At 50.6% G+C, this 57,671-nt stretch carries 49 protein-coding genes, 1 tRNA gene and 1 riboswitch (2 of these 51 cut by a window edge); of the genes, 24 read left to right on the forward strand and 26 right to left on the reverse strand.

Annotated features, from left to right (window positions below; all coding sequences use genetic code 11):
• Positions 1-545, reverse strand: partial view of an acyl-CoA dehydrogenase gene (locus ABD836_RS05715; RefSeq protein ID WP_344933256.1) — the start only. It extends 1,258 nt beyond the left edge of the window; the window shows 545 of its 1,803 coding nt (coding positions 1-545); it begins with the start codon at positions 543-545; its stop codon lies beyond the left edge, outside the window.
• A gap of 232 nt (positions 546-777) precedes the next feature.
• Here ABD836_RS05715 and ABD836_RS05720 point away from each other — a divergent pair, with 232 nt between their 5' ends.
• Both ABD836_RS05720 and ABD836_RS05725 read left to right on the forward strand, forming a co-directional pair.
• Complete coding sequence (locus ABD836_RS05720; protein ID WP_344933259.1) at positions 778-1,347, forward strand: glutathione peroxidase; 570 nt, start codon at positions 778-780, stop codon at positions 1,345-1,347.
• Positions 1,344-2,429 carry a DUF3080 family protein gene (locus ABD836_RS05725; protein WP_344933261.1) on the forward strand — a complete coding sequence of 362 codons (1,086 nt, stop codon included), beginning with the start codon at positions 1,344-1,346 and terminating at the stop codon, positions 2,427-2,429. The genes ABD836_RS05720 and ABD836_RS05725 overlap by 4 nt, the downstream gene beginning before the upstream one ends.
• A gap of 24 nt (positions 2,430-2,453) precedes the next feature.
• On the opposite strand, the gene ABD836_RS05730 is transcribed toward ABD836_RS05725, so the two are convergent.
• Positions 2,454-3,923, reverse strand: a complete 1,470-nt coding sequence (locus ABD836_RS05730) for a RimK family protein (protein ID WP_344933264.1) — start codon at positions 3,921-3,923, stop codon at positions 2,454-2,456.
• A gap of 243 nt (positions 3,924-4,166) precedes the next feature.
• Between ABD836_RS05730 and ABD836_RS05735 the strand changes: the two genes are divergently transcribed.
• Positions 4,167-5,294 (forward strand): GNAT family N-acetyltransferase/peptidase C39 family protein, encoded by a 1,128-nt coding sequence (locus ABD836_RS05735; RefSeq protein ID WP_344933266.1) that lies wholly within the window; start codon positions 4,167-4,169, stop codon positions 5,292-5,294.
• On the forward strand, positions 5,287-6,621 hold the full coding sequence (locus ABD836_RS05740) for a flavohemoglobin expression-modulating QEGLA motif protein (protein WP_344933268.1): 1,335 nt from the start codon (positions 5,287-5,289) through the stop codon (positions 6,619-6,621). The genes ABD836_RS05735 and ABD836_RS05740 overlap by 8 nt, the downstream gene beginning before the upstream one ends.
• Before the next feature lie 204 nt (positions 6,622-6,825).
• Here ABD836_RS05740 and ABD836_RS05745 read toward each other — a convergent pair whose 3' ends face one another.
• The 10 genes from ABD836_RS05745 to ABD836_RS05790 all read right to left on the reverse strand — a co-directional run bounded on the left by ABD836_RS05745 (position 6,826) and on the right by ABD836_RS05790 (position 18,787).
• Complete coding sequence (locus ABD836_RS05745; protein ID WP_344933270.1) at positions 6,826-7,671, reverse strand: OmpA family protein; 846 nt, start codon at positions 7,669-7,671, stop codon at positions 6,826-6,828.
• Between the two features lie 302 nt (positions 7,672-7,973).
• Complete coding sequence (ppnP, locus tag ABD836_RS05750) at positions 7,974-8,255, reverse strand: pyrimidine/purine nucleoside phosphorylase (RefSeq protein WP_344933273.1); 282 nt, start codon at positions 8,253-8,255, stop codon at positions 7,974-7,976.
• Between the two features lie 47 nt (positions 8,256-8,302).
• Positions 8,303-11,437 (reverse strand): efflux RND transporter permease subunit, encoded by a 3,135-nt coding sequence (locus tag ABD836_RS05755; protein WP_344933276.1) that lies wholly within the window; start codon positions 11,435-11,437, stop codon positions 8,303-8,305.
• 61 nt (positions 11,438-11,498) lie between these two features.
• Positions 11,499-12,650, reverse strand: coding sequence for an efflux RND transporter periplasmic adaptor subunit (locus tag ABD836_RS05760; RefSeq protein ID WP_344933278.1), 1,152 nt, complete (start codon positions 12,648-12,650; stop codon positions 11,499-11,501).
• Positions 12,651-13,079: 429 nt separating this feature from the next.
• A tRNA-Ser gene (locus ABD836_RS05765) sits at positions 13,080-13,172 on the reverse strand.
• A gap of 132 nt (positions 13,173-13,304) precedes the next feature.
• On the reverse strand, positions 13,305-13,487 hold the full coding sequence (gene csrA, locus ABD836_RS05770; protein ID WP_344933280.1) for a carbon storage regulator CsrA: 183 nt from the start codon (positions 13,485-13,487) through the stop codon (positions 13,305-13,307).
• An 80-nt stretch (positions 13,488-13,567) separates the two neighbouring features.
• The gene (locus ABD836_RS05775) at positions 13,568-14,797 is read right to left on the reverse strand and encodes an aspartate kinase (RefSeq protein WP_344933282.1); all 1,230 of its coding nucleotides are present in this window, start codon (positions 14,795-14,797) and stop codon (positions 13,568-13,570) included.
• Positions 14,798-14,930: 133 nt separating this feature from the next.
• On the reverse strand, positions 14,931-17,552 hold the full coding sequence (gene alaS / locus ABD836_RS05780; RefSeq protein ID WP_344933284.1) for an alanine--tRNA ligase: 2,622 nt from the start codon (positions 17,550-17,552) through the stop codon (positions 14,931-14,933).
• A gap of 166 nt (positions 17,553-17,718) precedes the next feature.
• Positions 17,719-17,904, reverse strand: coding sequence for a Trm112 family protein (locus ABD836_RS05785; protein ID WP_008247075.1), 186 nt, complete (start codon positions 17,902-17,904; stop codon positions 17,719-17,721).
• Positions 17,905-17,962: 58 nt separating this feature from the next.
• Positions 17,963-18,787: a M23 family metallopeptidase gene (locus tag ABD836_RS05790; protein WP_344933288.1), complete on the reverse strand. Its 825-nt coding sequence runs from the start codon at positions 18,785-18,787 to the stop codon at positions 17,963-17,965.
• A gap of 71 nt (positions 18,788-18,858) precedes the next feature.
• Between ABD836_RS05790 and greB the strand changes: the two genes are divergently transcribed.
• Entirely contained in the window at positions 18,859-19,368 is a 510-nt protein-coding gene (gene greB, locus ABD836_RS05795) for a transcription elongation factor GreB (RefSeq protein WP_344933290.1), read from the forward strand.
• 79 nt (positions 19,369-19,447) lie between these two features.
• Positions 19,448-20,785 carry an alpha/beta hydrolase fold domain-containing protein gene (locus ABD836_RS05800; protein WP_344933293.1) on the forward strand — a complete coding sequence of 446 codons (1,338 nt, stop codon included), beginning with the start codon at positions 19,448-19,450 and terminating at the stop codon, positions 20,783-20,785.
• 48 nt (positions 20,786-20,833) lie between these two features.
• On the opposite strand, the gene ABD836_RS05805 is transcribed toward ABD836_RS05800, so the two are convergent.
• The 4 genes from ABD836_RS05805 to ABD836_RS05820 all read right to left on the reverse strand — a co-directional run bounded on the left by ABD836_RS05805 (position 20,834) and on the right by ABD836_RS05820 (position 23,856).
• On the reverse strand, positions 20,834-21,412 hold the full coding sequence (locus ABD836_RS05805) for a DUF1134 domain-containing protein (protein WP_344933297.1): 579 nt from the start codon (positions 21,410-21,412) through the stop codon (positions 20,834-20,836).
• A gap of 82 nt (positions 21,413-21,494) precedes the next feature.
• Entirely contained in the window at positions 21,495-22,091 is a 597-nt protein-coding gene (locus tag ABD836_RS05810; protein WP_344933299.1) for an NUDIX domain-containing protein, read from the reverse strand.
• Entirely contained in the window at positions 22,088-22,669 is a 582-nt protein-coding gene (locus ABD836_RS05815; protein ID WP_344933301.1) for a uracil-DNA glycosylase family protein, read from the reverse strand. Before ABD836_RS05815 ends, ABD836_RS05810 begins: the two co-directional genes overlap by 4 nt.
• A gap of 74 nt (positions 22,670-22,743) precedes the next feature.
• Entirely contained in the window at positions 22,744-23,856 is a 1,113-nt protein-coding gene (locus ABD836_RS05820) for a peptidoglycan-binding domain-containing protein (RefSeq protein WP_344933303.1), read from the reverse strand.
• A gap of 344 nt (positions 23,857-24,200) precedes the next feature.
• On the opposite strand from ABD836_RS05820, the gene gcvP reads away from it, so the two are divergent.
• The 3 genes from gcvP to ABD836_RS05835 all read left to right on the forward strand — a co-directional run bounded on the left by gcvP (position 24,201) and on the right by ABD836_RS05835 (position 31,402).
• On the forward strand, positions 24,201-27,074 hold the full coding sequence (gene gcvP, locus ABD836_RS05825; protein ID WP_344933305.1) for an aminomethyl-transferring glycine dehydrogenase: 2,874 nt from the start codon (positions 24,201-24,203) through the stop codon (positions 27,072-27,074).
• 245 nt (positions 27,075-27,319) lie between these two features.
• Positions 27,320-30,025: a hypothetical protein gene (locus tag ABD836_RS05830; RefSeq protein WP_344933308.1), complete on the forward strand. Its 2,706-nt coding sequence runs from the start codon at positions 27,320-27,322 to the stop codon at positions 30,023-30,025.
• Between the two features lie 63 nt (positions 30,026-30,088).
• Positions 30,089-31,402 carry an OmpA family protein gene (locus tag ABD836_RS05835; protein WP_344933311.1) on the forward strand — a complete coding sequence of 438 codons (1,314 nt, stop codon included), beginning with the start codon at positions 30,089-30,091 and terminating at the stop codon, positions 31,400-31,402.
• 107 nt (positions 31,403-31,509) lie between these two features.
• Here the strand turns inward: ABD836_RS05835 and dinB are convergent, their stop codons facing one another.
• Complete coding sequence (dinB, locus tag ABD836_RS05840) at positions 31,510-32,592, reverse strand: DNA polymerase IV (RefSeq protein ID WP_344933313.1); 1,083 nt, start codon at positions 32,590-32,592, stop codon at positions 31,510-31,512.
• A 138-nt stretch (positions 32,593-32,730) separates the two neighbouring features.
• Between dinB and ABD836_RS05845 the strand changes: the two genes are divergently transcribed.
• Positions 32,731-33,132 (forward strand): hypothetical protein, encoded by a 402-nt coding sequence (locus tag ABD836_RS05845; protein WP_344933315.1) that lies wholly within the window; start codon positions 32,731-32,733, stop codon positions 33,130-33,132.
• Between the two features lie 9 nt (positions 33,133-33,141).
• On the opposite strand, the gene ABD836_RS05850 is transcribed toward ABD836_RS05845, so the two are convergent.
• Positions 33,142-33,432 (reverse strand): DUF1244 domain-containing protein, encoded by a 291-nt coding sequence (locus ABD836_RS05850; RefSeq protein WP_344933317.1) that lies wholly within the window; start codon positions 33,430-33,432, stop codon positions 33,142-33,144.
• Positions 33,433-33,543: 111 nt separating this feature from the next.
• Here ABD836_RS05850 and ABD836_RS05855 point away from each other — a divergent pair, with 111 nt between their 5' ends.
• Entirely contained in the window at positions 33,544-34,131 is a 588-nt protein-coding gene (locus ABD836_RS05855; protein WP_344933319.1) for a hypothetical protein, read from the forward strand.
• Positions 34,132-34,188: 57 nt separating this feature from the next.
• Here ABD836_RS05855 and ABD836_RS05860 read toward each other — a convergent pair whose 3' ends face one another.
• Complete coding sequence (locus ABD836_RS05860; protein WP_344933322.1) at positions 34,189-34,977, reverse strand: SDR family NAD(P)-dependent oxidoreductase; 789 nt, start codon at positions 34,975-34,977, stop codon at positions 34,189-34,191.
• A 161-nt stretch (positions 34,978-35,138) separates the two neighbouring features.
• Between ABD836_RS05860 and ABD836_RS05865 the strand changes: the two genes are divergently transcribed.
• The 9 genes from ABD836_RS05865 to ABD836_RS05905 all read left to right on the forward strand — a co-directional run bounded on the left by ABD836_RS05865 (position 35,139) and on the right by ABD836_RS05905 (position 45,000).
• The gene (locus tag ABD836_RS05865; protein WP_344933324.1) at positions 35,139-35,792 is read left to right on the forward strand and encodes a TetR/AcrR family transcriptional regulator; all 654 of its coding nucleotides are present in this window, start codon (positions 35,139-35,141) and stop codon (positions 35,790-35,792) included.
• Positions 35,793-35,808: 16 nt separating this feature from the next.
• Positions 35,809-37,170, forward strand: coding sequence for a cytochrome P450 (locus ABD836_RS05870; protein WP_344933326.1), 1,362 nt, complete (start codon positions 35,809-35,811; stop codon positions 37,168-37,170).
• A 291-nt stretch (positions 37,171-37,461) separates the two neighbouring features.
• Complete coding sequence (locus tag ABD836_RS05875) at positions 37,462-38,460, forward strand: HlyD family secretion protein (protein ID WP_344933328.1); 999 nt, start codon at positions 37,462-37,464, stop codon at positions 38,458-38,460.
• Entirely contained in the window at positions 38,435-39,985 is a 1,551-nt protein-coding gene (locus ABD836_RS05880) for a DHA2 family efflux MFS transporter permease subunit (protein WP_344933330.1), read from the forward strand. The genes ABD836_RS05875 and ABD836_RS05880 overlap by 26 nt, the downstream gene beginning before the upstream one ends.
• A 28-nt stretch (positions 39,986-40,013) precedes the next feature.
• Complete coding sequence (locus tag ABD836_RS05885) at positions 40,014-40,757, forward strand: class I SAM-dependent DNA methyltransferase (RefSeq protein WP_344933332.1); 744 nt, start codon at positions 40,014-40,016, stop codon at positions 40,755-40,757.
• Between the two features lie 104 nt (positions 40,758-40,861).
• A riboswitch (TPP riboswitch) is annotated at positions 40,862-40,969 on the forward strand.
• Between the two features lie 51 nt (positions 40,970-41,020).
• Positions 41,021-43,183: a TonB-dependent receptor gene (locus ABD836_RS05890; RefSeq protein WP_344933335.1), complete on the forward strand. Its 2,163-nt coding sequence runs from the start codon at positions 41,021-41,023 to the stop codon at positions 43,181-43,183.
• A gap of 60 nt (positions 43,184-43,243) precedes the next feature.
• Positions 43,244-43,507, forward strand: a complete 264-nt coding sequence (locus tag ABD836_RS05895) for a YkoF family thiamine/hydroxymethylpyrimidine-binding protein (protein ID WP_344933337.1) — start codon at positions 43,244-43,246, stop codon at positions 43,505-43,507.
• Complete coding sequence (pnuC, locus tag ABD836_RS05900; protein ID WP_344933340.1) at positions 43,500-44,132, forward strand: nicotinamide riboside transporter PnuC; 633 nt, start codon at positions 43,500-43,502, stop codon at positions 44,130-44,132. Before ABD836_RS05895 ends, pnuC begins: the two co-directional genes overlap by 8 nt.
• Positions 44,113-45,000, forward strand: coding sequence for a phosphotransferase (locus ABD836_RS05905; RefSeq protein ID WP_344933343.1), 888 nt, complete (start codon positions 44,113-44,115; stop codon positions 44,998-45,000). Before pnuC ends, ABD836_RS05905 begins: the two co-directional genes overlap by 20 nt.
• Positions 45,001-45,006: 6 nt before the next feature.
• Here the strand turns inward: ABD836_RS05905 and gloA2 are convergent, their stop codons facing one another.
• From gloA2 to ggpS, 3 genes are all read right to left on the reverse strand, one after another.
• Entirely contained in the window at positions 45,007-45,399 is a 393-nt protein-coding gene (gloA2, locus tag ABD836_RS05910) for an SMU1112c/YaeR family gloxylase I-like metalloprotein (RefSeq protein ID WP_344933345.1), read from the reverse strand.
• 39 nt (positions 45,400-45,438) lie between these two features.
• Positions 45,439-46,881 (reverse strand): sucrose phosphorylase, encoded by a 1,443-nt coding sequence (gene gtfA / locus ABD836_RS05915; protein WP_344933347.1) that lies wholly within the window; start codon positions 46,879-46,881, stop codon positions 45,439-45,441.
• Between the two features lie 96 nt (positions 46,882-46,977).
• Positions 46,978-49,254: a glucosylglycerol-phosphate synthase gene (gene ggpS / locus ABD836_RS05920; protein ID WP_344933349.1), complete on the reverse strand. Its 2,277-nt coding sequence runs from the start codon at positions 49,252-49,254 to the stop codon at positions 46,978-46,980.
• Between the two features lie 385 nt (positions 49,255-49,639).
• Between ggpS and doeB2 the strand changes: the two genes are divergently transcribed.
• From doeB2 to ABD836_RS05940, 4 genes are read left to right on the forward strand one after another with little or no spacing between them, the layout of a single operon-like run.
• Complete coding sequence (gene doeB2 / locus ABD836_RS05925) at positions 49,640-50,836, forward strand: N(2)-acetyl-L-2,4-diaminobutanoate deacetylase DoeB2 (RefSeq protein ID WP_344933351.1); 1,197 nt, start codon at positions 49,640-49,642, stop codon at positions 50,834-50,836.
• A 54-nt stretch (positions 50,837-50,890) separates the two neighbouring features.
• Entirely contained in the window at positions 50,891-52,129 is a 1,239-nt protein-coding gene (locus ABD836_RS05930) for an aspartate aminotransferase family protein (protein ID WP_344933354.1), read from the forward strand.
• Positions 52,126-53,397 carry an ectoine hydrolase gene (gene doeA / locus ABD836_RS05935; protein WP_344933356.1) on the forward strand — a complete coding sequence of 424 codons (1,272 nt, stop codon included), beginning with the start codon at positions 52,126-52,128 and terminating at the stop codon, positions 53,395-53,397. The genes ABD836_RS05930 and doeA overlap by 4 nt, the downstream gene beginning before the upstream one ends.
• Positions 53,398-53,457: 60 nt before the next feature.
• Complete coding sequence (locus ABD836_RS05940) at positions 53,458-54,819, forward strand: NAD-dependent succinate-semialdehyde dehydrogenase (protein WP_344933359.1); 1,362 nt, start codon at positions 53,458-53,460, stop codon at positions 54,817-54,819.
• Between the two features lie 480 nt (positions 54,820-55,299).
• Here ABD836_RS05940 and ABD836_RS05945 read toward each other — a convergent pair whose 3' ends face one another.
• The 4 genes from ABD836_RS05945 to ABD836_RS05960 all read right to left on the reverse strand — a co-directional run.
• Positions 55,300-56,340: an NAD(P)H-dependent flavin oxidoreductase gene (locus tag ABD836_RS05945; RefSeq protein WP_344933361.1), complete on the reverse strand. Its 1,041-nt coding sequence runs from the start codon at positions 56,338-56,340 to the stop codon at positions 55,300-55,302.
• Positions 56,341-56,429: 89 nt separating this feature from the next.
• A complete protein-coding gene (locus tag ABD836_RS05950; RefSeq protein ID WP_344933364.1) occupies positions 56,430-56,837 on the reverse strand; it encodes a hypothetical protein in 408 nt (135 codons plus the stop codon).
• Positions 56,834-57,208: a hypothetical protein gene (locus ABD836_RS05955; protein ID WP_344933367.1), complete on the reverse strand. Its 375-nt coding sequence runs from the start codon at positions 57,206-57,208 to the stop codon at positions 56,834-56,836. Before ABD836_RS05955 ends, ABD836_RS05950 begins: the two co-directional genes overlap by 4 nt.
• Positions 57,209-57,225: 17 nt before the next feature.
• Positions 57,226-57,671, reverse strand: partial view of a DUF1294 domain-containing protein gene (locus ABD836_RS05960; RefSeq protein ID WP_344933369.1) — the 3' portion only. The gene runs 10 nt beyond the window's last position; 446 of the gene's 456 nt are visible here — the last part of the coding sequence; its start codon lies beyond the right edge, outside the window; it ends in the stop codon at positions 57,226-57,228.

The raw sequence follows: 57,671 nt of genomic DNA on the forward strand, positions 1-57,671 counted from the left end.
GGAATTGCCGTCGTGGTTAAGTCCGCAAGCCCCGAACCCGCGCTGGGCTCTGTCATTGCCATGGTGCCCGCAAAACGGCCACTGCGAATCGGCTTTACCCACGTTTCAATTTGTTCAGCACTACCGTGGTTTTCAATCAAATTGGCGTTCGCCGAGCTTAGGGCGAGATAACCCATCGTGGTACTGCCCGCTGCGCTCAAGTAGGAGCTGGCAACGCCGGCAACAATCAACGGCAACTGCATACCGCCGAGTTCGTAATCCGAGGTTGAAGACACAAAGCCCGCCTGCGTTGCGGCGTCTACCGCAACTTTAATTTCGGGAATCATGTGCACATTTTTACCGTCAAAGGTCGGCTGCTGTTCATCTACTTTTTTGCGAATCGGCAAAAAGTACTTCTCAGCGATAGACTGCGCGGTATCTATTGCCGCGTTAAAGGTTTCCACCGAGTGGTCTGCGTAACGAGGACGTTGAGTCAAGGACTCTGAGTCAAATAGCTCATAGAGCATGAACTGAAGATCGCGCGCGCAAAGAAGTGGAGCAGCCATATCGCCTTACCTTATTAGTAAACAAGACCGCATTGTGGCGACTAGCACCCGTCCATACCATGACATCTGATGTCTAGGTATGAGCACAAGTCCGTAACACGTATTACTTCGGGCCTGAGAGCCACCATGAACGATCTAAACACTTGTCTTATTGGTATATAGTATTAGCCATTGATCTGGCTTGGTTACTCCCCGCCCGATTGACCTCAGCCATTCACGTTCAGGTAAGTATATGCACCCTAGCACACAATTTTTAAAGCCAATACTACGCTTTATCTGCGTATTTGCTATCAGCCACAGCGCTGCCGCGTGGCAATGCCCTGAGAATTTAAAGCAATCCCGCGCCACACTGGAGGCAGGACAGCTCAATCTTTGCACCACGCTACTTGGCGCGAAGGCTGTGCTGGTCGTAAATACCGCCAGCATGTGCGGCTACACCCCGCAATTTGAAGGTTTAGAAAGTTTGTACCAAGAATTTAAAGATCAAGGCCTACTCGTACTCGGTGTGCCAACCGCCGACTTTGGCAATCAGGAATACAGCGATGCGGCCAAAACAGCAAGGGTCTGCCACGCAAATTATGGCGTGAGCTTTCCCGTGTTCCACAAATCCTGCATAGCTTGCGCGAAGCCCGACCCGCTCCTCAGTCTCGTCGCAGAAGCCAGCGCCACGCCGCCCAAGTGGAATTTCTACAAATATGTTTTTGATCCGGCAAGCGGCAGCACGAAGGCGTTTGACTCAAAAACCACCCCGGATGCAGCCGCACTACGCACAGCAATCACAGCGCTTTTGTCGCCGCAGTGAAAACGTCGAACAAACTCCTCTGCCTGGTATTGAGCGCGCTGCTCACCGGCGCTTGCAGCGGCAAAAATCAACTTGCAGCACTTTGGCATGACTACCAGAGTCGCCTCGAGCACGTACTGCAACGTCAGGCTACGCCGCAAGACACTATCGCCTTCCCTCATCTACCCAAGCCCCGCGAACTCAGCCTAGAATTTGCCCGCAGCGAAATAGACTTACTGGATTTTTTGCGAATGCGGCGTTGCGCTCTGCGCGACACCGTAGCCCAACGCAATAGTATTCTTGGTCGCCACGGCGATGCCGCCGCGCGCCTTATATTCGAGTTACGATTTATCAGCCAGGCCCCAGCCTGCGAGAAAATACTGATCGAAGATGGCCAAACTGCATTGGCTGGGCAATTAAAAATAGCCGCGCAAGCTAAACAAAAACAACTACCGGCAAGAATTTTTGCCGCGAGCGTCATCGGCCCGGAGTTTCGCGCATTCTGGCAGATGCCGATAGACCTCAGCGCTTACCCACTCTACGGCAAAGACCCGAGCCTAAATGCACTCGCACGCTGGCAGCGCTGGCAGACTCAATGGCTTGAGCAACCACACAGCATGGCTGGATGGTCATCGTTAAAGTGGCAGCAATTCAGCGCCGAACTGCTCAATACACTTGGGGAAATTCGTTTAGGTGCTGGCGGTAGTATGCTGGCCGCGCAGCGCGAAAACATCGTAGGCCTGACCGCGGCCAGCAGTATTATTAATCAACGCATCCATGGCCGGCCACTGTGCCTCAAACCACAGGCCACGCCAGCGGCAACCCATTTTCGCGGAGCCCTGAGTACCGTTTTTATCGCGCAACTGCAAAAGCAATCCAGCGCCATCAATCAGCATCAGTTCGATGTTATGAAGAATATACAGCCTATCGAAAAAGACTTACTCGCGGCTATGAGCACCAACATGCTAGCCATTCCTAAGGCCTATACTGCATGGCAAAAACAGCGTGATGAACTATTGCGCCGCGCTACCAAGGCGCAGCGTCACCATGTAAGCTTGGCTGGTGCACTGCTAAGTCAATGCGGACTACAAGCAGGCGGCTAGGCGTTAGCTAATATCCGAATTTACCTAGCGGCGGCGTTTTTCCATTCGCCGCAAAAACACGTCCATCACCGAGTCGTACAAACCATCGCCAAGGAAAAGATCCTCAACGCCAGAGTCAATACTCGGGTTGTCATTGACCTCAATGACCACAACGCGATTATCCGACTGCTTTACATCCACGCCGTAAAAACCATCGCCAATGAGTTTGCAGGCTTTAACCGCTACATCAATCACCTTTTTGGGCGCTTCGTAGGTGGGCATGGTATCGAAGCCACCTGACTGGCTTTTGCTACTGCTGTGTTTATAAATTTGCCAATGATTGCGCACCATATAATAACGACAGGCAAACAACGGCTTGCCATCAAGCACACCAATACGCCAATCGTAATCGGTGTACATAAACTCTTGCGCCAACAGCAATGCCGACTTATCAAGTAGGCGCTTGCTTTCGCTAACGAGACTGTCCCAATTTTCAACCTTAACTACCCCCCGCGAGAACGCGCCGTCAGGTACTTTAAGCACTATTGGGTAGCCGAGAGTATCTGCAATGCGATGCAGCTCCTCCGTATTGTCCCGGCGCAAAATTTCAGTGCGCGGGGTCGGCACTTTATGACTCTTAAGCAGGTCAGCTAAATAAATTTTATTGGTGCATCGCAGTATCGACGTGGGGTCGTCCATCACCACCAAACCCTCCGCTGCAGCTTTTTTAGCAAAGCGATAAGTGTGGTGATCCACCGAGGTGGTCTCACGAATAAACAGGCCATCGTATTCTGGCAGGCGCAAATAATCCTTCTTGGTAATTAGCTCAGCAGAGATGCCTAAATTGGCCGCTGCTTTGGTAAATTTACGCAATGCACCCTTGTCACTGGGCGGCAGTTTTTCTTCTGGGTCGACCAAAATTGCCAAGTCATAGCGGAAAGTTTTTCTGGCCTTTGGTTTGCGCCACATCTTGCTGCTAAAGCGCTCAAAGGTCGAGGCAAACGCCTCCTGCTCCCCTCCTGCCTTTAAGGATTTCAAGGCGACCAATTGCAATTTTTTGATCAGCCAGCGGCTCTTGCCAAACTCCAGGCTTATCTCAATCAATGGCGAGGGAAAGCGCTCAAACACCGCCTTCGCAATGCTCGCGTATTCCGGCGCCAGACATTCGCCAAACCAGCTTCGAAAACTCACGCTGTCGCCAGATTTGGCAGCCGGCAACTTCGCCAGCAGGGGCTCCACACCTTCGAGTAAAATATCAGAAAGCGATTTACGCGCCAGCTCACTTAGGGTATTGACCGAGGGTAAAACATTGTGGCTACGCGCCTCAGCCAGTAGCGAACAATAATAACCGGTACCAAGATAGCGATAACTCCGCGCTAAGTTTATAACCCTTACTCGCTCGCCACTACTTTGACCAATGCGCTCAAGGTAGTCATCAAAGGTGATGACGTCTTGGCTTGGATAATAGGGTGACCAATCCTTTAGGTCATCAACAACGACAAAAAAACGTGACATTAGCCATCTCAAATTAGGGTAAGCAATGAGCCGCATTCTGCGACCAATTTCTAGCATAAACAATCGTTGTAACTAGTGAATATTGCGCTATAGTCAGCGCGCCTAACCACAGACGTAAGTGCCGGCCTAGGGGCTAGAAAATGCCCCGTTGAACAGCCGACATTAGCGACGATTTTTATTGGCTTTTCCGGCGCCAGCGGCCCACAATTACCGTGGCAAGCTCGCCATGAACAGGTTTGTAAGATGCACCCGATTCGCCCCGCCACCGAGAGTGACCTTAACGCCTTAGTGGCACTGGAAAACCGTTGCTTCACTGGCGACAAACTATCGCGCCGCAGTTTTAAAAGTTTGATCAAACCCGGCGCGCATTTGGCCTCAGTCATTTTAATAAACGGGACAATCGCCGGTTACAGTATAGTGCTGTTTCGCACCGGCACCAGCTTGGCGCGGCTCTACTCTATCGCCCTTGATCCCGACTATCGTGGCCAAGGCCTCGCTCAAGCGCTGCTCCGTGACGCCGAAAGCCAAGCGGTTGCCCGGCACTGCCTCTTTATTCGTTTAGAAGTGCGCAACGACAACCCTGCCGCCATTGCCCTCTATCAAAAACTGAACTACCACGCCTTCGACGATATCGCCGACTATTACGAAGATGGCTGCACTGCGCTGCGTTTTGAGAAGCGCTTGCACCCAGAAACCAGCCAAACCATGAGTCGCGCGCCAGCCTATTACCGGCAAACCACTGAGTTCAGCTGTGGCCCCGCGGCGCTAATGATGGCCATGGCCAATATTCGCCCCGACTACACCATGTCCCGTCAGGAAGAACTACAATTGTGGCGCGAGGCTACCACCATTTTCATGACCGCCGGGCACGGCGGCTGCTCACCCCAGGGTTTAGCCCTGGCCGCATTGCGTCGAGACTTCGGCGTGAGCCTTTATATTAACAGTGACGGCATTCCTTTCTTAGATAGCGTGCGCAGCAATGAAAAGCGCGAGGTTATTGAGCTTGTCCATCACGACTTTGTAGAACAGCTCGCCAAATACCCTGCTACCATTGAAATTAACCCCTTGGGCCGCGGTCAGTTTCGCGAGATTCTCGAACAGCACGACAATGTCCTCGCGCTGATTAGCACCTGGGCACTCAATCGCAATCGGGCACCCCATTGGGTGTACGTAAGTAAGACCGATGAACACTTTGTTTATATTAGCGACCCAGACACCAATGACAGCCGCTGGCAGAGTGAAACAGACTTTATGCACGTGCCTATTAGCATCGATGCTTTCACCGCCATGGCGAGTTTTGGCCGCAGTCGTCTGCGCTGCCTAATTGCGATCCATTCCGCGAGCAAGGAGCAATCTCCATCCCATGCCTAGTCAAAACCTGAGCACAGTCGACCGCCAGTACTGCGAGTCGCTCAAGCGACTTTCGGAGTCGCTAATCACTATTCAAAAACCCATACTCATTCTGGACGCTATTAAATGGCCACAAAGCATTGAAACCCAGTTCTTTGCTGACAAGGCCAGTAAATTACCTGCGGTCGATCGCGATTACTATGCACGTAACACCTTAAATTTCGACCCTGAAAGCAAAATAGCCGAGCTCAAGGCACTGCGCAGCCAAGTGCATAAACAACTTGGTAAGTCTGACCCCCTCGGAAAAATCTTAGGGGAGACAATTGAGCAGTATTTAATCGTGATTGATTTAGTCCAAAATCGCGGGACACCGCGATTCCTTGAGGCTAGCCGCGAACTTTACGGCTCTGCGCGGGACCACCTACGCGGCGACAATATGACCTTAATCGAAATGGGCCAGCGGCTCTGCCATATCTTCTCGCTGCCTGCCGCTAAACACCTTGCCGCCGCCTACCCCAAAGATCTCAGCGCAGAGGATGCCGTGCGGCAGCTCGAGCAACGCCTCGCGCCCTATTTTGCCGACAGTATTTTTTCAGTAAAAGAAACCGACGGCATTGTGTCTGACGCCGCCGCCGGAGGCGACTGCATCAAGGTTAATACCCACTCATCATTCTCAACCCTAGATTTACAGGTACTTGAGGTGCACGAGGGTTGGGTACACGTCGGCACCACACTCAATGGTCGCAACCAGCCCTGGGCAACCTGGCTCAGTGTTGGCTCCCCGCGTATTACTGCGCTGCAAGAAGGCTTGGCGGTCTTAATAGAAACCCTGACCTTTAGCTCATTCCCCGCGCGCGCCCGCCGTATTAGCGACCGCGTTGTCGCCATTGATATGGCCGAAAATGGCGCTGATTTTCTTGAAGTCTACCGCCATTTTTTGAATCAGGGCTTGAGCCAGCACGACAGTTATAAGATTGCGCAACGCGTATTTCGCGGTGGTATGGTAGAAGGCGGCAGTTGTTTCACCAAGGATTTGTCTTATGTGAAGGGCTTTGTGGAAACGGTAAATTTTATCCGTAGCGCCATTCTGTCGGATAAGCCCGAAATGCTACCAATGCTATTCGTGGGGAAAGTCGCCCTCGATGATGTGCCCGTGCTTCATCACTACCAGCAGGCGGGATTTATCGAAGCACCACGCTACTTACCGCCAATGTTTAGGGATCTAAATGGCTTGTACGTGTGGTTTGGCTTTTCCAGTGGTATGTCATTATTAGACTTGGCACGCATCCAAGAACACTTTAAGTCCTTGTTTGAGCAAACCATTGATGTCCACGCGCATTTAAAATAAAACACTAAAATACACACCACTTAGCCAATAATTCGTATTTTATAACCGCGGAGCTCAATATTTTTGCAAAAAAAAGCACAAATTCTGCGCAAACACGCGCAGAATTTGTGCATATACCGTCCGCGACCAAATTTAAAATGGCCTTATATTAGTGCGCTGCTGTGCTGTTCCTATGTTTCAGCACGCGCCGCAACAATAAGCGGATTAGTGGCCGTACGGCTCACTAGTTTGGTTGGCCTTATACGAAGACATAGTTTGCCCACCGTAAACAGGTGACTCGGTAGTGACGTACTCATCAACCGACGGCTTAACCACAACGGTACCGTTAACATCTTTATGAACGGAACAACGGTAATTATAGGTCCCAGGTTGATCAAACTTCAGGCTATAGGTATTACCTAACCATGGGCTAGTCCAAATGCGCGAACCCATCGCACCTTCAAAGCTAACGTCATGAGAAATCTCATCGTAGTTTACCCAGGTGACTTCAGTGCCAACCGGCACGACCAATTGATCTGGCTTAGCATGGAAAGTCGAGATGTAAACCTTAGTTGGTTTCGCTGGCGCCAATACCAAGGTGCCCACCAATTCAAGTTCAACCCGACGATTCAGGGCGCGGCCATCACCAGTGGCGTTATCTGCCATAGGCTGAGTAAATCCGTAGCCTTTAGCCACTAATTGTGCAGGATTCACCCCAGTAGACGTCAAATAAAAGCGAACTGAATTGGCACGATTTTGCGACAAGTTTACATTGTAATCAGCAGAGCCAATTGAATCTGTATGCCCCTCAACTGCGACTTTTATCGTCGGGTTTTTCTTAAGCTCTTTTGCAACTTGGTCTAGAAAGCTCATTGATGACGCTGTCAATTGCGCAGAATCAGTATCGAAATTCACCTGCCGTAAAATAAGTGAATCACCCGCCTTACATCCATCTAAATTTAGTGGCATGCCAGGTGCCGGCGACTGACAAGTACTGCCCTCAGCGACGACTAGCGGCGACATGACCAGCATTGCCCATGTTAAAACTATCCCAACTCGTGTGTTTTTCATGTAACCCCCGTTACGTGATTGCTACAGACCTCACAGTTATATAACAGTGAGGTCTGTCTACTCGGTTAAATAACCCATGTGGGTCGTTGATGAACAGGCATTCCGTGCCAGCACCGCCGGACGGTTTGCGCATAGTACGTAGCAATATATGCGCCTACTTTCACAAGTTGCTGATTTTGTATCGTGGCATATACGTATATTGGAAATATAAATAAAAGGACCAGGGAAATTGATCAAATTTCAGGCAAAAAAAAGAGTGCTGAAAAACACTCTTTTTTTGAACAGAGAAGCTAGTCGTTTACTTAGCCATAAATACACAAATAAGCGGTATTAACCGACACTTGTAGATCAAAGTGGTTATTGCCCGGTACGTCGAAACCCTGACCGGCCGCAAAGGTTTGCCATTTCGTCTGCCCTGGCAATAACACAGTTAAAGCACCGCTGATTACTTCCATACGCTCAGCGGCTTCGGTACCAAAGCGATATTCACCGGGCGCCATAACGCCAACCGATGCAGGTTTACTGTCGGTCGCAAAACCCAGCGACTGAACGTTACTGTCGAAATAGCTATTGTGCTTAATCATCGTGATCCCCTGAGGTGTAAAAAACCGCGCAATCATACGCGGCTATGTTACTGGGCGCCAGCGTGAGCCTCTTTTGCCATCATCCGCCCCGAGGCATTAAGCACTTGCTGGTCTCGGCCAAGGTACATATACATTGCAGGCACCACAAACAAGGTAAACAACGTGCCAATCACCATTCCAGAGCTAATCACCATCCCCAACGAAACGCGCGACGCCGCGCCAGGACCGGTCGCCATCAACAGCGGCATCATTGCCACCACCAATGCGGCGGTTGTCATTAAAATCGGCCGTAAGCGAATTGAGCTGGCCTCCTCAATGGCCTCTCGCTTAGCCATACCCTCTTCCTGCATCCGGTTCGCGAAATCCACAATTAAAATACCATGTTTTGATATCACACCAATCAAGGTCACCAAGCCAACTTGGGTGTAAATATTCAAACTCATGCCCGAGAGATTGGTTAACTGCATGCCATTCGTTAAGGCGAAGATATTCAATGTTAGCAATGCCCCGCAAATCGACATCGGCACCGTTACCAAAATAATCAAGGGATCCCGGAAAGATTCAAACTGCGCCGCCAGTACCAAGTAAATAATGACAAGGGCAAAACCAAAGGTCGCCGCTAACGCTGAGCCCTCCTGCTTAAATTGACGGGATGACCCGGCATAATCAATTTGGAAACCCGCTGGCATCTCATCTCGAGCAATCTCTTCAAGTAGCGCAAGCGCCTCGCCCTGAGAGATATCCGGCCGGGGCACCGCCACAATAGTATTAGACAAAAGCTGCTGCGCATGAGGGATAAATCGCGGCACTACACGCTCCTCTAAGCTCACTATTGTCGATAAAGGAATTAAATCGCCACTTGCCGTGCGGGTGTAAAACCCAGCCAGCTGTGCGGGGTTCAAACGCGACTCTCGCTCTACCTGCGCAATCACCTTGTAAGCACGCCCCTGGTAGGCAAACTTGTTCACCTCGCCACCAGCCATGAGCGACGCTAGGTCTGCGCTCAAGGCGCTCATATCAATTCCCAGCAAGGCCGCCTTTTCGCGATTTACCTTCAGCACGGTCTCTGGCCGGTCAATATTCAACTCAGGCGCCACAAAAAAGAAGCGATTACTTTGCATGGCACGGCCCACAACGGCATTACCAACATCCGCCATGGTTTGCGGATCGCTATTGGACTTGAGCACAAATTCGATAGGGTAACCCTGCCCTGGGGTCGGCAAGGCTGGAGGCTGAAAGATCGCGGTACGCACCCCAGCAGACTGACTGAGCACGGTATTAACTTCATTAGCAATCTGGGTCATGGATTTGTCGCGTTCGCCCCAGGGTTTGGCGATCATGCCGAAAAACGCGGTATTGGTACCACCACCGTCATTGGTGCTAAAAGCAAATATATGGTCGACTAAGCCATCGGCCAAGGCCAACTTTTGGTTCGCCATAAAATAGCGTTCTAGATACTCTTTCGAGGCGTAGCCATCGGCCTCATTCAGCGCACCAGCAAAGCCAAAATCCTCAGCTGGAGCGAGTTCCGACTGGCTTGACCCATACAGGAAGTAACAAGACACCAATACAATGAGACCAAAAACACCAATAACATGACGCTGATCCAAGGCCCCGTGCAGGCGTTTGCGATACGCCTCCTGCAAATAAGCAAATTTCGCATCTAAGAATTTTGCCAAGCGATTTTCATTGCCGGCTTGGTTATGTGACGAGGTCAGAATCTTGGCGCACATCATTGGCGTTAAGGTTAGTGCGATCAAACCAGAAATTAATACCGCGCCTGCCAAGGTGAAGGCAAACTCCGTGAATAACTTCCCGGTTATCCCCGTCAAAAAGCCGATCGGCGCGTATACCGCAACCAGCGTAATAGTCATTGAGATAACTGGGCCAACCAATTCCCGAGCACCGATAATCGAAGCCTTGTGTGGCTCAATGCCCTCTTCAATATGCCGGTGTATATTTTCTAAAACAATAATCGCATCATCAACCACCATACCGATCGCCAGGACCATCGCCAGCAAGGTCAGCAGATTTATGGTAAAGCCCATTGAATACATCAAAAATAGCGCGCCAACCAACGACAGCGGCACGGTCACCGCAGGTATTAGCGAGCTGCGTACTGAGCCCAAAAAGAGGAAAATCACCACGACCACAATAACAACGGCTTCCACCAACGTCGTTTGCACGTCATCAATGGCGCTGCGAACATACGCTGTGGCATCGTAGCCCAGCTCACCATGTAAACCTTCTGGCAGCGCTTCAAAAATCGCCGGCAAATGTTCGCGCACCTCGGCCATCACATCGAGTAAATTTGCATTGGAGCGCACTGTTAAGGCAATGAAAATACTGGGTTTGGTATCCCAGTAAGCACTAAAATCGTAGTTCTCCGCACCCAGCGTGACCGTAGCAACATCCTCTAATCGCACCAGCGTCTGGCCGTCGGATCGCAGTACCATTTTGCGAAATTCATCGACTGTATGCAGATCTGTTCCCGCCGACAATCCGACTTTAACGTAATTACCATTAGTCTGACCGACGGCCGACAATACATTTTGTTTACGAATTTCTGCGACTACTTCACTCGCACTAAAATCATAAGCCACTAATTTTTCTGGGTTTAGCCAAACACGCATTGCGTAGTTCTTGGCCCCCAGCACATTGACCTTTTCAATACCGGCTATGGCAGCAAGCTCAGGCTCGATTACCCTGACGATATAATCTGTTATTTGGCTATCGCTGAGTACGTCAGAATAGAAAGACAGATACATGGCGGCAGTGCCGTTGCCATCTGCCAGCTGAATAACAGGATCTTCAGAGCCCTCAGGCAGCTGATTGCGAAGCTTTGATACTTTGGCCGAAATCTCCGTCAGCGCCTCATTCGGATCTGTATCCAAGCGAAGATTCGCAGTGATCGTTGCACTACCCTGAACGGATTTAGAGGTTAAAAAATCAATCCCGCCAGCAGAGGCAATTTCACGCTCTAACGGCGTGGTCACAAAACCTTCCACCAACGATGGCTCTGCACCTGGATAGGCAACAATTACGGAGATCTGCGCATTTTGCAGCTCAGGATATTCCCGTACCGTCAAATCTAAGCCCGCGCGCATACCCAGCAGTAAAATAATTAAACTGACCACTACCGCCAGCACCGGGCGTTTTATAAATATATCTGTGAAGTTCATCGCTACTCTCAGCTATTCGCCAGTCATCCCTTACACCAGCTGCGCTGGCTCCCCTGAACCATTAACCCGCAGGTGGTTCTGGGCGCAACTCCGGCTCTGGTGCATTACTATTGTCGATTATGACTGGCTGCTTATTACGCAATTTGAGCAAGCCAGTACTGGCCACTTCGGTGCCCGGTTCTAAACCTGACACCACAGCAATAAAATCGCCTCGCGCCTCGCCGAGCTGAACAAAGCGTTGAATCACTTCTAGACTATCCTCCGCCGCGTCTTCTTTTGCTTCAGACACGTCGGCATGTTCTTTTTTCTGGACCACAAAGACCGAATCACCGTAAGACGTGTAATGTACCGACGAGCGCGGAATAACAGTGACCACGTTATCGCCTGGGAGGGTAATCGTTACCGTGGCAAATAAACCGGGTTTAAGCGTCATGTCGGCGTTCGCAAGACGAGCGCGCAAATCAAAGTTACGGGTCATCGGGTTTACTTGTGGCTCTATCGCTAAGATCTCGCCCTGAAACGCCTGATCAGGATAGGCATCAACCAATACCGATACCGCCAAGCCCGCGTTTAAATCAGAAAGATAATGCTCGGGCATCGAAAAATCGACGTTGATGGGATCGAGTTTTTGCAGCGTGACAATAGCAGCACCCATCCCCAAATATTGACCAACATTAACACGGCGAATACCCAGTTTGCCGTCAAACGGCGCGGTGACCACTTTCTGCGCTAGCCGACCTTTTTGCGCTTCGATTGCCGCCAAGGCCACATTCGTTTCTGCAACTGCCGTATCCAGCTCAGCCTTGGAAATAGACTTACCCTTATAGAGTTGCTCTTTACGCGACCTATTCAGCTCCGCCAATTCAGCCTGTGCCTGAAGGCGCTTCAGCTCACCCTGCTCACTGGCTGCGGCCAAAGTCAGTAGCAAGTCCCCTCGCTTTACGGTATCGCCTGATTCAAAATGAATCGCTGAGACCACACCGTCGACCTCTGCGGTGAGATCAGCGCCGTTAACAGCCACTAAACTACCGACAGCAGTAAGTCGATTTGGCCACACCATGCTTTCTGCAGTTGCGCTTGCCACGGTAACGGCTGGGGTCGGCATATTGTTCATATAGTCATTCATGGCTTTATTGCCAAACCATTTCATGCCAAACACGCCGCCAAATAGCACCGTGCTCAAAATTAGCATGATCACCATCCGTTTAGTCATATCACTTCCTTAAAGGTATAAATCTAAACCAAAATCAAATAAGCAACCTGCCGTCGCTATGTCACAAAGGCATAAGCAAAGCGGGAAATTAGCACTGTGGGCAGCAAATATCGATAGCTAAGAAGCAATATTACGTTAGCGTAATCGTTATAGAACTATAACCTAACACCGCAAACCTACTGCATAGCGGCGCACAGCTAAGGTAAAACTCAGAAGGACAAACAGGGCTTGTGTGGTAACGCACTGAAAGTGAATAGATCATAAATTGAGTCATGTCTTGCTATGCAAAAGTGGCTATTTTAGCCCGAATTAGTATCCATGCAGACCCAATCAAAGTGCCAGCGCAACCGCGAGATTGTTACTCTAGCTTTATATACAGGCAAAACAAAAACGGCCCTAGTCTTTCGACTAGAGCCGTCTTTTTTGTAATGGCGGAGAGGGAGGGGTTCGAACCCTCGATGAGGCTATAAACCCCATACTCCCTTAGCAGGGGAGCGCCTTCAGCCACTCGGCCACCTCTCCGGAAATTTCCTACTTAACCAAGCTAAGCTTGAAAAAGTAGAGCGTTAATCAGCACATAGCGCTGTTTAACGAATCGGGCGGCATGATACCACACTTAGAAAATAAGCAAAGACCTATAAGGCTTTTTTTGCTTTATTCCTTGTTTCCGTTACTTTCATTTTGAATACGCTCGTAAATCTCTTCACGATGTACGGCTATATCTTTCGGCGCGTTAACACCCAAACGAACTTGATTTCCCTTTACACCTAAAACAGTCACTGTGACTTCATCACCAACCATCAAGGTCTCACCAATACGACGAGTTAAAATTAACATTATGGCATCTCCTTGTAAGAGCCCAACGCATAACCCTGGTGCGAATCCTTGTGCAACACAGCGAAAATAGCGCAATTAAGTTAAATACTGGGCTCCGAATCCAGTTCGAAAGCTGTGTGCAGCGACCGAACGGCTAGCTCCAAATACTTCTCATCAATGACAACCGAAATTTTAATCTCAGAGGTCGTGATAAGTTGAATATTAATAGACTCTTCTGCCAAAGTTTTAAACATTTTACTAGCGATACCGGCATGAGAACGCATTCCCACTCCTACTAGCGATACCTTGGCAATTTTGTCATCCGTTTTGACCTCTCGCGCACCTGTTTGTTTCACCAGTCTACGCACAATGGCTTCGGCCTTTGCCATATCTCCACGACTAACCGTAAACGTAAGATCAGTCGTATTGTCTTCTGCGACGTTTTGTACAATCACGTCGACTTCAATATTTGCATCGCTTACCGGACCGAGAATCTGGTAAGCCAAACCTGGGGTATCAGGCACGCCTAATACAGTAATCTTTGCTTCATCGCGGGTGAAAGCGATGCCCGAAATTGCCGGGTTTTCCATATCCGAGTCTTCCTCTAAGCTAATCAAAGTCCCTGGTCCATCTTGGAAAGCATGTAATACCCGTAAAGGCACATTGTACTTACCCGCGAACTCCACTGAACGGATTTGCAATACTTTTGATCCCAAGCTGGCCATTTCCAGCATTTCTTCAAAAGTAATGCGATTCAAACGGCGGGCCTTACTCACCACCCTCGGATCGGTGGTGTAAACCCCGTCCACATCAGTATAAATTTGGCATTCATCGGCTTTTAAGGCCGCGGCCAGCGCAACGCCTGTAGTATCTGAACCACCTCGACCCAAGGTAGTGATATTACCGTTTTCATCAACACCCTGAAAACCAGCCACCACAACCACATTACCTTCGGCAAGATCCGCACGAATTTTAGCGTCGTCAATATCCCTGATGCGCGCCTTGGTATGAGCTTCATCAGTTAAAATCCGCACTTGCGTACCGGTGTACGACTTTGCCCCCTGCCCTAAGTCATGGAGCGCCATACACAGCAATGAGATAGTCACCTGTTCGCCCGTGGACACTAATACATCTAGCTCACGCGGCGTTGGCTCTGCCTGCATTGCCTTAGCTAAGTCGATCAAGCGATTTGTTTCACCGCTCATTGCCGATACAACCACAATAATGTCGTGGCCTTGTTGACGAAAACCAGCAACCTTTTGGGCCACTGCTTTGATCCGTTCAACCGTTCCTACCGATGTACCACCAAATTTTTGAACTATTAGACTCATGATTCGCTTCTGCCAATGAACACCGATTTCAAAGGGCGCTCATTAAACACCAGATCAAATTTAAAGGAAATGACCCAATGAGCGCTATACGTGATTTACGTAGTGTTTGCACCCACATGGGTCAAACCACGGACTATTTTGCTGAACAATAGTCACGCACGACTTGCAAGGCATCAGGAATTGCCGCTGCATTGACACCACCACCCTGAGCCATATCGGGACGACCACCACCTTTGCCACCCACGGCCTCAGCAGCAAGCTTCATGATTTCACCGGCTTTAAAGCGACCGACGAGATCTTTAGTCACGCCCGCCGCCAGCGCTACCTTGCCACCGTCATCCGCGGCCAACAGTATTACTCCTGAGCCTAGCTTGTTTTTGAGCTGATCCAAGGTATCTCGCAGTGTTTTTGCGTCAGCACCGTCTAATTTTGTCGCCAAAACCTTAATGCCCGCGATCTCTTCGCACTGACTTAGTAAATCGTCGCCCGCCGAACTGGCCAATTTACCTTTAAGCGCGGCGACATCCTTCTCTAGTTGCTTTTGTTGTGCAAGCAACTGCTGAACTTTATCACCCAGCTTGTCGCGACCGGTTTTGAGCAAGCCAGCCAGCTGGCTCAACTCACTTTCCGCCTGTTCAAATGCGGCTAGTGCTGTCGCGCCAGTCACGGCCTCAATACGACGCACGCCAGCTGCAATACCTGACTCGGCAACAATTCGCATCAAACCAATGTCACCTGTGCGCTGAACATGCGTACCACCGCAAAGTTCGATAGAAAAATCGCCGCCCATACTCAGCACGCGAACCTCTTCGCCGTATTTCTCACCGAATAACATCATCGCGCCGCGCTTGGCCGCGCCATCCATGTCCATAATTTCGGTTTGTACCGGGCTGTTCAAACGTATTTGCTGGTTAACCATCGCCTCGATCGCCGCCAGCTGCTCCTTGCTCACTCCCTCAAAATGGGAAAAATCAAAGCGCAGACGTTGAGCATCCACCAGCGAACCTTTTTGCCCCACATGCTCACCCAAGACCTCGCGCAAGGCCGCGTGCAACAAGTGTGTCGCTGAGTGATTCAGCGCGGTCGCCTGGCGAATATCATTGTCAACTTCGGCTTGTAAACGGTCGCCTTCGTTGATTACGCCGCCAACGACCACACCGTGATGTAAGTGATGACCCGCAGATTTATGGGTATCGCGTACTTCAAAGCGCACGCCATTCGCGCTCAGTACACCAGCGTCCCCTGCCTGGCCACCTGACTCACCGTAAAAGGGCGTTTGATCCAAAATAATGACCCCAGCATCGCCTTCTTTTAGAGAGGTAACGCGCTGACCATCTTGCAGCAATGCGACTACCGCCCCCTCTTCCGCAAGGTTCTGGTAGCCACAGAATTCGGTTTCGCCGTCGATGTTAAGCTCTGAACTTAAGTCAACTTTAAAATTGGAGGCAGAGCGCGCGCGCTCACGCTGGGCATTCATCGCTTGCTCAAAGCCATCCATGTCCAAACTCAAGCCCTGCTCCCGCGCAATATCAGCCGTGAGGTCAACAGGAAAACCGTAGGTATCATAAAGGCGGAATACGGTATCGCCGGGAATTTGCGTACCGTTTAAGCCCTGTAAATCCTGCTCGAGGATCTTCATGCCCTGATCAAGGGTTTTGGCAAACTGCTCTTCTTCTTGTAGCAAGACTTTTTCAATTTGCGCCTGACGAGTGACGAGCTCCGGATAGGCCTCGCCCATTTCCACAGCCAAAGGCGCTACCAGCTTGTAAAAGAACGCCGCCTCGGCGCCCAGCTTATTGCCATGGCGTGCGGCTCGACGAATAATCCGTCGCAGCACATAGCCACGCCCCTCGTTAGACGGGATAACACCGTCAGAAACAAGGAAGGCACAGGAGCGAATATGGTCGGCAATAACCCGCAACGACGTGTGTTCAGTATCGCTAACATTCAGCACTGCAGCAGTGGCTTTAATCAGGTTTTGGAATAAATCAATTTCGTAATTGCTGTGCACACCCTGCATTACCGCAGAAATACGCTCCAGGCCCATGCCGGTATCCACCGAGGGGGCAGGCAACGGCGTCATAGTGCCATCGGCGTCACGGTTAAACTGCATGAACACGTTATTCCAAATTTCGATATAGCGGTCGCCGTCTTCATCGGGGCTGCCTGGGGGGCCGCCCGCCACGTCGGCGCCGTGATCGTAGAAGATCTCAGTACAAGGGCCGCAGGGACCGGTATCGCCCATAGACCAGAAATTATCAGAGGCGTATTTTTCGCCTTTATTGTCGCCGATCCGCACCATACGTTCGGCCGGCACACCCATCTGTTCATTCCAGATTTGATAGGCTTCTTCGTCTTCGGCGTAAACCGTTACCCACAGTTTTTCGGCAGGAATAGCCATCCACTCAGGCGAGGTTAAAAACTCCCAAGCAAATTTAATCGCATCGTGTTTGAAGTAATCACCAAAACTAAAATTACCCAACATTTCAAAGAATGTGTGATGACGTGCGGTGTAACCCACGTTTTCTAGATCATTGTGTTTGCCGCCGGCACGGACACAGCGCTGAGAACTCACCGCGCGAACATAGCCACGCTTCTCTCGCCCCAGAAAGGCGTCTTTAAATTGCACCATGCCCGCATTGGTAAACAGTAAGGTGGGGTCATTACCCGGCACCAGCGAGCTGCTAGCAACCTGGGTGTGAGCCTGGTTTTCAAAATAACGAATAAAGGCTTCGCGGATGGCGGCGCTTTTCATGGTGACTCTCTCACTCCGTGGGCAACAACGGCTAATGCCGCCCCATCACCTCAACGAAAAGGCAGTGGCGGCAGCGAAAAAACGGCAAGTATAACGAAATTAGGGGGGCGTGTATTCAGCACTAACAGGCAGAAACACCGCCATACTCAAGCTTAGCGGCGGTGAACTAACCGAGTTTCTCATCTGTTGTCAAAACTCGCGCTTCAGACTCCAGCATCACCGGAATGCCATCGCGAATGGGATACGCCAAACCGCTGGCTTTACACACCAGCTCATTGCGCTTTTGATCGTATTCCAGCGGCGCTTTACTGACTGGACATACTAAAATTTCTAACAATTTCTTATCAATCATTTTCTACCGCTCTCAAATTATATTTGTCTGTCGTTAGCCGGCCGTCGGCACGTTTTGGCTATTTGGCTGAAGGCATTGGCCCAATAACCAGCGCAGGATCAAGGCGCAGCCCAGCCCAATTAATACGCCAATCCAAATGTGGCCCAGTTGCCCGGCCAGTAGCACCAACCTCAGCAATGACCTGACCCTGCTTGATTTCTTGGCCTTCCGCCACCAATACTCGGCTCAAATGAATAAAGGTCGACGACACCCCCATACCGTGATCAATAATTAAGGTGCCTCCGGAATAAAACATATCGGGATGCGCCAAAGTAACTACGCCATCAATAGGCGCGGTCACCGTACTACCAGTGGGCGCGGCAATATCCAAACCATAGTGGGGGCGGCCGGGGCTGCCATTATAGACACGCTGCGAGCCGAATACACCCGTGATCGGGCCAAGTACCGGCCATTTAAAGGTTTGAGTAAAATCCTGTCGAGAAAATTGTTGCTGTCGCGCCTTGCTTACCAAGGCAGTTTCTTTGCGGATACGTTCCAAAACAGACGCTGGCGGCGTTACGGTTTTCTGGGGCACACCGTTAACTCGCTGAATATCGTATTGACGCTGGGCGATGTGTAAATCCCGCGTTTCACAGCTACCATTAGCACTACAAATTTCCAAAATGGCGGCGGGCGCGGCATCTCGATCAAAGCCAAATACGAATACGCCGTTATCGGCTGTTTGCAGGGCCTTACCATCAAGCTTGGCTGTGCTCCCCACCGGCAAGCTACCCCACAACAAACCACCTTGCTTTAATTCACCGTGCAGTTCCACCTCGGCAAGCACATTTAGGCTTAGCAACATCATCAATGCCACTCGCCCCATCGCCACACATTTATTCATTGCCAGCTATCCTCTGTCCATGCTCACTGCGCTACCATAGCGCGTTATTATTCTCTAAAACAGTAAGCCGTATGTCACGTTACCGCCCGCCCCGCGCCAAAGGCTCATGCTACATCACCCCTGAGGGTGAGCGCCGCCTGCGCGAAGAAGTTCGCCAACTATGGAAAGTAGAGCGGCCGCAAGTCACACACACCGTTCATGAGGCTGCCAAAAATGGCGATCGTTCCGAGAACGGCGACTATATTTACGGCAAACGTCGTTTGAGAGAAATCGACAGCCGAGTAAGATTTCTAACAAAGCGACTCGAGGAGCTCGTCGTCGTCAGCGACGTACCCAGCAATCAAAATAAAGTCTATTTTGGTGCTTGGGTAAGTTTGGAAGACGACGACGGCAAAGAATACGAATACCGTATTGTCGGCCCCGATGAATTCGATCTCAGCCAAAACAAGCTGTCCATGGATTCGCCTCTCGCCAAAGCAATGTTAGGGAAATTGCTCGACGATGAAGTAAAGGTGGTCACGCCAAAAGGCGAAACCCTTTACTACATCACCGCCATACGCTACCAAACGAGCGCAGAATAACAGGCCACTTGCTCACTAAACTAGAGATCATCATACGCATAGCCTATGATGTCGACGACCTTCACGGAGAGATTTCAGCATGTTTTTATTATCCTTAATTTGGGCTTGGACAGCATGGAATGTCTATCGCCCCTACAAATCACGCCCTGAGCTTTTAGGCGTTTTCAGTTTTATTATGGGCGTTATCACCGGCGAATTTGCCCTGCATGTTATTGCCCTTGAAGTAGCACTGACATTCCTCATTATTTTATTTGGCGAACTTAGCGGCTTTGGCGATGCACTAGGACTAACCATTGCACTTGGCAGCTGGCTGGCCATTGGCGTCTTTTACTTTCGCGCCCAACGCGCCGAGCCGATCATGGCACAGGCGGTACGCGACGCCCTCGAGCTGAATCCAGATCAACCGCTCAATACCGCAGATTCACTGCAGATCAGCCCTGATTTCAAACGCCTGCTCAAGCCATTCTCATACCGTCTACCCAATGTCACTCGCCATAAAAACATTGAGTATTGCACCGTCAATGGCCGCTCACTAAAACTCGACATTTATCACCGCGCCGACCTCCCAGCAAACGCCCCAGTGCTCTATCAAATGCATGGCGGTGCATGGTTAGAAAACTGCGGCAGCAAAAACGAGCAGGCTCTGCCTCTCATGAACCAATTAGCGGCCAATGGCTGGGTATGTGTCGCCGTCGAATACCGACTCAGCCCTGGTTCAACATTCCCGGAACATATTATTGACTGCAAGCGGGGCCTGAGTTGGATAAAAGAAAATATTCACGAATACGGCGGCAACCCCGACTTTGTCGTCGCCACTGGCGGTTCGGCAGGTGGACACCTTTCGTCGCTGCTCGCGCTCAGCGCCAATGCCCCTGAGTTTCAGCCCGGTTTTGAAGACGTCAACACAGAGGTGCAAGGCTGCATTCCTTTTTACGGTGTGTATGACTTCTTAAACAGCCAGAATCAGCGCAGCACTGGCGAGTCTTTGAGCCAGTGGATATCGGCCAAAGTTTTGAAGCAAACTCGGGCAGAAGCGCCAGAGCTATGGAAACAAGCTTCGCCACTGTATTGGGTGCATAAAGATGCCCCGCCGTTCTTGATTATTCACGGTGAAGCAGACACCCTCGTGCCGGTCGGCGAGTCGCAAACACTGTATAACGCACTACACGTCACCTCCGAGCAAGCAGTCGCCTACGCAGAAATACCGGACGCACAGCACGCCTTTGAAATTGGTATTTCGCTGCGCACCCAGATTGTCGTCAACCAACTGTGTGTTTACTTAGATGAGCTATACCGTCGTCACCTGCATACAGCGAGCCTAGCGCTGAACGAAGGCGCCAAAGCCAACGACGAACAAGAGGAAAGCGACATTAGTGCGGAGCTAGAAAGCGACGAAGGATTGGAAACACAGTCTTAAGAGATAAACGAGGTGCCACGCTATATGGCCGGCACCTCAGCTACATAACTAAAATGGTAACCAAGATTTTTTACGTGTGTAATGCACGTAGCCGACACTCGCACCAGCGCGCAGGCCAACACCGGTTCTAATTGGTGCCAGAATCATCTCACCACTCTGCTGATAATTAACACCTACTCCCGCAACCACGTAAAAACTGCCATCCACGCCAGGGAAGCGCTGTAATAAATCATCCGTCGATTTCAGGTGATAGACAAGGGTGAAGACTTTAGCGGCATTGGCCCCCATATCAAAACCCAGCGATGGCCCCTGCCAAAAAATAGCCTCGGCATCTTGCCCGGCTAGCTCAACGTGGCCCTGACCATAACGTACCCCCACACCCAGCGCCGCCGAAACCTCTTCGCCGTATATCACTGCATTAGGGTTACCCTGCTCGGCAAACAGTTTTTCAATTGCTTTAGCCAAGCCCGCCGTGGTTTCACCAAAAAAGCCGTCGGCCTTAGCCAGCACCTGCTCTTTGGTGTATCCGGTACTAGTACTGCTCTTAGCGCCATCAGCAAACACTGCGGGAACACCCGCAAACAACACAAAACAAATCGTCAGAAAAACGCCACGTACTTTAGTCATTAATTAAACTCCGTTAAAAAAAATGCCTATGTTTTACCATGCAACATGGATGTGACCCCTTGTAGGGCCGAGTTAAATCACATTAGCTGGGCGATGGCATCGACGCTAACAAAGCCGAAAACTCACCGTCACATTGACTTAATAAGATATGTATTTTTAAAAGTGCCGCAACACTAATACTATCTGTTATACGCCCATCCAGTGCCATTGCAACTGCCTCACCGAGCGAGACCCGCTTTACCAATATATCCTCGGTCGCCTCAAGTTCCTGCGCCCCCTGGCGCAATCCAGCGGCAATAAACACTTCGGCGCGCTCATCGGTAACCGAATTAGAAGTATGTAAATTCTGCAACTTGAACCATTGTTGCGCCGACAAACCGGTTTCTTCTAATAGCTCTCGCCGCGCACTGTCTATTGGCGCGCTACCTAGCGGACAACCGCCTTCCGGAATTTCCCAGCTGTACTCCTCTAGAGGATAACGATACTGCTTAACCAGATAGGTGAATCCCTGATCGTCAATGGGCACGACACCAACAGCAATGTTTTTAAAGCATATTTTGCCGTAAATTCCGTCGGTATTAGCTGGTGTTTTTACTTGGTGATGTTCAAGTCGCAACCACGGATTCTCGTATATTTGCGTACAACTAAGCTGCCGCCATGGCCCCAATAATTTGCTCATTTATCCTCCAGAATAGCCTGCACCCGCGCCCGCAATTGCGGTAGCACGTCAATATCAAACCAGGGGTTGCGCTTAAGCCACAACTGATTGCGTGGTGAGGGATGTGGCAGCGACAGAAAGCGATCATGGACCGAACTGTGTTGCACGCGTTCGGTTAGGGTTTTAAATTCATCATTCAAATAATAAGCCTGCGCATATTGCCCAATAAGCAACACTAATTTGACCTTGGGCATATGAGCCAATAGGCGATCATGCCACAAGGGCGCACATTCTTTACGCGGCGGTAAGTCACCTGACCTACCCTTACCGGGATAACAGAAACCCATTGGCATAATAGCAACGCGTGGATCAGCGTAGAATTGTTCACGATCAATTGCCAACCACTGCCGCAATCGATCTCCCGAGGGATCATTCCAAGGTATTCCGCTTTGATGCACGCGGGTGCCGGGGGCTTGGCCAATGATTAAAATTTTAGCGGCAGTATCGGCGACCACCACCGGACGAGGGCCTAGCGGCAACGCCGCCGAGCACTCAGTACAGGCACGAATGTCTGCAAGCAACGCAGTTAATGATTCCATGCGCTATTGTGCGCCAGAAAAAATCTCCACGGCAAGCTTCGCCGAATTATTTTAGGCGTATAGCGACCGGGAAATTATTGCGCTGCCAGCAATTCCACTCCTAGAGCTTCTATTACCTCTACCGATAAACGTCCGGTCGCCAAGCCCTGAGACTTTTGGTAGTCATGGATCGCCGCTAAGGTGTATTTACCCAGCACGCCATCAAGACCACCGGTATCGTAACCTTTTGCACGCAAGGCGCGCTGCAAGCCATAAACCAAGTCTTTGCTGATTTCGCGTTCACAGGGAATCATCCGCCAATCCAAGCGGGCGTCCGCCACTTTCTCGCGATACGTATAACTTTTGTAAACTGGCGGAATAGGATGACGTACTTCACGCGCAGCAACTGTTTCGCGCTGAGTTTTTACCGTTTTATATTGGGCCGGCACCACTTCTTCAATAGTGTGTTCCGGCACATCAACCACCCGTTTGCGCAAAGTCTCGTAAACGGCCGGGGTCACTTCCTTGCGGTACTGTGCTGGGGCACGCAAAACCTGACGGCGGATTTTCTTGTAGCTCGCAGGAATAAGCTGCTGATGGACTATCTCACCACTTTCTTCGTCGATTTTTTCTATTTCTCCACGACCCGGTCGCCAAACCAGCTCCTCTGGCGTATCGATCACCTCCTCTATGACGGTGTCATACTCAGCGGCCTTAACTAATACTTGCTGACTCTGCTCCGGCAGCACCTCAGTCCGCTCTTCGAGCCATTTATAGGTCGCCGGCACCACACTCAAGCGAACATGCTCCTCACTAACCAGCACCTTCTCATCAAACCATTTCAGTTGCGCAGGCACCGTCTCTATGCGTTCGCTAGCGTCCTTAATAACACGTGTCTCCACACGATCCACATAGGCGGCAGGCAACAACATACGAGCGTAGCAGCGTCCAGTTTCGGCATTTTGGGGGATAGCTGGCAGCTCGTCCTCGCTATTGACCGAACGCGCTTTCATTTTTTCTATTTCTATCATCGCGTCCGCTAGCGCCGACTCCAGCGACGATACCCGACCTTCTTCGGCAGAATATTCCGGTGGTAATTGTGCAATATTCGAAGTAGAAACCGGTGCGCACCCACAAAGTAAAATAGTGATACCCAGCACGATAGGCTGCGCAAAACGTTTAAGCCTGCCGTTCAAATCCACCAACACTGCAAACCCCTCGTATCAATTCTGAAGCCACCATCTTATAACGATGTAACTAAGGTATTCGATACCGCTAAGGCGACCAAAGCATCTAAATTCAAGTAAATTACCGCTCTGCTGCACACCGGTGACCAATGATGTAAATAAACGCGGAAAAACACCGCGCGCAACATAATTGCTGGGCCCAAAAGCACTCTTGTGATTTCACTCAAAAATACCCAGATTAGAGCAGTGAATATGCAGCGATCGTCCCTGAATAAGTCGTTTGTTCAGGGAAAATTGCCAAGAATTAACTTGCTCCGCTATGCTAGAATAGCCGCCGCAAATTCGACTACGCAGGCAGCCTCAGCATGACCCATACTCTTAACGCCCTCTCCCAAAGCGATGACTTCCTGAGACGTCATATTGGCCCCGACGCCGAGCAAACCAGTGCAATGCTGAATACGCTTGGCGTGAGTTCATTAGACGAGTTGATCCAGCAAACTGTGCCCGCTGCCATATTGCGTGGCGATATGCCGCTACCCGCAGCGCAGAGCGAAACCGCGACGCTGGATCGTTTGCGCGACATTGCCAGCAAAAACCAAATTGCACGCTCCTTCATTGGCATGGGCTACTACGACACCATTACCCCACCAGTGATATTGCGTAATGTTTTAGAAAACCCCGGCTGGTATACCGCCTACACCCCTTATCAACCAGAGATCGCGCAAGGCCGATTGGAAGCATTGCTGAATTTCCAGCAGATGATTATTGATTTGACCGGTTTAGAACTCGCCAATGCCTCGTTGCTTGACGAGGCAACCGCCGCCGCCGAAGCAATGGCGATGTGTAAGCGCGCGGTACGTAAAAATAAGAGCAATGTGTTTTTTGTTGATCGCAGCTGCCACCCTCAGACACTGGCCGTTTTAAAAACCCGTGCACTGCCGCTAGGTCTTGAAATTCATATTGGCGATGCAGAGACTGAATTAGCCAACACGCCCTGCTTTGGGGTATTAATTCAGAACCCCGCCAGCAATGGCGAAATTCGTGATTTACGTCCGATCACTGCCACGGCAAAAGCCCAAGACGCCCTCACCGTTGTTGCTACCGACATTATGAGCTTGCTATTGGTTACTCCGCCAGGTGAACAAGGCGCCGATATTGTCGTCGGCAATACCCAACGCTTTGGCGTACCCATGGGTTTTGGCGGTCCGCACGCTGCATTTTTTGCCACCAGCGACAGCTACAAACGTTCGATCCCAGGCCGCATCATTGGCGTCTCTGTAGACAGTCGTGGCAATCAAGCTTTGCGCATGGCTATGCAAACACGGGAACAACATATTCGCCGTGAAAAAGCGACGTCGAACATTTGCACATCCCAAGCCCTGCTCGCAATCATGGCGGTGTTCTACGCTATTTATCACGGCCCAGAAGGTCTGAAAACCATCGCCCTGCGCATTAATCGCATGACCGGCATCTTTGCTGCTGGCCTGAAAGCGCTCGGTTTTACGAGCAATACCAGCTTCTTCGATACCCTTACTGTTCAATGTGGCGATGCAGCCGGCGAACTGGCCGACAAAGCAGAAGCCAAGCTTCTCAATTTACGACGCGGTAGCGGTGAGCTCGGTATCAGCTTTGACGAAACGACCACCGCAGCTGATATCCAAGCGCTTTGGGCCATTTTTGCTGGCGATAAACCGCAGCCCTCCGTTGACGCGATAGACCAACAGCTAGGCGAATTACCGGGCATTGCTAGTGAGCTACAACGCCACAGCAACTATTTAACGCACCCCATTTTCAATCAGTATCATTCTGAAACTGAGATGCTGCGTTACATGAACCGCCTAGAGCGCAAAGACATCGCGCTCAACCACTCCATGATCGCACTGGGCTCTTGCACCATGAAGCTCAATGCCACCACCGAAATGCTGCCGGTGACCTGGCCTGAGTTTGGCCGCATCCATCCCTTCGCGCCAAACAGCCAAGTCGCCGGCTATTTGCAATTGGTCGACGAGCTAGAACAGCAACTTATCGCCTGCACCGGCTACGACAAATTCTCCATGCAACCCAACGCCGGCTCGCAGGGCGAATACGCAGGCCTGTTAGCCATTAAGCGCTACCACGAAAGCCGTGGCGATTTTAATCGCGACATCTGCTTAATTCCCAGCTCAGCCCACGGCACCAATCCCGCATCTGCCGCCATGGCCGGTATGCGAGTGGTTATCGTTGGCTGTGATGCGCTGGGTAATGTGGATATTGCCGACCTGCGCGCTAAAGCCGAACGCCACAGCGAACAACTTTCCGCTCTGATGGTGACCTACCCATCAACGCACGGGGTATTTGAAGAAGGTATTCGCGAAATCTGCGACATCACTCACCAGCACGGCGGCCAAGTCTATGTTGATGGCGCCAATATGAATGCGCTGGTCGGGCTCGCCGCACCGGGCGAGTTCGGCGCCGATGTCTCCCATTTAAATCTACACAAAACTTTTTGCATACCCCACGGTGGCGGCGGCCCTGGCATGGGCCCAATTGGCGTAAAAGCGCACCTTGCGCCGTTTTTACCCAGCCACCCCGTTTTCCCTGTTGAAGGCCTGAACATCGTCAACGACACAGTCTCTGCCGCGACCTATGGCAGCGCAGGAATTCTGCCGATCTCATGGACCTATATTGCATTGATGGGCGCTGAAGGGCTTAAAAAAGCAACCCAAGTCGCGATTTTAAATGCCAACTACGTCGCCAATCGCCTTCACGATCACTATCCCGTGCTGTACACAGGCCGCAATGGCCGCGTAGCACACGAGTGTATTATTGACCTGCGACCGCTAAAAGAAAGCACCGGTATCAGTGAAGAAGATATCGCCAAGCGTTTAATGGATTACGGCTTCCACGCGCCGACCATGTCGTTTCCTGTTCCAGGAACATTGATGATTGAACCGACCGAAAGCGAATCTAAGCGCGAGCTCGATCGCTTTTGCGAGGCAATGATCCATATTCGCCGCGAAGCGGGTCGTGTTGAGAGCGGCCAACTCCCCGCCGACAATAACCCGCTGGTAAACGCACCCCACACACTGGCTGATATTATTGCCGGCGACTGGGACCGCCCTTACTCACGCGAAGAAGCAGGCTTCCCCGTTGCCAGCCTGCGCGAGAATAAATATTGGCCTACCGTAAATCGCATCGACAATGTGTTCGGTGATCGCAACTTAATCTGTTCCTGCCCACCGATTGAAAGTTACCTTTAAGTTCAAACCCCTCCTGTAAAGGAGGGGTTTTCCAGCCTTTCTTATTAAAAACGCCCTCCCTAGCAAAAGCAAAAGCAAGTTTTAGTACTGATTCACAGAAATTTTCACACTTTTAGGCCTAACATCAAAACCTAGCTGCGCGTAGTGTTGTTTTTAACCAGCACATCCGTGAAACTACCTATATCTGAATAAATTGTATGTTTTCCGCAAATGTGTTTCTGCAGTTTTCTCCTGGAGGGGAATAAATGAAAACCAATATCCTTAGCATATCTCTAGCTATAGCAGCGAGCTTGCTCGTCGCCTGCGGTGGTGGTGGTGATACTCGGAGCCCGGATCGCCCGTCTGCCCACTTAGACCCTACGTCTTTGCGCATTAATTTCCCGCTCGGGAATCAACTAGCGGGTACTGGTACCAATAGTATTCCCGTTCAAATGCTTGCCTATCAAACTGACGGCGTAGAATCCAACCTAGGGCCCGAACTCAACGTTACGGCAGATACAGTTTGGGAACTAGGCGGAAATCTTGGTGATCCAGCAATTGCCGCACTCGCCGATGAAGTGAGAGATGCCGGTCAATTGCGGAATGTTTTAGATATATTAAGCAAGGTTAGACTTGCCAGTACCGACCCCGTAAAAAACCTGACCATTTCTGGGCGCTATACCCACAATGGTACGCCATACACTAGGGGCCCAGCTGCTTTCACAGTAGTGCCACCCGTCACCGTAGGCAGTAAATATATTGGTGGCGGCCCTTTCGACTTCGCTTTCAATCCATCTAACACCGGCGCCACTGCAACAGCGAGCTACCAGTTACTGCAAAACCTGCGGGAACCGCAAGGTGCTACAGAAAACACCACAAACAGCGCAAAGTTCTGTTCAAGCAGTAATTACTTGGTGTTTGCTGATCCGCAGCCGCCCACCGGCCAGTCGGCTCCAGCCACTATTACCAACCCCTTTGGCGGAAGCGATCAGTCACAGGTATCCATCACGATTTTTGCAATTGATCCAGCTGATGACTGCACCGACCCCGACGCGCCTAAGATCGCGAGCAAAATCATAAATTTATTTCCCGCTACTGTTAGTAAAGTAGCAGTTTGCGCCGTTGCCAACCCTGCTGCCGACGTATGTAGCGGCGCTAGCAACAGCCAAGTATTTTTCAACAAAGATAAATATTTAGCTGAATGTAAAGGACGCGTAACCAACACTGTAAAAGTACCTGCTGCACAGCGCTTACAGCTTGTTGCTGAACTCACCTATACCGACCCAGACGATTCAAGCCAAACGCTGTTCGTTGAATATCAGTGCACAGGCCCTAATGTACTCGCGTGGACTGCAGCACCAACAACCATTTTCTCTGAAGCTCCTGATCAGGACGACGGCGACGCATCGCTTCTTAGCCAAGCCGATTACGCAGCCTTGGCAGACGCTGACAAGAAAAGCATCGCAACCGGAACCTACACAAATGATGTGGGCACGGCGCAAGAGTCAGTTATTAGCGATGATCTTGAACTAGAAATTGTAGATGCAGAAGTTGCGTCCATTTCGATTGTTCGCGCCGATGGTGTGACACCACCAAATGGCACCGACACCATCTATTTGAATGTCTTTAACGATGGCATCGACTATATCGCGATGTGTAATTACATCGAATTCGATAGCACCGATACCATTGCATGTCCGGCAGCCTTTGTTACATGGAGTGTTGACCTGCCAACGGTACTTACCGCGAGTCCAACCAGCAATTCAAACACAACATCAGTCACCCCTGTGCAAGGTACAACGGGCTCAGGGAACGTCGTGCTAACTGCGACATACAATGATACCGTTTCAAATGTTAGTTCAACCCGCACAATTGAAGCCGTAAACGATGAAGTTGTAGCGTTACACCTATACCAAGTGTCAAACGCGAACTCTCCTGATGAAGTCAGCATCGATGAGTTTTCCTGTGTAGGTCGTGACGACCTCGTTGGTACTCTTGGAGACGGTGAAAACTTTATTCGCGGTGGTCAGCGCTTTTATGCCTACGCACTGTTTGAAAGTGACCAAAACACTGTTACAGACGCGCATATTCAAGACCCCAAGTCAACGGGCTCACCACTTGTTGACGTAACTGGAAAAGACAACCTCATCTTCACTGCGCAAACTGGCTACTGGTCAGGCAATGCAAGTGCAGACCCTAGCTGTGTATCTAGTGCACTACCTACAGACTCACTAGCCATTCCAGGAGCTGACCAAATTCCTGGTGCCGATCAATTACCTGGTCTCGATGGCCTGCCCACGCCTGTAAGCACCCCTGCGGCCAGCTTTGGTGAGGAGAAAGGCGTCCTAGAATCGCGCGGTCTGCTGCGCTTGAGCACCGTTTGCGTACAAGCCTTCATCGACACGAACAGAGACCAAGTTCGCGACGACAATGAGCTTGCGACGACAGAGGGTTCAACCGTACTAGTATTGCCTGCAGCCAATGACGACTTGCTCACTTACTCCAACGAGCTATGTGAAACATTGGAGCCTGTGCTCACGCTAGGCGGGAACTTCCCTGGACTAGAAGGCCCAGGGCTCGTATTACCATTGGTGTACACAGTAAGTACAATTGCTGATCCAATCCTAGCGACCTTGGCGACAAATGACGACGGCGGCACACTGCCTGCCGAAGAAATTATTGAAGCCTTAATCTCTGGCAATTTCTCTGGAATTTCCCCTGAATTCCCAGATAGCCCAATCGGTGGCCTAGGGCAAATCACCAGCGGATTAATTAGTGGTATTGATGCAGTACCTGGCTTAGCCCCGGTCATCGACGCACTCGACGCCTGCTTGGTCGACCCCGTGACCTCCACTGTAGGCACACTACTGTCGGGCATCCTGGGCCTGGACCCCGATAGTTTTGCAGAACTGAGCAACATCAGCTTTGATGACTGCCAATCCTTACTCGGCGATTTTCTACCAGCGCCTTAACACCAAATAAACGCGACCTTCGGGTCGCGTCTTTATATATGCTTGAATATGGAGAGTAAATTAATGAGTCAAATGCGTAATATAACGCTTGCTCTAGCTGTAGGGTGCAGCGCGTTTTCGGCTTTCGCCGCAGACGATGAGGAAACCGTCATCGATACCCGCTGGCGTATGCACGGCATGATCGGCTCAACGGTCGCCGACCAAAGTGATTTCGACTCCGGCAATGAGGGTAAAATCGGTATTGGTAAGCCCATCAGTTCTTATGTCATGGTCGATACCCATATCAATTACGGCGAATTTAAAAACACCAAAGATGACACCTATACCCGCTTTGCTGGTGGTTTAGATTTCCTGTATTTCCCCTTTGGCGCATTCCAGCTCGATGCAAGTGCCCTACAACCTTTCCTGGGTGTAGGCCTTACCTACCATGAAGTTGAATACGAAGCACCAACGGTAACGAATACCCAATCAGATTACGGCAGCGACGCAGTCGTAGGTTTCACCTACGAGCTTGATAAAGTCGCGATCCGCGGTGAAGTTCGTTACCAAATCGACAGCATTAAAAAACAAGCACCAATTTTCCCTGAAAACGATTCGTTTTATACCTACGCTTTCTTAATTGGTCTCTCAGTACCCTTTGGCGACAAACCGCTTCCATACAATTACGACTCCGATGGCGACGGTATTCCAGATCGCATAGACAAGTGTCCAAATACCCCACGCGGAACACCTGTCGACTCCTCTGGCTGCCCACTCGACGATGACAATGACGGCATTCCTAACTTCCGTGATCAGTGCCCCAACACGCCGCCAGGCGCTCGCGTAAACGTGCACGGTTGCTCAATTGATGATGACGGCGACGGCGTTCCAAATGACATCGACCAGTGCCCTAACACGCCCCCAGGTGTTCCTGTTAACGCCCAAGGCTGCCCACTGGATAGCGATGGCGACGGCGTACCCGATAAAATTGACCAATGCCCAGGCACCCTGCCCGGCCTGAAAGTTAATTCACGCGGCTGCGTACTCTCTCAGACTGTTGCTTTAAGCGGTGTGCACTTTGAGTTCAATAAAGCTCGCCTCATGCTTGATTCGCAGACCGTACTTGATAAGGTCGCAGAATCCCTTGGCAATGAGCCAGACGTACACATCATTATCATGGGTCACACCGACTCTATTGGTAGTGATGCTTACAACCTGAAACTTTCTCAGTCTCGCGCAGAATCTGTTGTGCGCTACTTGACTGGCAAAGGTATCAGCGAGTCTCGTCAAAAAGCGAAAGGCTATGGTGAAAGCAAACCAGTTGCCGACAACAACACCGATGAGGGCCGCGAGCGCAATCGTCGAGTTGAACTGCAGGTGATTAGCCCGAATAAATAAGGCTAAAAATCTGAGCAAGGGAGGACGGGAAACCCTCCTCCCTTTTTTATTGCGGCAATAAAGCAAAAAGGAAAACTAGCGTACAAAATCTATACCTTAGAGGGGAGTTATATACCAGGATCAAACAAGTCGAGCTGATATTCAGCGCGGCGCTCCGCGACTGTGTCACTTTGCTTACGTCCAAACCGAACGCCAACGCCAATTAGTCGCAATGACGATTCCATGCGCGACCACGCCTCTTTCAACAGCGTTTCAAATAAGTCTAATTCCAAAAATCCGTCGCAGCGACGCTCAATTGTCGTCTGTCTAAAGTCTGCCGCTTTCAGCTTTACAAACACGCCAGTAAAGGTTTCGCCATTGTGCTTTTTAAGCCGACGCTTAAGCTCGTCGAGCAAGGCAGGTAAGGCCTCAACAGCGCCGTCTACGCCAGCAATATCTTCGGCATAGGTGTTTTCGACACTCAGCGACTTACGCTGGCGATGCGTTTTCACCTCGCGCTGATCTATACCCCGCGCATAATCATATAGCTGCGCGCCAAATTTACCGAAATGGCGTTGGAGTTCATCCATGCTGCGCTCGCGCAAATCAGCGCAAGTATAAATATCCAATGCAGCCATGCGCTGCGCCATGACTTTGCCCACACCGTGAATTTTGGAGACGGGTAAGCTCAAGACAAAATCATCGACCTGTGCCGGGGTAATCACGGTAAGACCATCAGGCTTATTCCAATCACTTGCTACCTTCGCCAAAAATTTATTTGGGGCCACGCCCGCAGAAATAGTAATACCAAGTTCAGCGCTCACTTGTTGTCGAATAGCTTGGGCAATTCGCGTCGCACTTCCCTGAAATGCACTGCTTGCACTTACATCCAAATATGCCTCGTCCAGAGACAGCGGCTCGATAAACTCGGAGTATTGCAAAAATATTTCGCGAATATGCAGCGCCACATCGCGGTATTTATCCATATTGGGCGCGACAATGACAAGATCAGGACAGCGACGCAAGGCCGTTGCTGTTGCCATGGCTGAATGAATGCCAAACGCTCGCGCCTCGTAATTGCAGGTCGCAATAACACCACGCCGCGCCGCGTCGCCGCCAACCGCGAGTGGTCGGCCACGTAAACTGGGGTTATCGCGTGTTTCTACTGAAGCGTAAAAACAGTCACAATCGCAATGTATTATTTTACGCAAACGCCGAGTCTCATCGTAGACTGCTCACTGCTGGATAAATAGCCAGTAAAATAGCAAATCACCATGCACAAGTCACCCGTGTTTGTGCGTTATACTAGCGCCTTAGCCCACATCATCGGTAAGTAGGTATACGTAAACATGGCGATTGGCAGCTGGACTCCGGAAAAAGAGAAAGACACACTCAGTATAGACACACAGTGGCTAAGGCAATGTATTGCCCTGAGTCGCGACGAAAAACTCGAATCACTCCCCGCTCCGTTTACTGAACAAGAGCAGCAAAATTACTCAGCCTTCATGCGTTTCTCGCCCGAGCAATGGCAAACCGCAGTTGCCGACCTCGAAAACGATGAGCTAATCGATCTCATTCGTTTTTTTACCCGGGCCGAAAAACTCATTAGCGGTTGGGATGCGGGCAAAGAGTCTCCTGCAATCTGGATTAATAAAGCGCTACGCAAGCGCGGCGAGAAGCTCTCCCGCGACATGCTGCTCTGGATTCGCGCCAATACTGACAACCGTTTCATTCCTAACGGTGGGCTTTAATTCCGCCGTTTAGTCGCTTTTTTTAGCAAAACCAGCCAACTGCTCTGGGCTGGCCTCGGCTTGAAACTCCGCTTTCCACTGTGTGTATGGCATGCCATACACACGCTCCCGCGCCGATTCATAATCAACGCTCTCGCCTTCTTGCTCAGCAGCTGCCACATACCACTTAGATAAACAGTTACGACAAAAGCCCGCCAGATTCATTAAGTCGATATTCTGCACATCCTTGCGGCTATCCAGATGAGCCAATAAGCGCCGAAATGCCGCAGCTTCAATAGCATCAGTTTTCGTTTTATCCATTCTTTTCACCAATCAATTCAAGATTCACTGTCCATTATCGCAAAGTTTGCTATGTTAGTGCTGTTGCTGATTTTATTTAACAACAAAAATTGACCCCAGAGGCTCACTGACATGGCTAATAAAAAAATAGATCCCGTCGCATTAATCCGCAAAGAGATCGAATCCTTAGAACACAAAGTTGAACAGCTGCGTGACCGCTTAATGGCCGACGCGCATAAGGCAATGGAAAAAGCAAAAGCGCAAGCAGAGCGCGCGCGCAGCAAACTCAAGGCAGAGCAGAGCAAACTCTCTGAGTTGCAGAAGAAAGCAAAGGCCAGCATGGACGCCAAAGTGCACAAACAATTAGATCGTGCACACGGTGCGGTTGAGGCGGCCAAAGAGATTGAACTCGACGCTAAAGCCTTAATGATTATGGCAAAGGATCAGCTAGCGGACCTCAAGGGCGATTACCAACGCGCCAAAGCCCTAGCCAAGGCGGCCCAAGACGCTGCCAAGAACTTTGACAAAAACACCAAGCCAGCGCCCAAAAAAGCGGCACCTGTAAAAAAAGCAGCCGCTAAAAAAGCCCCTGCCAAGAAAGCGCCAGCGAAAAAAGCCGCGGCAAAAAAAGCACCTGCAGCGAAGAAAGCACCCGCTAAAAAAGCGGCCGCCAAGAAGGCACCAGCGAAAGCTGCCGCCAAAGCGTCCCCATCAAGCTAATCGCAGCAAACATATACACTGGGCTGAATATTCAGCCCAGTGTATAGCCGCTATTTTTTAATGTGGCAGAAACTCGCCGCCATTAACATCTAAGGCCGCGCCGGTCACAGCACAGGCATAATCTGAACCAAGAAATATCGCCGCCTTGGCACAATCAGCGTCATCCGGAATATCACCAAGCGGTATATTCTGCGCTACTGCAGCGCGCTGAGCTGCCACACTTGGTCCACCCGCGTCCGTCGTCATTTGCAAATACCCTTCAACAGACGGCCCCCACATCCAGCCCATATAGGCAGAGTTAACTCGGATATTGTATTGCCCTAACTCCAGCGCCAAATGCGAAGTTGCACTTGCCAGCGCCGCTTTAGACGCGCCATAGCCGCCCTGAGTCTGCAGTGGCTTACGCGTGACCATGGTATTTATCATCACCACCGCGCCACCGCCCTGTGCTTTCATCTGCGGCACCACCTCCAGCGTCAAAGCCATGGTCCCGAATAAATTCACATCCATTGCCGCGCGCCAGCTGTCGAGATTTGCCACTTCTATGGGCTCAAAACTACCTGGGTTGTAGGCACTGTTGAACAGCACATCTATTCGCCCGAACCGTGCGATCGTCTGCGCGACCAGATCCTTGCACTGCTCACGATCGGCTATATCAGTGGCAACTTTTAGAACCGCGGTATCTAAGCCCAGCGCCTGTATTTCGCGCTCTGCTTCATCGAGTTTTGCGGGCGTACGCGCGCACATCGCCACCGAGGCGCCCTGCCGCGCGGCTTCGACTGCTAGCTCCTGACCAAGGCCGGGGCCGATGCCCGACACAATCACTACCTTGCCTTGTAAAAGCATAAATTCGTCCTGTTATTGGTTTTTATGACAATGGACGCTCAGCTTAGCCGAGCACTCAGCGCCGCACATCACCCATACAGAGGGGGAATTAGTGGCCAGTCACTTGACAAGTGACCAACGTGAGGCCAATATTAAACACCTGTTTAATATTGGCCTCACTAATGAATGCAGCAACGCCAACAAGGAAGCGAGGACGGCCCCGCAATGACGAGGTCGCCACGCCATCCATCGACTGCTTGCTAACGGCATCGGCTGATATTTTCGCGCGCGACGGCTATGACGGCGTATCGCTGCGCATGCTGCAAAATGAACTCAAGGTCAGCTACACCTTCTTCCATCATTACTTTGATTCAAAAGAAGCCCTATGGAAGGCGGTCGTTGATAAGTTAGCGGGCAGAACAACCAGCAAAGTGCTTGAAGCCTTAAATCATATCGATGAGGATCACAGCGCGCTCGACGCGCTTAAATCCGCTATTGGCGTGTATATCCGCAGCGCCTTTGAATACCCAGCGATCTATCATATATATCAGCAAGAATCCCAACGCCAAGGCCCGCGACTGGATTACATCTACCAGTGCTATTTCGAAGCTCCTTGGGCCTATATCCGGGAATTGGTGGATAAAGTCATCCTCGACGGCAAACTAAAACCTCTACCGATTGAAACACTGTTCTTTTTTGTTCAATCCGCGACCGCACCTGTCGTGCAATACCCTTTTTACCAAAAACTTACCGGAAGTCCGGCGCTCAGTGCCGAGCAAATTGAGAATCATATACAACAATCCATCGACCTTTTGTTTAACGGCTGGCATCAATAAATAAGGAAAAAAAACAATGAAAACCTCCACTGACTATCTCGATATGCCGAGCAAATCGAACACCCAGCTCGACCATATTCCCGGAGACAATGGCGCGCTGCCGATTTTGGGCGACACCGTTGAATTTTTAAAAGATTACCATGGCCTAATTAATCGCAAATACGCGCTATACGGCCCCATTTACCGCAACAATGCCTTATTGCAACGCAATGTTGCTTTGATTGGCCCCGAGGCCAATGAGTTGGTACTCAAAGACACCGAGAAGAACTTCTCAAGTAAAAAAGCATGGGACCCATTGCTAGAAAAGCTGTTCCCTAACGGTCTTATGCTGCGCGACTTTGATGTACACCGTTTTCACCGCAAAATATTACAGGCTGCCTTTAAGAAGGAATCACTACAGGCCTATTTACACACCATGAATCCGCGCATGAAACAAGGTGTTATCGACTTTCAAAAAGACAGCGAATTTGGTTTTAAAGACAGCATAAAATCCTTGTTACTCAATGTCGCTGCGCAAGTGTTTATGGGCGTAGAGATGGGTAAAGAAGCTGACAAAATCAACAAAGGTTTCCTTCACGCCATGGAAGCATCCATGGCAGTGGTAAAACTGCCGATCCCTGGCACTACTTGGTATAAAGGCATTAAAGGCCGACAAGCCCTAGAAGCGTTCATCCAAAAACACATCACGGCCAAGCGTGCTACAGAAAGTGATGACTTCTTCTCACAGTTTTGTCACGCCAAAGATGAAGACGGTAATGAACTTAGCGACGAAGCCGTGCGCGATCATATTATCTTCCTGCTGTTTGCCGCCCACGACACCACCACCAGCACCTTGTGTTCAATCATCTACGCGCTAGCCAAGAACCCCGAGTGGCAAGACATTCTACACACCGAATATCAGCAGATTAGTGGCGATGAATTGCAGTACGACGACTTAAACAAGCTAGAGAAAAGCGCACTAGTTATGAAGGAAGCGCTGCGCATGTATCCACCAGTGCCGGTCATTCCTCGTCGCACCATTAGAGAAACTGAGATTATGGGCTACCGAATTCCAGCCAATACTGGTATTGGGATTTCTCCTCTCTTCACTCACTACATGGAAGAGTGGTGGACCGAGCCTAAAAAATTCGACCCTGAACGCTTCTCGCCCGAACGTGCGGAACACAAAAAGCACTTCTATCAGTGGATTCCCTTTGGTGGCGGCAATCACAAATGCATCGGCCTAAATTTTGCTGAAATGCAGGTTAAGCTATTCTTATTCCACCTTTTGCGTGACCACAAAATTAGCGTAAGACCCGGCTACGAAATGCAATTTAACGTTGTACCTATTGTGTTCCCAACCGACGGCCTACCGATCACCATTACTAAACGCGCGTAAGCCACTATTAACTTCACCGCCATTATCGACGCACGGTATTTACAGTCGTCCATAATGGCGGTCAAGCTCCACTCTCCTCCAGATAAGCCCCAATTCAGCAACAGTGTTAATCAATTTGCACTAGAGCCCTCATTAAAAGAATGTGATAAAAACTACGCCATAAGCTTACAACATCAATTTTGTTGAAGGTGGTATCGCCTCCTACAGCGACACCACCGGGCTGCGAACAAAAACTAAAAATACATCAGAAATGATGATTGCTAATAAGAACAACAACATCGAGGTATTGCTTTGTCTCCTTCTGTCTCCCGCCTAACGCTTATGCTGGTCGTGCCCGTATTACTCTTTAGCGTGGCGATCAGTTACTACTATTCCACCCTTGGCATCACTGCAACTGACAACGCCTATATTCGGCAAGACAAAATTTCAATTAGCGCCGAAGTCGGCGGCGTTATTATTGGCGTGGCCGTAAAAGAAAATCAGCAGGTCGCTAAGGGCGACTTATTGTTTCGTATAGACCCAGAGCCATTCCAGCTGGCCGTATCAGAAGCCAAGGCCGCCATGGCAACGGCCGCAGCCCGCTACGAGCAACTGCAAACCGCCTACGCAACTTCGCATATTGATATTGAAAGCGCAGAGGAAGAGGTCGCCTACTACCAGCGCGAATATCAGCGCCAGCGCGACTTAGACAAAACCAGCGTTACCAGCCAATCGGCACTGCGCGCCGCTGAACACGCGCTATCGCAAGCCATTGCCAGACTCGCCTCCGCGAAAGCCGACGCCGAACAAGCGAAGGCCGCACTGTCTAGCGGAAGCGCAGAATCGGGGGAGTACCCCGCCCTTCTCGCCGCCAAAGTACAGTTCGAAAAAGCACAGTTAAATCTGTCTCGTACCGAGATACGTTCGCCGATCAGCGGCGTGGTCAGCCAAATGGACCGCCTCCAAATCGGCCAGTTAATGGTGCAGGGTCTACCCGCCGTTAGCGTTGTAAAAGCAGATCACAGCTGGGTAGAAGCGAATTTCAAAGAGACTGACCTCAGTCAGATTCGCGTTGGCCAGACTGCCGATATCAGCGTAGACAGCTACCCTGAAATGAAGCTCACTGGCAAAGTAGCAAGTATCGGCGCTGGCACCGGCTCTGAATTTTCAATACTCCCAGCCCAAAACGCCAACGGCAACTGGATAAAAGTGACCCAGCGCGTACCTGTGCGGATAAGCATTGACAACAAGCCCGACCGGCAACTGATTGCGGGGCTTTCGGTCAATGTCCGAATCAACACTGGGGAGTAACACCGCAAACGACGAACCTGCCCTCACCGCCCGCCACCACGGCGTATTAATGGCGGCGGTGATGATGGTCACGGTCATGCAGATCCTTGACATGACCATCGCCAACGTCGCACTGCCGCATATGCAGTCCAGCCTTGGCGCCACCATGGACACGGTTAGCTGGATATTAACCAGCTATATCATCGCCACGGTAATGACGATCCCGTTGGTTGGCTGGGTTTCAGACAAACTCGGTTCGCGCACAACCTTTCTGTATGCCGTTGGCGGATTTTTAATTGCCTCTGCGCTCTGTGGCGCGGCAACATCCTTGACGCAAATGGTGTTTTTCCGAGTGCTACAAGGCGCCTGCGCGGCGTTTATCGGTCCGATGTCGCAAACAATTCTGTTCGACATTAACCGGCCCAGCAAACAGGCCTCAGCCATGTCGATGATGGGAATGGTGGTAATGATTGCCCCCATTACTGGACCCATGCTCGGCGGCATACTCACCGACACCCTCAGTTGGCGTTGGGTCTTTTATGTTAATTTGCCGATCGGTATTCCAACATTAATTATACTTGCGTGGTTACTGCCCTCGCGGCCTATTGTGCCACGCCGATTAGACCGCTTTGGCTTTATAGTTTTGGCCGTTGCCCTTGTTTCTATGCAGTTGATGCTAGATCGCGGCCAACATAAAGACTGGTTCGACTCATGGGAAATCATTATCGAACTGATTATTGCGCTGTCGGCAATATGGATATTTTTAATCCATTCGCGCTCAACGGCAAACCCGCTCTTCCCATCCGGCTTGCTAAAAGATAAGAACTTCCTTGGTGGCCTCACCATCATGTTAATTCTTGGCTTAGCCAATGTCGCCATCGCCTCCGTATTGCCAACCATGTTTCAGCATCTGTTTGGCTACAGCACCATCGATACCGGCTTGCTACTCATGCCGCGAGGCTTAGGCATAATGATTAGCATGTTTATCGCCAAGCGTTTAATGCAACACATGGACCTGCGCTACTTAATGAGTGCCGGCTACCTAATTTGTGCTGCAGCACTCGCAATGATGGTGACATGGTCCCTTGAAATGGATTCTGGGCCAATTCTCTCGTCAGGATTCATACAGGGTTTAGGCCTTGGCCTGCTATTCACCCCAGCAACAATGGCTGCGTTTTCCACCCTACCGCAGCAATTTCGACCAGACGGCTCTAGCCTGCTAAACCTAGTGCGCAATATTGGCGGTAGCTTTGGTATCTCGGCCATATTTACCCTAATCTCGCGCAATAGCCAAATTAGTCATGCCGACTTAAGCAGCCATATCACCCCCTACAGCCTGCCCGGAATAGATCCCCTCACCGCCGCCGCGCGATTAGGCGACACCGGGACAGCAGCTCTACAATTAGTCGACTTGGAGATTCAGCGGCAAGCAAGCATGATCGCCTACTTGGATAACTTCTATGCCATGGCCATACTTCTGCTGTTAATTTCCATCCTGCCTCTATTACTGAAACCAATACACCTGAATAATAGGGCCACCAACTAGCACACTGACGTCTAAGCACCCCCTCAAAATGACCACGAACGCCCTATACACTGATCTGTCCGGCTACTACGACCTAATGTGTGCCGACATCGACTACACATCCCAAAGCAATTGCGTGCGCAGACTGCATCAAATCTTCGGCAACGATCGCGCTAGCCATCTCGACCTTGCCTGCGGCACCGGGCCGCATGTTCAACACTTTGCCGACTTTGGCTTCCAAAGTAGCGGCTTAGATATTAACCAGCCCATGCTAGACATTGCCCGACAGCGCTGCCCCAACGCCGACTTCAGCCTGCAGGACATGTGCAATTTTGGTGTCGATAACCCGCTGGGTTTAATTACGTGCTTTTTGTATTCCATTCACTACAGCGGCAGTATCGATCAGCTAAAAGCTTGCATTGTCAGCGTCCACCGCGCGCTGAACACCGGCGGGGTCTTTTGCTTTAATAGCGTCGACAAACATAAAATCGATACCACCGCATTTGTACGCCATACCGCCGAACAAGATGGCAGCCATTTTAGCTTTAGCTCCGGCTGGCGCTACGACGGCCAGGGCGATAAGCAGTCACTACGCTTAAAAATTGAAAAAACCACCAACAACATCACGCAGGTCTGGCAAGACGAACATCCCATGGTTGCCGTTAGTTTTAATGAATTAAAAGCGCTGCTCGAACCTTATTTCGAAGTACACATCTTTGAGCATGATTATGACAAGCTCATTCTTTGGGACACAACATCAGGCAATGCAATTTTTTGCTGTGTAAAAATATAAGCCGCAAAAATATACTTTTCAGTGCCCATGTAATCGCGAGAACGCGCGGCGGACGCCAAGCTGACAACATTCCAGCTTAGCGGTATTTCTGTTATTATCCGCCAGCAAAACCTAAGGGGTGGCTACGGCCTGAGATGCCATTGGAGACACCAATGCAAACCCTTGAACCTGATCCGGTTAATACCGGCGTAGGAATAGGTCAACAATCCTCTTCACGTCGCACACCGGGTCTCTTTCACTTCAGCACCACCCGAGAGAGAACCATGAAACACCTAGCCAAGCCCCACACCTTAGCCTACGCCATTAGTCTTACTGCTATCATGGCCAGTAACGCCGCTTATGCTGCAGACGCATTAAAAATCGAAGAAGTGATTGTCACCAGCCAATTTCGCGACACCAGCCTACTCAACCTTGCCAGTAGCGTTAGCGTATTCGATGCGTCAAACATTGCGGCAAGAGGCGCGAGCAATATCGAACAACTCTTGAACATGGCGCCCAATGTTAATTTTTCGGCCGGCGCGTCCCGGGGCCGTTTCTTTCAAATTCGCGGCATTGGCGAACGCAGTCAATTTATCGATCCCATTAGCCCCTCGGTTGGACTTATTATTGACGGCGTGGATTTCAGCGGCTTGGGCTTGGCAGCCAGTACGCTCGACATAGACCAAGTAGAAGTATTGCGCGGCCCACAAGGGACCGAATATGGCGCCAATGGCCTTGCTGGCCTCATTACAATGCGCAGTTCAGCACCCTCAGCCTCACCATTATTAAGAGTCTCAGTCGAAGCTGCGCAATACAATAGCTACAAACTTGGCCTTGTCGCCAGCGGGCCCCTAAATGAAAAGCTAAGCTACCGTGTCGCCACACAAAATCAGCAAAGCGATGGCTATATCAAAAACCGGTTTTTAGATCGCGACGACGTCAACAATATTGATGAGTCGATCTTGCGCGGTAAAATCCGCTACCAAGCCGCCGACGACCTGCTGTTGGATTTCTCACTGGTATACCTCAACGCCGACAACGGCTATGACGCATTTTCACTAAACAATACCCGCACCACATTATCTGACCAACCAGGTCACGACAGCCAAGAATCCGTGGCGGGCTCTATTGTTACCAATTGGTCGGCCAGCCAGCGCTTTAGCCTTGAATCGGTGCTCAGTATTGCCGATTCAAGCACCGAGTATGGCTACGATGAAGACTGGGCTCACGTTGGCTACCACCCATATGAATTCAGCTCGGCCGACAACTATCAGCGTGACAAAGACAATATAAGTGCAGATTTTCGGTTTATTTCCACAGCGCAATCCTCCTTATTCAATGACAGCACCAGCTGGGTAGCTGGTGCCTTTCTCCGTAATGAGACTGAAGAACTGAGCAGAAATAAAACCAAAGATCTTATGCCAAACGGCAATTTTACCAGCCAATTTGATACCGAAAATTATGCCCTCTACGGCCAACTACGCAGCAAGCTGAGCCCAAGCGTCGACTTAGTAAGCGGCCTAAGAGTTGAACAACGCAATGCCGACTACAGCGACTCCTTAGCAGTAGAATCAAACAACGATGAGAATTTATGGGGCGGCAATATCACCCTTGAATACCAGTACAGCAATGACACATTAATTTACGGCACCTTGTCTCGTGGTTATAAAGCGGGCGGCGTGAACGGCCGTATCATTTCTGCATCGACCACCAATTCTGAAATTACGCCAGATATGTATGAGTTTGACACTGAGCATATGCTGAATTACGAATTGGGCCTCAAAGGCAGTTGGCTAGACAATCGCCTGCAAGCCCAAGTAGCAGCATTCTACCAAGACCGCAGCGACGTCCAAGCCAAACAGTCGATTTTCGATCCCAATAATTATTCATTCGACGATTACCTGAGCAATGCCGCCAAAGGCAAAACTACGGGCCTAGAGCTTGAGATGAATTATCTGGCCAGCGATACCATTCGCCTGTTTGCCGCTGCGGGCTGGCTGAGCGCCGAATTTAGGGACTTCACCAGCGTCACCCATGTCGATGCCAAGGACGATAATACTGGCGCAGCGCTACCGCCAGTCGACATGGATGGCCGTGAAGTTGCTCACGCGCCCCATTACCAATTCTTTATCGGCAGCGAAGTCGCGCTTATGGCTAATCTTGTCTTGCGCGTAGAAGTCGAAGGCAAGGACGAATTCTATTTTTCCAATAGCCACAATGAAAAATCGGCGAGTTATGAGCTGGTCAATGCACGCCTAACATACCAAGGTAGCAACTGGGACGTATCACTCTGGGGGCGTAATCTGGCGAATGACGACGTCCAAACCCGCGGTTTTTATTTTAGCAATGCCTTTGGCAACGACCCCGCCAAAAACTACGTACCCGAAACCTATTACCAACTCGGCGAACCTAGAGTTGCCGGCATATCTGCTAACTACAGCTTCTAAAACGCCAAGGCGGTGTAATGCCGCCCTATTTCCAGACAAATAGCGCATTGGACCCCCAATATGAATCTTTCAGTTGAAATTAGCATGTACCCCTTAAAGGATGAGTACATTCCCGCTATCCAGAATTTTATCGACCGTTTAAACACCCATCCAAAATTACAGATATTAACCAACACCATGAGTACCCAAATATTCGGTGACTATGATTTGGTCATGGATGTCATCAAACAAGAAATACGTAAATCCTACGAGCAATTTGGCCGCGCCATATTCGTGTGTAAGTTTATCGATGGCGACTTAAGCCCGGCTACAGACAATGCTTAACCCCGATACAGTAAGCGCGATTAAAGCCGCCGCACTCGCCATGTCACTGTGGGAGCTCCTTGCCGTGATATTAGCCCTGGCCTATTTGCTCCTCGCCATGAAGGAACACATCAGCTGTTGGTATGCCGCATTCATCAGCACCACCATTTACTTATTTTTATTTTGGGATGTGAGCTTGCTGATGGAATCTGCCCTGCAAGTCTTCTACTTGTTCATGGCCGTGTATGGCTGGTGGCAATGGCGACACCACGCCGACAAACAACAGGACCTTGCCATTCATTGCTGGTCAGTCAAAACCCATCTAATAGTCTTCGCCACTGTTGGCGTGCTAACACTTGTCTTTGGCTATGGTCTTGCACAAAATACCGAGGCCGCGCTGCCCTACTTGGACTCCTTCACCACCTGGGGCGCCGTTATCACGACCTATATGGTAACCCGCAAAGTGTTGGAGAATTGGATCTACTGGATTGTTATCGACGCTGCCTCAGTTTACCTATACCTAGATCGCGGACTCTACCTCACCGCGCTATTATTTATGATTTACGTTGTACTGGTGATTGTCGGCTTTTATCAGTGGTATGCCATTTACAAACGCGAGCAACAGCATGAGCATGTCGCTAGCTAATATTATTCCGGGGGACTGGCGGCGTTGGGCAACTACCCAACCTGCCGTCATTCGGCAGCTACTTGGCGGCCTGACAAACCACAGCTACTTAATCAACGCAGACAATACGCTTTTGGTACTGCGTAAAAATTCCGCTATTAGCGGCGCGCTAAACCTGAATCGCAAGGCCGAAACACAAGCACTAAACCACGCTAACAAGGCTCGGCTCTGCGCGCCACTGGTGTACACAGACCCCCAACAGCAATACATGGTAAGTTGCTATCTCGGCGATAGCACATGGTCAGCAAATACGCCCAACAGCCTAGCGCAACTCGCCCTCTTACTTCGTAGTATTCACCAATTGCCCAGCATTCAAGCCAAATTAAACCTTGATGATAAGATCGCGTATTACTTAGCCGCCATGCTCGATCACGCAGAATTTACCGAACAATTCAACATTCTGCGCACCAAAATACAGCCGCACATTAGCAGCGCCATGACGTTGAATACCGGTGACGTACTCTGTCATAACGACTTGCTAGCATCGAACCTCATTAACAAAGCGGGCGAACTTTTCGCCATAGATTGGGAATACGCCGCCATGGGCGATCCATTCTACGAACTCGCGGTGATCATTGAAGGCAATAAATTAGATGCGGATCAGCAGCAAGCACTGCTTACAAAATACCTCGATCGCCCACTTGCCCAGCGAGATTGGCAGCGCCTACATCACTGGAAAATTATCTATGGCTACTTATGCGTGCTTTGGTATGGGGTACAGTATTGCGCCGGTGCAATGAATCAAGCCAGCACCGCGCGGGAGATCGCAGCACAAATTCGTGCTTTAAACGCCTTTATCTCGAACGAGACTCAGAGCAAACGAAAATAAGTACCGTTAATCAATAGCCTGCTCATAAACCTCCAGCGGCAAACCATCGGGATCTTTAAAAAAGGTAAACGCCTTATAAGTAAATTCATCAACTCTTATTGGCTCAACGTCAACGCCGCATGAAATTAAGTAATCTGCGGCGGCGGCAACCGAATCTACACTAAATGCCAAATGACGTAGACCTTGGGCTTCGGGGTAGCTCGGTCGAGGTGGCGCCATTGGAAATGAGAACAGCTCGACTTGGCCGCCGCTTGCTAGCCGCAGGTCGAGCTTGTAAGAATCGCGTTCCTCGCGATAATTTTCGGCAATAATCTCTAAGCCAAGAATAGGCGTATAGAAATGCTTCGACACCGCATAGTCAGAGCAAATAATCGCGACATGATGAATCGACTTAAACATCTTATCTCCGCTCCAACTAAATGCCTAAATAAGCAAAGCTCAACATTGAAGGCGACACTCCGCTAATGTTTCTTCATCAAGGTAAGTAATTGTCGCGGTATTAAAGTTTAGATCAACAAACAAATGACAATAATACTCACCGTGTCGCCACCCCATCGACACACTGGAATTATTGGAATAACCCAACTCAAAATGCCCGTCAAAGGCGGGATAATGACTCCTAAACCGCATCAAGGCTAACAGCCGTTGCACTACCGGTTGTTCGACGGCCTCATCTATTTCGTCCATGGTGTAAAAGTGGCGATTAATGTCTCGCAACTCGCCGGTCTCTTCCATCAATTCATTATCATTGCAACCCGCCAGCAAGCCCACGTAGTAAACTTGAGGAATGCCTGGCGTAAAAAACTGAATCGCGCGCGCAGCCAAATAAGCTTCGTCATTGCGCATAAGGGCATCGTAGAACGTACAGGTTAACTGGTAAATTGCGCCAACGCTGTGAATATTCGCCGCTGAACGGCGTAGAATGGGGTCCGCACTGCGGCTCGAGATATTGTCGATTAAGGCGCGAATTTTTTCGTCCGGCAAAACACCTTCCACATCGGGAATGCAAATACCATCGTGGGTATCGAGTACCGTTACCATATTACGCGGACACATCCGCAGCCAATTTTTTAAATAAACACTATTCGCGTCGAGCAATGAAAAAAGTAACAGCGGCGGCAGCGCAAAGCCGTAGGGATGCATATTGCGACGACTAATCGCATATTGGTAACTGCTGTGATCATGCACCTCGGGTAAGACTTCGGCGCCGTGTAACTGGGCAACGCCGTTGATCCAATCCAAATTCCGGTACACATCTGGCTCCACCAAAAAGCAACTAGTGCCAATGCGCTTGGTGGTATAGCCAAAGGCATCTAGCCGGAACAACTTAACGCCGCGCTGGGCTAAAAAACCTATATAGTTTTCCATCAACTGGTAGGTCAGTTCAGACTCGTAGTTCAAGTCAACTTGATGTTCAGTAAAAGTACACCAAACCCGTCCGGTACCGCCGTTAGCAAAATCCACCCGCCGAAAAGGTTCTTTCTCTTTACGAATATGAATTTTTGCTAAATCGTCTGAGCTAATTTCACCAAACTTATCGACATGCACAAAAAGATCGGCGTACTCAGAGTCGTAACCCTTAGCGATAAAATCTTTGAACTCTTCAGACTCATCAGAAATATGGTTTACGGTAACATCGCAACACAGATCGTACTTAGCGGAGATACGCTCAATGTCTGCCCAGTCACCAAATTCAGGATCAACTTCTTTATGCGTCAGCGGCGAAAAGCCTGCATCCGCGTTCGAGGGGAAAAACGGCAAAATATGCACGCCGCCAATGGCATCGGAAAAATGCCGTTCTATTACCGTGTGTAAATCCTTAAGATTATTTCCAAGACGATTGGGATAACAAATCATCTGGACTGCGTTACGTAATGCCATAGCTCTGCTCCAGCCTTGGGATGAAGTGTGTAACAACCGATTTCACACCACCGACAACCGCAGTAATGAGAACACTAGAAATTCAAGTTATAAACGCTAAGCCAATGCTGGCACCGCTTCTTTTAGAACAGCACGATCCGCTAATTTTCCACAAACATCCACTGCAGCCATAAACTCATCGCCCCACAGTTTAATATCATTGTGGCGAACCACATCGTAAGCTTCGCGCATACGGCTACGGGCTTCTTCGCGATTTAGGTTTAACGCAAAATAGCAGGTCTGCACGAGCTCGTTTCGGTCATGGGGATTCGCCAAGATAGGGCCGCGCAACTCTGCCGCCGCGCCTGCAAATTCCGACAGTACCAAAACACCAGCACCGTCGGTCATGCCTTGGGTGGCAATATACTCTTTGGCAACCAAGTTCAGTCCATCGCGCAGCGGCGTAATCCACATGACATCGGCCATGCTGTAATACGCCACCAGCTCTGCAAAAGGCAGACTTCGGAAGAAAAACTGCAGAGGCGTCCAACCAACTTTGGCAAAGCGACCGTTAATGCGCCCTACCGCTTGCTCAATCTGCTGTTGCAAGTCGCGGTATATGGTCATTTCGCTGGCGGCAGGGACACAGACCATCATCAACGTTACTTTGTCGTGAAGATCAGGATGCTGTTCCAATAGGCGTTCATAAGCTTCTAGTTGCTCTAATATCCCCTTAGTATAATCGAGTCGCCCCACCGACAAGATCATGCGAGTGCCTTGCAGTTCTTCTCTAAGTTGCACCATTCGCCGTTGCACTTTTGCATTACTCAGAGCGTCTTCAACACGTTTAAGATCCAGCCCCACTGGATGTGCCCCCAAACAAATACGGCGATCATTCACCTGTATTTCAGTGCTCATTTCATCAAGCCCCACCGCGCATCCGTAGCTTAAAAAGCGTGGTGAACAGCTCATTTTCTCAGTGACAACCAAAGGCGTAACTCCGCGGGCAACATCGACAAAGTTCTCGCTCTGGCGCGGTATATGAAAACCAATGTAGTCGCACTGCAATAAGCTACCAATAATATCGCGGCGCCACGGGATCACATTAAAGACATCCGCCGACGGAAAGTAAGTGTGATGAAAAAAGGCAATGACAACGTCGGGCCGTATCTCGCGTAAAAATGCGGGCACCATCCACAGATTATAATCGTGTATCCACACTGTGGCGCCTTCGGCAGCTTCGCTAGCGGCGACCTCGGCAAAACGCCGATTTACGTCAAGAAACACCTGCCAATGGTCTTCCCGAAAAGTCGCGCGCTCCCAAAAGGTATGTAGTGTTGGCCAAAATGCCTCTTTAGAAAATTTCTTATAGAAAATATCCATGTCGTCGCCACTTAGGGCGACTCGTGCCGCAACTAAATTAGGATAACGTGCGGTATCGACTTCGGTATGGGTTTCAAATTTCCCATCGCTTTCCTCGTGCAGCGACCATGCCACCCAGGAGCCAGCGCGACCCTGTGCAAAGAAGCTCATCAAGGTTGGAATAATACCGTTGGGCGACGTCGGCCTACGGCGAATGGTTTCGCCGTTCTCACGATACTCTTCATAGGGAAGCCGGTGATAGACAATCACCAAATCAGACTTTCCCGGCACCTGTACGTCGCGCTGTTCCGCCTCCATACCCGCCGCGCCCAAAAAGCCAAAGTGTTCTATCGCCTGCAAAATGCCGCCACAGCCAGGATGCTCGGCGTGATATACCCGCGCGCGGTTTTCAGTACCTTTCAATAAGGCCGGCTCAGACTCACCAACGCAAACGCCAATAAAGCCGTGCTCGTACATCGACAAGTCGTTAAGCGTATCACCGGCAACTAATACACTTTCATCACCTATCCCCAAATGCTCAACCAAGCCTCTTAGCGTTGAGCCCTTATTAACGCCTTTAGGTAAAATATCTAGATACAATCCCGCAGAGAACAATAGATCACAATCTAAGCCGCGCACGGCTTCTTCAAGCTCACCACTTATAGCGGTAGCGTCGCAGAAAAAAGAGAAACGGCGCTCCTGAGGAACATCCTGACGCTGTAAATTAGGAATATGCGCCACCGCCTGATCAACCACATGTTCACCAGGCCAGCGTTTATCGATATCGCCTTGCAAGGGTTGAATAGCTTGCTGTGTTCGGCCATCCACCACCGTGCAGCCCACATCGCAGATAATATAATCTGGCTCCGGAATCATTGGGTCCGAAAGCAATGGCAATACCGACTCGAGGCCGCGACCAGTAACAAAGGCCAGTTTAATCTCAGGATGCGCCGCAATTAATTGATAGAGTTTAAGACGCTGATCATTGTCGCCAGCGAGGAAAGTACCGTCTAAATCTGTTGCTAATAGCATTAAATCACCTGCGTTTGAACGCAGAGCCCAGCTCCCACCAGACTCCGGGTGCTGTTATAAAAAATTCATAACACCGACATACTACACTACCGAGTAATTGAAGAGTTGGTAGTGGTATTTACTTTGCAGTTCATTGAGCATGCAGATTCTGTGCCGATAAGAATGTACCAACATTCTTAATACAAGCTAATAACACCGACACGCAGGCCTGTAAGCAGTTTTAAAAATAATTTGAATTTTATTAAATAATTTATTTTTTGAAAAACCAAACCAAGCAAGCATTGCATAATTCCGAATTGCACCAATGTGGACCGCCGAATAATTTCAAAAAAACATGGAATGAAGAATTGCTACAACGCAAAAGCTATGCCACAGTAAAAACGTGATGTCTGATTATTGGTTGAACACAATCGCCGCCGCACAGACCCTGCGCCGCGATTTACACGCCCACCCCGAGCCGAGCTGGCAAGAGGTTCGCACCGCTGAAACAGTGCGAAGTACGCTAAACCAGCTAGGCATAACATGGCGCCAATGTGCCGGCACCGGTACCATCGCTACCCTGCAGCCTGGCGCCGCAATCGCGAACCCAAGTACCAAACATATCGCCCTACGCGGCGATATCGACGCTCTTCCCATTGTTGAGCAAACCGGCCGCGACTGGTCGTCTACCCAGTCTGGCTGTATGCATGCCTGTGGTCACGACGGCCACACCGCCACTTTGCTAGCGACCGCCCGCTGGCTAAAACACAATGAACGAAGCCTCACTGGCCCTGTCACATTACTATTCCAACCAGCAGAAGAAGGCGGACACGGCGCAAGAGAAATGATTAACGAAGGCGCGCTCGACGGCATCGACGAAATTTACGGATGGCACAACTGGCCAGCGATTCCCTTTGGGAAGCTAGTTTGCCCAGGCGACATAATCATGTGTGGTAACGGCACCTTTACCATTACCGTTACCGGCAAAGGCGGCCACGCCAGCCAACCGGAGCTGTGTCGAGACCCTGTTCTGGCCGCCAGCGCGATTACTTTAGCGCTGCAGCAAATAATTAGCCGTCGTTTAGCGCCACAGCAGGCAGCGGTTGTTAGCGTAACCTCATTTCTTGCCGAAAGCGGCTCGACTATCATTCCCCAGCAAGCGGTCTTAGGAGGCAGTATTAGAATGCCGGATCAAGAAAATCGCGAGCAAATCAACGCGTTGATCACCGAGATCAGCCACCACACCGCGCACAGCTACGGCGTAGAATGTCACGTTGATATTACACCGCGCTATCACGCTACCATCAATCACCCAGCTCAAGCCCAAAATGTTCGGCAACTTTGGCAAGACAGCTACGGCGCCGATGCCATCGACTTAAACACCCGCACGCCAATTATGGCCTCTGAAGATTTTAGTTATTACCTGCGGGAAATTCCCGGCGCATTTGCGCTCATTGGCGCAGATGATGGCGACCAACACCATCAGGTGCCCTGCCACAGCCCCCACTACGACTTTAACGACCGCTTAATTCCTCTAGTAAGCAATTTATTTTCTCAACTGTGTGGCGTGACGACGCCCGAAAAACCTGCACAAACCATCTAGGTAAATAGCAAACGTCAGCTTATCGACGCACTTTATGTCCAAGAAGGAGTACGCATGAGTATTTTTGAGCAACGTGAATCAGACATCCGCGCCTATTGCCGAGTATACCCAGTGGTATTCGACAAAGCCGTAAATGCCCGCCAAACCGACGAGGACGGTAAACAATACATCGACTTTTTTGCCGGCGCGGGGGTTTTAAACTTTGGCCACAATAATCCGCGCATGAAAAAAGCCATGATTAACTACCTGGAATCCGACGGTGTTACCCACACCCTAGACATGCATTCCACGGCTAAGCGCGCGTTTATGGAACGCTTTGTTAAAACTGTGCTTGAACCCCGCAACATGGATCACAAGATGCAGTTTATGGGGCCAACCGGCACCAATGCGGTGGAAGCCGCATTAAAAATTGCTCGGCGCGCTACCGGTCGCCAAGAGATCGCCGCCTTTACCCACGGTTTTCACGGTATGACCTTGGGGTCGCTAGCTTGCACGGCCAATGGCTATTTCCGCAACGCAGCTGGGGTGCCACTCAATCACGTCTCCCACCACAAATTTAACTGTACAGAATACCTGAGCCAGTTAGCTGCGTATTACGCCGATGCGTCTAGCGGCATCGCTGCACCGGCAGCTTTCTTAGTTGAAACCATACAGGCTGAAGGCGGGGTAAATGTTGCCAGCAAAGAATGGCTACAAGCCTTGGCCAAGCTCGCAAAAGACGTGGGTGCCCTGCTTATTATTGACGACATTCAAGTGGGCTGTGGCCGCACTGGCAGCTACTTTAGTTTTGACGAGATGGGTATCGAACCCGATGTCGTCTGCCTAGCCAAGGGCGTTGGCGGTATGGGTACACCCATGGCACTCAATCTTGTGAAGCCCGAAATCGACAAGCATTGGTCTCCTGGTGAACACACCGGCACCTTTCGGGGCCAGTCTCTGTCGTTTGTCGCAGGGAGCGAAGCCCTCAGCTACTTTGAAGACGATAAATTAATGACCGAGGTGGCCAAAAAAGCCGACGTCATGGCCGAAGCCCTAGCGCCGCTGGAAAAACGATTTAAAGCAATAGAAGTCCGCGGCCGAAGCATGATCCTGGGCTTAGACGTGGGCAGCGGCGAACAAGCCAAAGCTATAGTCGACGGCTGTTTTGCTGACGGATTGCTCATCGCCAGCTGCGGCACCGGCGGCCGAGTGGTTAAATTAATTCCACCGTTGACTATACCCAATGACGACCTACAGCAAGGACTCGACATTCTCATTAGCAATACCAGCAAAGTTATGGAGGCCACCGCATGATCCAACGCGACGATATGACCTTCTCCTTTGAGGAGTACCAAAGCAGACTAGCGGCACTGCGACTGCGCATTGCCGACCGTCGACTCGACGCCGTGGTGATTTCTGATCCAGAAAACATCATGTACCTCACTGACTACCAAACCACCGGCTACTCGTTCTTTCAGGCCCTAGTGGTGCCGCTAGACGACGAGCCCTTTATGATTACCCGCGCGATGGAGGAGTCCAATATCATCGCCCGCACTTGGGTAGAGCGCACCCGCCCCTACCCCGACACCGGCGATGCCATCCAAATGCTGGTAGATGCCTTACGTGAATTTGGCCTCGCCAATAAACGCATAGGTTACGAGCGTAATAGCTATTTTTTCCCGGCCTACCAACAAGACCGCATTCACACCACGCTAACCGAAGCGAAGTTACTCGACTGCTTTGGTATTGTTGAGCAAGGCCGCATTTGTAAATCACCGGCAGAAATTGAGCTCATGCGCAAAGCCGCACTTGCAACTGAGGCCGGTATGCAAGCGGGTATCGACGCCTGCCAAGCGGGCGTCACTGAAAATGAAATAGGCGCCGCCATTAGTGCGGCTATGTTCCGCGCGGGCGGCGAACCACCCGCGGTCATGCCCTACGTGACCTCTGGACCGCGCTCAATGATCGGCCATGCCACGTGGGAAGGCCGCACCGTACTACCCGGTGAGCACGTATTCTTGGAGGTCGGGGGCTGCTATCGCCGCTACCACACCGCCATGATGCGCACCGTAGTCTTAGGCGAACTCAGCAACTCCATGCACCACGCCCAAGAGCGAATGAAGCATGCTCTAAACGCCGTTCACGACAAAGTGCAACCGGGCATGACCGTATCCGATGCCGATAATCTGGTGCGCAATATTATTTCTGAGAACGACGTTGGCGCCCGGCTCATCACTCGCTCTGGGTACTCAATTGGTATCGCTTTCCCGCCCAGTTGGGACGAAGGCTATATCGTCAGCCTTAAGCAAGGCGAATCGACCGTGCTACAACCCGGCATGACCTTCCACATCATTCCGTGGATGTGGGGCGTAGACGGCGACAAAACCTGTGGAATCTCCGACACCATCTACATTACTGATAATGGCTGCGAATCCTTTTTCACCATGGACCGCGACTTCACAGTAAAACCCGCACAGGCCGAACCAGCTTTAGTCGAACTCAATGAGGCACGCAAAAACAAACAGGAAAAGGCCGACGCCATTAAAGATGGCACCAAGACCAAAGTAAAAAGCAGCGAGTAATTCACCCAATCGGCGCCAGCGCGCGCAAGCCGCTGAGGCCGACGCAATATCGAGGCAGCCATGCTAACAACGACAAACCCATGTACCGGACAAGTCATAGCCGAATACCCCACCTTAAACAGCAGCGAACTGCACGAGAAAATCGGCGACGCCTTTCGCGCCGCGGATCAATGGCAGTCCACCAGTATTGAAGAGCGCGGCAAAGTGCTTAAAGCGGTAGCCGCAGAATTGCGCCTGCAAAAAGACAATCTCGCCGAACTCATGGCGTTAGAAATGGGCAAACCGATTCGCGAAGGTGGTCCAGAAGTTGAAAAAGCCGCGGCTTGCGCTGAGTACTACGCCGAGCACGCCGCCGAGTACTTAGCCCCGCAAACCCTGCCCTCAGACGCCAGCATTAGCTATGTGTGCCATCCACCACTGGGCACCCTACTCGGCATACTGCCATGGAACGCCCCGCTGTGGCTGGCCTTTCGCTACCTCGCACCCGCACTTATGGCAGGCAATACTTGCGTAATGAAGCACGATCCCAATGTACCCGCCTGCGCCGCCGCGATTGCGAAGGCCTTTACCGATGCCGGCGCCCCAGAGAATATTGTGGTGAATGTCGCAATAGACAATGCCACCATCGAAACCGCCATTCGCGACCCCCGCATTGCCGCGGTTTCCTTCACCGGCTCCGGCAATGCCGGCCGAATCGTCGCCAGTATTGCCGGCTCAGAAATCAAACCCACTGTGCTTGAACTCGGCGGCTCAGACCCCTGTATTGTGCTCGCGGATGCCGACTTAGAAACTGCCGCCGACGTCGCCACCCTGTCGCGCATGATCAATGCCGGCCAGTCCTGTATTGCCGCAAAACGTATTATTGTTGAAGACGCGGTATACGATAGTTTCGTCGAAAAACTGCAAAGCCGAATGGCTAACTTTAAAGTAGGCGATCCACTGCTAGCAGACACCCAAGTCGGGCCCATTGCCCGCGACGACTTGCGCAAAAACCTTCACCGCCAAGTTACAGAGACCATTAGCGCTGGCGCCAAATGCCTACTCGGCGGCGAGCTCAGCGATGGCCCCGGTTTCTTTTATCCGCCCACTTTACTTATCGACGTAACAGAGAGTATGTGCGCCTTTAAAGAGGAAACCTTCGGCCCCGTGATGGTCGTAATCCGCGCCGCGGATGTCGAAGAAGCTGTGCAACTCGCAAACGAAACGCCTTACGGCTTAGGCGCCGCGGTATGGACCAGCGACGCCAAACTGGCAACCAGCATCGCCAACCGCTTAGAGGCAGGCCAGGTCGCAATAAACGGCATTGTTAAAACCGACGCACGCCTGCCCAGTGGCGGGATCAAAGGCTCTGGTTATGGCCGAGAATTGGGGCCACATGGTATTCGTGAGTTTGTGAATACGAAGCAGGTTTGGGTGAAGTGAATTAGATCAGCAACTATCATTACTTAATTACTTTACTGATCGTTCGGGCAACGATCACTTGCAGTCCTTTAAACGTAAAAGGGGCAAGCTATAACTGTTCCTAATAGCTCGCCCCTTTATCATTGAACCGCCCTATATTTTTTCTGCAACGTATACTGAATTGAAATACAAGGCACCACGTTTAACGGAAACATTGACCCCCAGATCTACTCTGCAGTCAGATATGCTGGAAATAATATAACGTCCTGATTCCATTTTTATCGTCGCATGCGAAATGCTATCGGATTTTCTTCCCCCAAGAATTTCGCACTTTTCAATTACTCCGGACATTACCTTTAAGGTTTCCCCATTGTTATAAATGCAAATGGCAACATAGGATCCAAGAGCCAATATTACAATTAGAAATACTCGCGCTAATTTAATAACTTCACCCGCTACATTGAATTAAAAATATCAAAATACTTTACGTGAAAACCAAGGCTAGTGCCCAACACCCACCAACTCCCGCGTAAGCTGCATAGCCGACACAGCCTTACAGCCGCTAACATTCTGTCCCGCCCATAGGGGCGAGAAATCACCGCTGTCTGCTCTTTCCGCCTTCGCACGCAAGGGCGCTATCGCCGTTCCCGCCAGCGGGAATTCTGGGGCAGCGGCACTTAGCGGACCAAGCTCCCGCATTAGGCGATTTACGATGCCCCGCGCAGCACCGCCGCTGAATAAATTAGTCAATGCGGTAACCTGGGCTGCATCGCTTTGCAGGGCTGCGCGGTGAACTACGCTGGTGGCGGCCTCGGTGCATAATAGATAGGCAGTGCCAATTTGGGCCGCAATTGCGCCAAGATTAATAACTGTTTCAACGCCTTTGTAGTCGGCAATACCACCAGCTGCAATCACTGGAATGTTCACCGCCCTGAGGATTTCCGGAAGCAGCGCTAAAGTCCCGCACTGGGTATTAAGGTCCCTCGACAGAAAGTAACCGCGATGCCCGCCCGCCTCCACTCCCTGAGCGATGATGGCATCCGCGCCATGGGTTTGCAGCCAGCGCGCTTCGTCAACCGTGGTAGCCGTTGAAATAATTTTCCCACCCCAGCCGCGTATTCGCGCCATGAATTCAGGTTTGGGTAAACCGAAATGAAAGCTCACCACTGGCGGTTTAAAGGTTTCTAAAACCTCGGCAGCTTCGGCGCTAAAAGGTCTGCGGCCTACACCTTCGGGTATGGCATTTACATCAAGACCGAGCTCATCAAAATACGGTGCCAACGCTCGCCGCCATTTTTGCTCTCGCTCTACACTGGGTTCTGGCGCCAAGTGACAGAAGAAATTCACGTTATAGGGTTTGCTGGTCTTGGCGGTAAGCGCGCTTAATTCCGCATGCAAAGCGTCTGCACTGAGCATGGCGCAGGGCAGCGAGCCGAGGCCGCCAGCATTACATACAGCAACAGCAAGCTCGTGAGTCTGCACCCCCGCCATTGGCGCTTGAATAATCGGCAAGTCAACGCCGAGTAGGTCTTTTATGCTCATCAGGTCTCTTACTCAAAAATTGCCAACAGGTATATGCTTTGCTAGATAACCGTGTTTGCTAGCGGGGCTATGGCGAGGTATTGCACGAGCTACGCCCGAACGTCAGGTTTACTCAAGTACGATGGTGCCAGCAACCATAGTCCCAAAACCACGTCGATACCGCCACAAAATGCAGGCCACCACAGTGGTGCGCCACCATCGCCAATTAAGCCCACGCGGGTAAAATCAAATATACCGTGAAGCAGTATTCCCCATCCCGCCAAAGGCACTCGGTAGCGAGCACCAGCAATTGCCAAGGCCGAAAAAATGCCCGCAACAACAAGCTCGACAACAATCGGCGCGCCAGACATCACCGCAAACAAAACATAGTAACTGGCAATCACTATGAGTACCGTCGGATAAAAGCTGCGGTCCTGATCAAAACGCATTTGCCGGGCAAACAGCGCAATGGCGCCACCAAGCCCAAGGCCAATAAAAAGCGGTACAGTATTCATCACGCCCTAATCTCGGTCATCATCCACAGTACCGGCACAATGCTCAGAAGCAGAATTGCCACAACATCAATCTTTTTTATGCTAAGAAGTTCGTTTCCTGCATTCCACGCCAGCTGCACGTAGCTGAGCATACTCACGTAGGCCATAACAACGGCCGCTCCCTGCAAATATGTTAGAAATGCCGAGGTGATAATGAATCCTCCGACAATACCAAACAAAACCGCACGGTGACGAAGTAGCACAAGAACATCGCCGGTCGGCGGATCGATCCCGTAAGCCTTTGCCAAGGCCGCCGATGACAACACCCCAGCGACAGGGACAAAATTAATTACCCCAACAATGACGAGAATGGCTGATATAACATGATCTAGCATCGCTGCTTCTCCCAGCATTACTGCAATCGATGGAATTTTGTGAGTTCCAGTAAAATCCTAGTGCCGGTGTTTATACCAAATTGCTTAACCGCCCAGCTCTCGGTTTTATAGATATAGTAGCGCAGTTTTGGCGCGATATTGGGAGTATGGAGCCACCCAAGCAGGCCAATGTTAAGCAATACTGTAATAGCAAAAACAATACGAAAGCTCACTTTCTGGGTTTTATGACGAAGTTGTTGCTGCCCGATAATCGCGCCGGGCCAACCACCCACTAAGGCCGAAAAATGCAGGGTATTTTCCTGCACTCGCCAAGCGCCGGTTTTTGCCGCTTTTTTGTCTTTGGCATATAAAGCGAACGACACAATACTGGCAATACCATAGACCAGCCCAATAAACACGGGAGTGTAGCCAGACCAGTAGGAGTACAACAGGCCCGCAACGAGTAGGATAATCGGATAGTAAT

Origin of the sequence: Zhongshania borealis (assembly GCF_039539625.1) — a bacterium.
Classification (GTDB): Bacteria; Pseudomonadota; Gammaproteobacteria; order Pseudomonadales; family Spongiibacteraceae; genus Spongiibacter; species Spongiibacter borealis.

What these genes read in the sequence shown, in the direction of transcription:
- ABD836_RS05720 (WP_344933259.1), top strand. Translation starts at nt 778, where the DNA reads ATGCACCCTAGCACACAATTTTTAAAGCCAATACTACGCTTTATCTGC.
- ABD836_RS05930 (WP_344933354.1), top strand. Translation starts at nt 50,891, where the DNA reads ATGAGTATTTTTGAGCAACGTGAATCAGACATCCGCGCCTATTGCCGA.
- ABD836_RS05905 (WP_344933343.1), top strand. Translation starts at nt 44,113, where the DNA reads ATGAGCATGTCGCTAGCTAATATTATTCCGGGGGACTGGCGGCGTTGG.
- ABD836_RS05735 (WP_344933266.1), top strand. Translation starts at nt 4,167, where the DNA reads ATGCACCCGATTCGCCCCGCCACCGAGAGTGACCTTAACGCCTTAGTG.
- csrA (WP_344933280.1), bottom strand. Translation starts at nt 13,487, where the DNA reads ATGTTAATTTTAACTCGTCGTATTGGTGAGACCTTGATGGTTGGTGAT.
- gcvP (WP_344933305.1), top strand. Translation starts at nt 24,201, where the DNA reads ATGACCCATACTCTTAACGCCCTCTCCCAAAGCGATGACTTCCTGAGA.
- ABD836_RS05805 (WP_344933297.1), bottom strand. Translation starts at nt 21,412, where the DNA reads ATGACTAAAGTACGTGGCGTTTTTCTGACGATTTGTTTTGTGTTGTTT.
- ABD836_RS05850 (WP_344933317.1), bottom strand. Translation starts at nt 33,432, where the DNA reads ATGGATAAAACGAAAACTGATGCTATTGAAGCTGCGGCATTTCGGCGC.
- ABD836_RS05760 (WP_344933278.1), bottom strand. Translation starts at nt 12,650, where the DNA reads ATGACTAAACGGATGGTGATCATGCTAATTTTGAGCACGGTGCTATTT.
- ABD836_RS05860 (WP_344933322.1), bottom strand. Translation starts at nt 34,977, where the DNA reads ATGCTTTTACAAGGCAAGGTAGTGATTGTGTCGGGCATCGGCCCCGGC.
- ABD836_RS05830 (WP_344933308.1), top strand. Translation starts at nt 27,320, where the DNA reads ATGAAAACCAATATCCTTAGCATATCTCTAGCTATAGCAGCGAGCTTG.
- ABD836_RS05740 (WP_344933268.1), top strand. Translation starts at nt 5,287, where the DNA reads ATGCCTAGTCAAAACCTGAGCACAGTCGACCGCCAGTACTGCGAGTCG.
- ppnP (WP_344933273.1), bottom strand. Translation starts at nt 8,255, where the DNA reads ATGATTAAGCACAATAGCTATTTCGACAGTAACGTTCAGTCGCTGGGT.
- gtfA (WP_344933347.1), bottom strand. Translation starts at nt 46,881, where the DNA reads ATGGCATTACGTAACGCAGTCCAGATGATTTGTTATCCCAATCGTCTT.
- ABD836_RS05800 (WP_344933293.1), top strand. Translation starts at nt 19,448, where the DNA reads ATGTTTTTATTATCCTTAATTTGGGCTTGGACAGCATGGAATGTCTAT.
- greB (WP_344933290.1), top strand. Translation starts at nt 18,859, where the DNA reads ATGTCACGTTACCGCCCGCCCCGCGCCAAAGGCTCATGCTACATCACC.
- ABD836_RS05855 (WP_344933319.1), top strand. Translation starts at nt 33,544, where the DNA reads ATGGCTAATAAAAAAATAGATCCCGTCGCATTAATCCGCAAAGAGATC.
- ABD836_RS05810 (WP_344933299.1), bottom strand. Translation starts at nt 22,091, where the DNA reads ATGAGCAAATTATTGGGGCCATGGCGGCAGCTTAGTTGTACGCAAATA.
- ABD836_RS05730 (WP_344933264.1), bottom strand. Translation starts at nt 3,923, where the DNA reads ATGTCACGTTTTTTTGTCGTTGTTGATGACCTAAAGGATTGGTCACCC.
- ABD836_RS05785 (WP_008247075.1), bottom strand. Translation starts at nt 17,904, where the DNA reads ATGATTGATAAGAAATTGTTAGAAATTTTAGTATGTCCAGTCAGTAAA.
- doeA (WP_344933356.1), top strand. Translation starts at nt 52,126, where the DNA reads ATGATCCAACGCGACGATATGACCTTCTCCTTTGAGGAGTACCAAAGC.
- ABD836_RS05745 (WP_344933270.1), bottom strand. Translation starts at nt 7,671, where the DNA reads ATGAAAAACACACGAGTTGGGATAGTTTTAACATGGGCAATGCTGGTC.
- ABD836_RS05895 (WP_344933337.1), top strand. Translation starts at nt 43,244, where the DNA reads ATGAATCTTTCAGTTGAAATTAGCATGTACCCCTTAAAGGATGAGTAC.
- alaS (WP_344933284.1), bottom strand. Translation starts at nt 17,552, where the DNA reads ATGAAAAGCGCCGCCATCCGCGAAGCCTTTATTCGTTATTTTGAAAAC.
- ABD836_RS05945 (WP_344933361.1), bottom strand. Translation starts at nt 56,340, where the DNA reads ATGAGCATAAAAGACCTACTCGGCGTTGACTTGCCGATTATTCAAGCG.
- ABD836_RS05940 (WP_344933359.1), top strand. Translation starts at nt 53,458, where the DNA reads ATGCTAACAACGACAAACCCATGTACCGGACAAGTCATAGCCGAATAC.
- ABD836_RS05845 (WP_344933315.1), top strand. Translation starts at nt 32,731, where the DNA reads ATGGCGATTGGCAGCTGGACTCCGGAAAAAGAGAAAGACACACTCAGT.
- ABD836_RS05890 (WP_344933335.1), top strand. Translation starts at nt 41,021, where the DNA reads ATGAAACACCTAGCCAAGCCCCACACCTTAGCCTACGCCATTAGTCTT.
- pnuC (WP_344933340.1), top strand. Translation starts at nt 43,500, where the DNA reads ATGCTTAACCCCGATACAGTAAGCGCGATTAAAGCCGCCGCACTCGCC.
- ggpS (WP_344933349.1), bottom strand. Translation starts at nt 49,254, where the DNA reads ATGCTATTAGCAACAGATTTAGACGGTACTTTCCTCGCTGGCGACAAT.
- ABD836_RS05870 (WP_344933326.1), top strand. Translation starts at nt 35,809, where the DNA reads ATGAAAACCTCCACTGACTATCTCGATATGCCGAGCAAATCGAACACC.
- ABD836_RS05790 (WP_344933288.1), bottom strand. Translation starts at nt 18,787, where the DNA reads ATGAATAAATGTGTGGCGATGGGGCGAGTGGCATTGATGATGTTGCTA.
- ABD836_RS05755 (WP_344933276.1), bottom strand. Translation starts at nt 11,437, where the DNA reads ATGAACTTCACAGATATATTTATAAAACGCCCGGTGCTGGCGGTAGTG.
- ABD836_RS05775 (WP_344933282.1), bottom strand. Translation starts at nt 14,797, where the DNA reads ATGAGTCTAATAGTTCAAAAATTTGGTGGTACATCGGTAGGAACGGTT.
- ABD836_RS05865 (WP_344933324.1), top strand. Translation starts at nt 35,139, where the DNA reads ATGAATGCAGCAACGCCAACAAGGAAGCGAGGACGGCCCCGCAATGAC.
- doeB2 (WP_344933351.1), top strand. Translation starts at nt 49,640, where the DNA reads ATGTCTGATTATTGGTTGAACACAATCGCCGCCGCACAGACCCTGCGC.
- ABD836_RS05955 (WP_344933367.1), bottom strand. Translation starts at nt 57,208, where the DNA reads ATGCTAGATCATGTTATATCAGCCATTCTCGTCATTGTTGGGGTAATT.
- ABD836_RS05815 (WP_344933301.1), bottom strand. Translation starts at nt 22,669, where the DNA reads ATGGAATCATTAACTGCGTTGCTTGCAGACATTCGTGCCTGTACTGAG.
- gloA2 (WP_344933345.1), bottom strand. Translation starts at nt 45,399, where the DNA reads ATGTTTAAGTCGATTCATCATGTCGCGATTATTTGCTCTGACTATGCG.
- ABD836_RS05885 (WP_344933332.1), top strand. Translation starts at nt 40,014, where the DNA reads ATGACCACGAACGCCCTATACACTGATCTGTCCGGCTACTACGACCTA.
- ABD836_RS05835 (WP_344933311.1), top strand. Translation starts at nt 30,089, where the DNA reads ATGAGTCAAATGCGTAATATAACGCTTGCTCTAGCTGTAGGGTGCAGC.
- ABD836_RS05880 (WP_344933330.1), top strand. Translation starts at nt 38,435, where the DNA reads ATGTCCGAATCAACACTGGGGAGTAACACCGCAAACGACGAACCTGCC.